Source organism: Rheinheimera sp. (assembly GCF_036782235.1).
In the GTDB taxonomy this organism is placed as follows: Bacteria; Pseudomonadota; Gammaproteobacteria; order Enterobacterales; family Alteromonadaceae; genus Pararheinheimera.
The window spans coordinates 257525-315195 of sequence record NZ_DAIPZL010000002.1; the positions used below are offsets into that span (position 1 = coordinate 257525).

Sequence of the window (57671 nt, forward strand, 5' to 3'; positions counted from 1 at the left end):
GGGTTGAGCTGTTATTCGGTATGGGGTTTGCGCTGGAAACCCAGCGTGAATATGACGCCGCCAATGACTATTACCAAAAAGGCATGGCGCTGGCTGAACAGCTCAAAGATGAAAAACTGATTATTCAGGGCATGACCAATCTGGCTGCGATGTTGTCCGAAGACAGCGAAGATCCAAAAGCGCTGGATATGCTCAAACAAGCTTACGACAGAGCGGTAAAACTCAATGACAAAGAAATGCTGGCTTTGGTGCAGGCTGAGCTTGGCTTAAATTATCTGACTTTGGGCATTGATGATGAAGCCAGGCAGTTCCTGGAAGCGTCTTTTCGTTTGTTTGATGAGCTCGGTTGGGTAAAAAGTAAACTGACGGTCTGGTATAACCTGGCCTCCACTTACCGTTATTTAAAAAAGCCGGACAAAGCGCTGGAGATTTTTGATCAGATGCTCAAAGTGAGTCTGGAACAGGAAGATCCGGTCAGTCTTTATTACGCTTATATTGGCCTGGCCGGTGCCAGCAGAGATGTAAAAAAGCTTGATGCAGCTATTACTTACATTGAAAAAGCCGAAAGTTATCTGCCAAATTTGCAGTCGACTTTTCAAATCAGTGAACATCATTTTATTAAAGCGCAAATTTACCGCAGTTTAGGTCAAAGCAATCTGGCGCTGCAGGAAGTGGCCCTGGCCAGTCAGCAGCTTGAAGGCAGTAAAAATACCTCTGATCGTTTTTATCTGCTGCATTTTGATCAACTGCGCGCCAAGTTGTATGCCGATACCGGCGATTTTGAAAAAGCTTATTACACCCTGGACAAATATTTTAAAGCTTATATCGACCTGCAGGACGATGAGCGCGACCTGGATGTGCAAAAGTTGCGGCTGAGTTTTGATGCTGAGCGCCAGCAGGCGCGCAACGCTTTATTGGAAAAAGACAATGAACTGCAGGCGCTGCGGTTACAGGAAATTGAGCGCAACCGCCAGATGCAGTGGCTGTGGATTGGTATTTTTGCCTCCACTTCTATGGTGCTGCTGATGTTGTTATGGTGGCAGTGGCGCCGGCGCCGGGCTTTACAGCAAGCCATGTTAACGCCCCCAACCCCGAATTAAGCTGATGTGGAACAGAAGATGACTGAGATCGTCGTAACAGCCGATGGGCTGGAACAATTGCCGTTAAGACGTTTTACCGAAGACGCTTATCTGAACTATTCGATGTACGTCATTATGGACCGGGCTTTGCCCTTTATTGGTGACGGACTTAAACCGGTGCAGCGGCGTATTATTTATGCCATGTCTGAACTGGGCTTGTCGCATCTGGCGAAGTTTAAAAAGTCTGCCAGAACAGTAGGTGACGTGCTGGGTAAATTCCACCCGCACGGTGACAGCGCCTGTTATGAAGCTATGGTGCTGATGGCGCAGCCCTTTTCTTACCGTTATCCGCTGGTGGACGGTCAGGGCAACTGGGGTGCCCCTGATGATCCAAAGTCTTTTGCCGCCATGCGTTATACCGAAGCCAAGTTATCGCGTTTTAGCGAACTTTTGCTGAGCGAGCTGGGGCAGGGCACTGTGGATTGGGTGCCCAACTTTGACGGCACCCTGGAAGAGCCAAAAACCCTGCCGGCCCGTTTACCACATATTTTACTCAACGGTATTACCGGTATTGCGGTCGGTATGGCCACCGATATTCCGCCGCATAATGTGCGGGAAATTGCCTCTGCGGCCTGCCATTTGCTGGATAACCCGGCGGCGCAGGTGACTGATCTGCTGCAATATGTGCAGGGACCGGATTATCCGACCGACGCCGAAATTATTACGCCAAAACACGAACTGCAGGCCATGTACGAAACCGGCCGGGGTTCGGTGCGGATGCGCGCTATTTATACCCAGGAAGACGGTGACATTGTGATCACTGCTTTGCCACACCAAACTTCAGGTGCCAAGGTGCTGGAGCAAATTGCCGCACAGATGAACGCAAAAAAGCTGCCGATGGTGTCGGATTTGCGTGATGAATCTGACCACGAAAGCCCAACCCGTATTGTGATAGTGCCTCGCTCCAACCGCATTGACGTGGAGCAGCTGATGCAACATTTGTTTGCCACCACAGATTTGGAAAAATCTTACCGGGTGAATCTAAATATTCTGGGGCTGGATCAGCGTCCCAGAGTCAAAAACCTGCTGGAGATCTTGCGTGAATGGCTGGTGTTCCGCCGTGACACAGTGCGTAAACGTTTGCAGCATCGTCTGGATAAAGTGCTGGATCGTATCCATGTGCTGGAAGGTTTGTTAATCGCCTTTTTAAATATCGACGAAGTGATTCGGATCATCCGCGAAAACGACGAACCCAAACCTGTGCTGATTGCCCATTTTGGCATTACCGAACGTCAGGCCGAAGCTATTCTTGAGCTGAAGTTACGCCATTTAGCCAAGCTCGAAGAAATGAAGATCCGCGGTGAGCTGGATGAACTTTCCAAAGAGCGTGACAAGTTGCAAAGCATTTTAGGTTCAGAGAAAAAACTGACCAAACTCATTCGTGATGAATTAGAAGCAGACGCTTTAAAATATGGTGATAACAGGCGCAGCCCGCTGGTGTCGCGTGGTGAAGCCAAAGCCCTGAGCGAAAAAGAGTTATTACCAAGTGAAGCAGTCACAGTTGTGTTGTCGGAAAAAGGCTGGGTACGCTGTGCCAAAGGCCACGATATTGACGGCAACAGCCTGCAATACAAAGCCGGTGATGGTTATAAATCGTCGGCTATTGGCCGCAGTAATCAATACGCCGCTTTTATTGACTCCAGCGGTCGTAGTTTTGCCGCCGAAGCCCATGATTTACCTTCAGCCCGCGGTCAGGGTGAACCGCTGACAGGCCGTTTTAGCATAGTGGCCGGTGAAACCTTTGAGCATGTGCTGATGGCCGAAGACAACCAGCAACTGTTGCTGGCAAGCGACGCCGGTTATGGTTTTGTCGCGAGTTTTAGTGATTTACTGAGCCGTAATAAAGCAGGTAAAGCGTTATTGTCTTTGCCAGCCGGTGCTAAGGTGTTGACGCCTTTGGCCATTCACAATCCGGACACCGACCAGGTGGTGGCGATTTCCAATGAAGGCCGCATGCTGGTGTTTCCTATTGCTGAACTGCCCAAACTCAGCAAAGGCAAGGGTAATAAAATTATCAGTATTCCATCGGCCAGAGCCGCGTCGAGGGAAGAATATGTCAAGCTGCTGGCTGTGGTGCCGGCTGAGTCTGGCATTACGCTGGTGGCCGGTAAACGCAAGATGACCATTAAAGCTGGCGATTTAGCCCATTATGTTGGTGAACGGGGCCGGCGGGGTAATAAACTGCCCCGAGGTTTGCAGCGTATTGATGAATTATTGGTCGGTGAAGTGGAATAACCGCAATACGCCGGATTATTTTGCCAGATAACAGCGGATCGCCGCTTTATTACCACAGATCAAACCAGAACCCCTGACACAAGCCGCTATAATAAGCGGCTTTTTTATTGCCCGAGGGTTTGGTGTGCTCGCTTTTATCCGTATTGTGTTGTTGTTATGTTTTATTGTGATTGCTTCCACTATTGGCTTGCTGATTTGTCTGGTCCGGCCCTTCCGTGCTGACAACGTGGCACTTTTTGCCGGCTGGTATGGCAAAGTCAGCCGTTTGTTTGGTGTGAAGGTGGAAATTCGTTATCACCCTGCGGTGCGCTCTGCGATGCCTTGTGTCTTTGTCGCTAACCATCAGAACAATTATGACTTGTTTACCATCAGTGGCGCGCTGCTCAAAGGCACTGTCACCATAGGTAAAAAGAGTCTGAAATTTATCCCGTTTTTTGGCCAGTTGTATTGGCTCAGTGGCAATATCCTGATTGACCGCAACAACAAAAGCCGTGCTGTGGGCACTATGCAGGGCGCGGTAGAACGTATAGTGCAAGACAAAGTATCGGTGTGGGTGTTTCCGGAAGGCACCCGCAGTTATGGCCGGGGTTTATTGCCTTTTAAAACCGGTGCTTTTCATATTGCGCAGCAGGCAGGGGTGCCCATAGTGCCGATTTGTATGAGCCAAACCCATGGCAGAATTAAGCTGAACTGCTGGAATAACGGCCGCATTATAATTGAAGTGATGGCGCCTTTGATGCCGGAAGATTTTGCTGTACCTGTGCGCGAAGTGGCAGAACAGGTGCGCAACCTGATGCAGGAAAAAATCAGCGCCCTTGATAGCGAAGTCGCCAGCGATTACACTGCCGCTCAGAGCAAAGTTACAGGATAACCTTATGGAAAACTGGCAGGAATTTACCAACGACACCATCACCGCTTTATTGGAGGATGGCAGCGATCCGGATGCGGAATACACCATTGAACACCATTTTTATCACCCGGACTTTGCCAAACTGGAAAAAGTAGCGGTTGAGGTGTTTAAGCTGGGTTTTGAAGTGACAGACGCCGAAGAAGTGGAATTTGAAGACGGCGGCAGCGCCTGGGTGTTTGATGCCATTCGTGAGCAGTCGTTAGATGCCGCCAATATCACCGCTGATGCTATTAAGCTGGAACAGCTGGCGCAAAAATTTGGCGTGGAGTATGACGGTTGGGGCACCTATTTTGAAGGTGAAGACGACGGTTATGACGAAGACGACGAAGAGTAACAGCGGATCTTCTCGTGACAAAACCCGGCCTGACGCCGGGTTTTTTTATGGTTTGAGTCTGGGCTGATGTTTTGCCGTTAACCGCTTCTTGCTGCGCTGCGGCTAGTTGGGTTAAAAAGAAGCGCCAATACTCAGTTTTTGCCGTAAATCTTTAATATCAAAAGAAACAGATTGTTGCTTTGGCAAAAAAGCTTCCAAATCCGTCAGGTTATATTCGTAACTCCATGACAAACGCACTCTATCGCTCAGGCGGTAACGCAGGCCGGCATTGGACAGCAGCTCGTAATTAAAATGCAGATAAGACAGGGGTTGATTCAGCAGTTTTAACAGATTGCCTTGGCTGTATATTTCCAAAGGCCACTGACTCAGCTGGTAGTTAAAGTCCCATTCCGTCGCAACAAAATGATAAGACAACGAGGTGTTTGCCAGCAGGTTACGCAGTGGCTCGGTATCCCGAAAAGAAGCGCGTTTTAACCCTGTCATCAGCGTCAGATCCAACTGTAGCTGTGGTTGCTGCAATACGGCATAACCAGGCCCGGTACTGAGATCGATATTTTTATAATCTGCCGCCAGATAGTTGTACTGATAGTCGCTGGTTAAGCGCCAGAACAGGCGCTGCTGCAGGTAATAATCAATGGCAGGGCTTATTTTATACTGATGTGTTTTAGCTGCCTGTTCTTTCAGTTCATAGTCATAATTTAAGTCCAGTGCACTGCGCCATGAACCCTGGCGGTATTCAGCACTGCTGACCAGATTAAACAAGCTGGCATCTTGTTTGCCATATCTGTTACTGGCACTGACATCAAACTCCAGTGACCAGTCAGTTGCCGGTGCGGCCATGGCAGTTTGTTGTGCTGTTTGCTGCTTGTTGTCTACCGGCTGTGTTGTATTGCCGGACTGCACTGTATTGACTGGCTGGATGTGCTGAATATCCTTGCGGTTCAGCACCATGGCACTGTGATATACAGTTTGCAGTGTTACTGCGCTGTCCGTTTGACTGATGATCCGGCCTGTTAAGATATCACCATTGTGCATCTGAATACGCGACTGCTGAAGCTGTTGTGCCAACAGCGGCCAGCTAGAGCAAAGCATCAAGACAGATAACATCCAACTCCTGGCCAACATCAGCAACCTTTTATGCGCGAAAATCTCAGTCTGCCATAACCCGGCTATCACCACCAGCGGGCAAACCGGCAAAACACAGCCAATAAAAAAGCCAGCTTTTGCTGGCTTTTTACCTGTGGCAACAACTTACATCGCCAGATACACAAATCCGCCAAAGGCCAATACCGCAGCTATCAGACAATAAGGCAGCTGGGTAATGGCATGGGAGATCAGATTACAACCAGAGCCCTGGGCGGCCAGTACAGTGGAGTCACTGTAAAAACAGGCCTGTGAGCCAAAAGAAGCGGCTGACAGCAGAGCACCAATCACCAGTGGCACATCAGCGTTTACCGCATGGGCCAGTGGCATCACAATTGGGATTGAAACGGCAAAAATACCCCAGGACGACCCGGTGGCAAATGACAATATTGCCATAGCAACAAACACCAGCGCCGGTAGCATCTGAGCTGTCATATATGGGCTCAGGTTTTCAATCACATATTGTGGCAGCAACAACTTGTCACAGACATCTTTAAAGATAAAGGCGGCAATCACCGTACTGATGGCAGGCAACATGGTTTTAAAACCATTCATCATCACGTCCATCATTTCACTGATACTCATCAGGCGCTGCACGCCGTAGTAGATAATGGTCAGTAATAAAGTGGCAATCACCCCTTTGAGCACATCAGGTTCACTCAGTGAATTTCCAAGCACAATAGTGAAGAAAATCAGTGACAACATTGGCACCGCAAAGTTATGCACTTTACCGTGGCGGTTGCTGCTCTCAAACTCTTCTTCAATGGACTGCATGGCATATTCATCACTGGTGTGATGTGGCATCTGCTGCGAAGCATGATGGCTCTGGCCATGATTGGCGATTTTGGGTTGCTGCTCAGCCAACTCAGACTCAAAAGGCCGGCCGGCCTGGGTTTCCAGCTCGGCTTTTTTCATCGGGCCTAAATCCGGCATAAACTTCAGCGCCACCAGCATGACAATCATAATGGCCAGCCAGGGATAGAACATATAAGGAATGGCCTGGATATAGACCGCAATGCCCTGGCCTTTTTCGGCGATATTATTGTCTTCCAGTAAACCGCCAAAGAATACAGCCCAGGTTGAAATCGGAATAATGACACAGATAGGGGCTGCGGTTGAGTCAACAATATAAGCCAGCTTTTGCCGGGAAATTTTATATTTGTCAGTGACGCGTTTCATCGCTTCGCCCACAGTCAGCGCATTGAGGTAATCATCAACAAAGATGATCACCCCCAGCACAAAGGTCATAAACATGGAGGAGCGCTGACCTGACGCGAGTTGTGAACCGAGCCGGCCAAAAGCCAGGGCGCCACCGGTGTGGATCAAAAGTCCAATCAAAGCACCAAAACCACCACAGACCAGGATTAACCAGCCGATAGTTTCGTCTTGCATCACATTGACGGCAATTTCAGAAAAGTTATGCAGTGACTGTCCGGGGCTTAACATCAATAAACCAACAACAGCACCAACAACCAAAGCCAGAATAGGTCTTTTTAACCAGACTGCCACGGCCATTACAACAACAGGAGGGATTAAACTTAACGCGCTGGGTGAATCCATCAGGGGTTCCTTACAAAAAACTCCAGGTGACTGGCAACATTACACCACGATGGTCCGGCGAACCCGGTCATCGTCTGATTTCACTCGGGCTGACGCAGATTTTGGCCTGCAGGCCTTTGTAGTTATTTTTGCTTTATTTTTACACAATTTCGGCGAAATTGCGGCCGGCTATGATAACAAAATTTGTCACAGCTTCAACGATTGATTCATATTGCTTGTTGGTTTTTGCACTGTGTCAGTGCCGGCGATACAAGGCCAGACGCAGCAGCGGATGTACTGCGACGGCCCATCAGGGGTCAGACTTCGAGGTTATCAATCAGTCTGGTGTTGCCAAGATATGCAGCCAGCAAAATAACCAGCGGTTTGTCGTTGCTGCTGGCGAGCGTCAAAGTCTGACGCTCACAAATATGCAGATAGTCCGGGCGAAAGCCGGCCTGAGTTAAAGCCGCTGCAGCCTGTTGTTCCAGCAAACGAAAATCCTGATAACCCTGGGTAATTTGCTGTTGTAACCAGCGCAGCTGCTGATAAATCTGCGGGGCAACAGCACGTTGTTCAGCACTCAGGTAACCATTACGCGAGCTCAGCGCCAGACCGTCGGCCGCTCTTTCGGTATCAATGCCGATAATACGGATATCAAAAGATAAATCGGCGGTCATTTGCCGGATCACCGCCAGTTGCTGGTAGTCTTTTTTACCAAAAAGCGCGATATCGGGCTGCACCAGATTAAACAGTTTTGCCACTATGGTGGCGACACCGCGGAAATGGCCGGGACGACTGGCGCCACAATGCTGGTCGCCAATTTTGGGCACTTCGACTGCCGTTTGTGCGTCCAGCCCATGCGGGTACATCAGCTCAGGTGTTGGGGTAAACACTGCATCAGCACCATGGCTGATTAAACCGGCGCAATCGGCCTCTAAGGTGCGTGGATATTTGGCCAGATCTTCATTGGCACCAAATTGCATGGGATTGACAAAAATACTGACAATCACTTTGTCGGCACGGCTTTTGGCTTCATCCACCAGTTTAAAATGGCCCTGATGCAAATTGCCCATGGTAGGCACAAAAGCAACGGTTAAACCGGATTGGCGCCAGGCTTTGACGGTAGCTCTGAGCAGTGCGACTTCGCTGATAACTTGCATGGACTGACTCCGGAATAATGGCTGGTTGGGTACAACAATCACTCAGTTAAAACTGTGCTCAGGCCCGGGGAAAGCGCCTTGTTTCACATCTTCAATATATTTGCCGATGGCTCTTTTAATATCACCGGTTTCCTGCAGGAAGTTTTTCGAGAACTTCGGAATATAACCGCTGCTGATGCCCAGTAAGTCGTGCATCACTAAAATCTGGCCGTCGGTGTCTTTACCGGCACCAATGCCAATGACCGGGATCACCACAGCTTCGCTGATGCGTTTGGCCAGGGCAGACGGAATACACTCCACCACCAACAGCTGGGCACCGGCATTTTGTAAATCAATGGCTTGTTGCAAAATATGGTCAGCGGCTGCGCTGTCGCGGCCCTGTACTTTAAAACCACCAAACACATGCACCGACTGTGGAGTTAAGCCAATATGACCACAAACAGGCACGCCACGTTCGGTCAGGGCTTTAATGGTCGGTAATAAAAATTCACCGCCTTCCAGTTTCACCATATTGGCACCGGCCTGCATTAAAGGGATGGCATTGGCAAAAGCCTGCTCAGTAGTGGCGTAACTCATAAAAGGCATATCAGCAATAACAAAAGCCTGAGGTGCACCAGCGCGTACACAACGGGTGTGATAGGCAATTTCAGCTGTAGTGACCGGCAGAGTGTCGGCATGCCCTTGTAACACCATGCCAAGCGAGTCGCCGATCAGCAGCACTTCTACTCCGGCGTCGGCAAAAAGTTTGGCAAAACTGGCGTCATAAGCGGTCAGCGCGGTAATTTTCTCGCCTTGTTGCTTGAGTTTCAGCAATTGCGAGGTGGTGATTTTTGCCATGTAGTCCTCATCCGACCATTGGTTGAAAGCGCGCAAGATCGCATAACTTGAGCCCGACTGCAACTGACGCCGCATTTTGTGTTGATAGTGGCAACAAGCTGTTATCAGCCTTGCCCCGACAGCGCTTTATTGGGGGGCTGGCGCCAGCACCGTCAGGCCGTTCAGCGGTACTTTGGCCAATAAAGCCTGCAGACGGTCGCCATCAGGTAATACCAAGTCGGCGGCAATTTCAGCAAGCGGGTATAACACAAACTCACGGTTTTTCATGCCGTAATGCGGCACTGTCAGTCGTTCCGAGTTTATGGTCTGCGCACCAAACAGCAACATATCTAAATCCAGGGTGCGCGGCCCCCAGCGTTCATCTTTACGTTGCCGGCCTTGTTCCAGTTCGATTTTTTGTAAAGCATCCAATAACTGTAACGGGTTCAGGCTGGTACTTAAGGCTGCCACTGCATTGACATAATCCGGCTGATCCTGCGGCCCCATAGGTTTGGAACCATACAAAGAAGATACAGCCACCAGTTCAGTGGCGGGGATGTTTTTTAGCGCCGCCACAGCCTGCTGTAACTGCTGTAACGGCTCTGCCAGGTTGGCACCCAGGCCTATATAACACAACTTTTTGTCCATCGGGTGTTATTCCGTGTCCGGTGCTGCGGCAGGGCGACGGCGTGCTGGTGGTTTACGCCGGCGTTTGGGTTTGCTTTCAACCCCTTCTTTACCAAGACTTGTCACCAAAGCTTCGCGGCCTTGTTCATCGGCCTGCTGGAATCTTTGCCACCAGAGTGCCAGTTCGGTTAAAGCGCCACCTTCAGCGGCAGCTCTTTGTTGCAGAAAGTCAAAAGCACCGCGGAATTTGGGCAGCTCCAGCAGTTTAAAAGCACGGCGGCCCGCTCTTTTGTTCAGACGGGTCTGCAAAGACCAGATATCCCGAATGCTCATGCTAAAACGTTTTGGAATGGCAATAGTGCGCTGCACATCATCCAGCACTTCAGTCATGGCGATATTCAGTGCATCAATTTCATTGAGGCCACTTTCCACCAGCAAGGTTTGCATGCGACGCTCCACCGGATACCACAACAGTGCGGCATAAACAAAAGCCGGTGTAACAGGTTTATCCTGCGCCACCCGCTCGTCGGTGTTTTGTAAGGCATTGGCAATCAGGTTAAAGGCTTTGCTTTCACTGTCTTGTTTCAACACCTTGTGCAGCTGTGGTAACAGCTGTTTTAAAATGCCGCTGTCGCGCAGCAGCACAAAGTTGTCAAAAGCTTTGCCGGCCATAAAGAGTTTCAGGCTTTCGTCAAACAACCGTGCTGCCGGAATGTTTTTCAAAAGCACAGCCAGCTCAGCGATAGGGGCTGCTGTTGCTGGTGCTATCTCCATATTGAGCTTGGTGGCAAAACGCACGGCGCGCAGCATCCGCACTGGATCTTCGCGATAACGGGTTTCAGGGTCGCCAATCAGCTCAATACGACGGTTTTGGATGGCTTCGACGCCATTGGCAAAGTCGTAAATCGCAAAATCATTGACCGAATAATACAAAGCGTTGATGGTAAAATCACGACGCTCAGCGTCTTCTTCAATAGTGCCGTACACGTTGTCACGTAAAATCTGGCCGTGGTCACTGCGTACGCCTGTTGGCACTGTTTCTTCGTCGTCACCGCCGCTGTGATGACCCCGGAAAGTTGCCACTTCAATAATTTCGCGGCCAAACACCACATGCGCCAGCCGGAAACGGCGGCCTATCAGCCGGCAGTTTTTAAACACCTGCCGCACCTGTTCAGGATGGGCATTGGTGACTACATCAAAATCTTTGGGTTGCAGGCCCATCAGCAGATCGCGGATACAACCACCGACCAGATAAGCCTCATAACCAGCGTCATTGAGCCGGTACAATACCTTCAGTGCATTGGGGCTGATGTCTTTGCGTGATACCCCATGCTGGTCACGGCTTAACACTTTCAGCGGTGGTAACACGGCAGACTGATGCTGCGGGTTTAATTTGGGGCCTTTTTGTTTATTGCGTTCCGGCCTGGGTTTACGACGGGTTGCTTCGTCATGAAAACTTTTGGAGTGAGCACGCGGTTCAGCGCCTGAACCCGACTGGCGTTCTGCTTCTGCAGACTGGGTTTCCTGTTCGGTAACGGCCAGATTTTGAGTGGTTTTTCTGCCTAATTTACGACGGCAAAAATCAAGTACACGGGAAATAATGGTGGTTCTCCTATACACAGAAAGGGCAGCAAACGAAACTATGCCAGAGATGGCCGCTGCCAAGCGAAAAAAACGCCGTTATCTTACCGCAGACTGGCGAAAAAATGAATGAAATCGCCGGTCTTTGTGGTGTTGTTTGCTGCAAAAGCTTCAGGTTGTGGTACTTGAGTCAGCCGCTGATTTGTACTTCACGTTGTCTTGGCACCTGCGCCAGTTGCCAGTGTTGCAGAGCCCAGGCCAGCAGTTCAGCAACTGGCGCCTGTTGCAGCTCAGCCGGTGGTGTATGTCCAAGCAGGCTTAAAGCTGCACTCATGCTCTGGGCCAGTGGCAAAGTGCTGATATCTGTGGCGTGATTTTGTTTACTAAGTTTAAAACCTGCTGCTGTCACTGCGAGCGGCAAATGACCATACTGGGGTGGGCTATGGCCCAGCAGGGTACACAAAGCCTGTTGTCTGGTGGTCATCTCCAGCAAATCAGCGCCGCGGATCACCTGACCTATCTGCTGGTCAATATCATCCAGTACCACCACCAGCTGATAGGCAAAAAGGCCGTCGCGGCGTTTGATAATGTAATCTTCCTGGCAAATGCGGGCCGGCACCTGCACCTCACCAAACACCAGATCGCTAAACTGGTCTGGCACATGGCCAGGTTTTAGCCGCCAGGCTAAAGGTTCGGTGTGCAGATTTTTTTGCTGGCAATAACCGTCATAAACACCACCGAGGCTGGCAATACGGGCGCGGCTGCAGTTGCAACCATAAACCAGACCGCGCGCCTGCAGGGCATTAAAATGATGCTGATAAAAAGCCAGACGCTCTGTTTGATAAGTTTCGGTTTGATCCCACAGCAAGCCAAACTGTTCCAGCGTACGCATAATGCTGCTGTCAGCGCCTGGCTGGATTCTTGTGGTGTCGATGTCTTCAATGCGCAGCAGCCACTGGCCGCCCAGGGATTTGGCCTGCAAATAACTGCCAAGCGCGGCCACAAGGGAGCCAAAATGCAAAGGGCCGGATGGCGATGGCGCAAACCGGCCCCTGTAGCGGGCAACGTCGATGGTCATATTAACCGCCGAGTTGTTTTTCCTTGATCTCCGCCAGAGTTTTACAGTCGATACACATATCGGCAGTAGGGCGGGCTTCTAACCTTTTGATACCAATTTCAATACCGCAGGTATCACAATAACCGAAGTCGTCGTCTTCGATTTTCTGTAAGGTTTTTTCAATTTTTTTCAAAAGCTTACGTTCACGATCACGGGCACGCAGCTCTAAACTGAATTCTTCTTCCTGGGCAGCACGGTCAACCGGATCAGGGAAATTGGCAGCTTCGTCGGCCATATGGTTTTTGGTGCGGTCCACTTCTTCACGCAACTGTTGACGCCAGGCATCGAGAATTTTGCGGAAATGGTCCAGCTGCTTCGGGTTCATGTATTCTTCGCCCGGAGCTTCCTGATAAGGGGTGACGCCTGCTAAAGCTAACAATCCCAGTGCTTTATTAGTTTTGCCTTCTGGCATGGTAATCTCCTGTAAAACAGTGCCAAGCAAAAAGATGGCGGCTATAGATAGCAGAATAACAGCACCATCGCAATCACTATGAAAAAAGCCGGCGAAGTATACAGACAGAGTGTTGCTTCGTCACCTTAATTTAGGCGTTGCTCTTACCTGGTAAAAATGAACGTTACAATCTAGACCAGTTTTTCCACCTTGTGAATTAAATTATCAGCTTTTAAGCTGCCGTGGCCATGCGTTGCAACAACAGGCCGCTCTGCAACAACAGACTGTGTTGTGGTACCTGACTATAAAGGAAGAAGATGATGGAATTATGGTGGGTCTATTTATTATTGGGCGGCGCTGTTGGTTTTTTTGCCGGTCTGCTTGGGGTGGGCGGCGGTGGCATTATGGTGCCGGTACTGACCAGCATCTTTATCGCCACTGGGGTGGCGCCTGGTCAGCAGGTGCATCTGGCGCTTGCCACTTCGATGGCCGCTATTATTGTCACTTCTTTTGCCAGCGCCCGCAGTCATCACCGCCATCAGGCTGTGCTTTGGCCTGTGGTATGGAGGATGAGCCCGGGTATTGTCGCAGGCACTTTGCTGGCGGCTATGTTGGCGGCTTTATTGTCCTCTTATTATCTGGCGCTGTTTTTCTGCATTTTTATGTTTTATGTCGCGCTGCAGCTGCTGCTGAATATCAAGCCCAAAGCCAGCCGTACCTTGCCAGGTACCGCTGCGCTTGTGGGGACGGGCTTTGGCATTGGCGGTATTTCGGCGCTGGTGGCCATCGGCGGTGGCTCACTGACGGTGCCGTTTTTAACCTGGTGTAATGTCAAAATGCAGCAGGCCATTGGCACTTCAGCGGCTTTGGGCTTGCCAATTGCCATCAGTGGCACCCTGGGGTATGCGCTCAGCGGCTGGTTAAGCAGCACCGGGCATGCTTCAGCGTCTGATGCTGTATTGCCCTGGGGTTGTATCGGTTATGTTTATCTGCCGGCTGTACTGCTGATTTCAGTGGTGAGTGCTGTGACAGCGCCGCTGGGTGTGCAGCTGGCGCAGCGTTTGCCGGTCAGTACCCTTAAAAAGATTTTTGCGTTATTGCTGGTGAGCTTAAGTGCCAAAATGCTGCACTCTGTGCTGACTGCTGCTGTTTAAGTTTTTTATGATGGATGCGCTGTACCTTTTTATCGCAGCTATTGTTTATTTGGTCGAAAAGCCTGTAATAGCAAGCCTTTAGTAGGCCTTGCTGCAGCCATTCACGGCAGCACAGCGCTTTGGGCAGGGCTGTAAAGTGTAAAAGCTGCTGTGGTACACTCCGGCCCTCTTTTCTTGCTTTTACTGCGGAATTTATATGACTCAACTGTTGCAAATTACCCTGACCAGCACTGCTGCCGACGAACGTTTTGGTAAAAATCCTGCGCTGACGCCAACAGCGGAAGGTTATCAAATTCATCAGAGCGCCACTGATGAGCTGCGTGCTATTCAAAAAGCCGGCCGTACCTTAGATGGTCTGGGCTTGCAGCAGGTGCAGCTGGCCGGTGAAGGCTGGAGCATCGACAAACAGTGGGCCTTTTATCAGGGTTTTTGTTCTGCAAAAAAACTGGGTGGTGTCAGCTGGGCCGGTACTGCGCAGGAAGTAAACCAACTGGTGCAGTTACAACAATGTTTTGCCTGGGCGAAAAAACAAATTAACCAGACGCCGGAAGATTTATCCCCCCAAACTTTATGTGCTGAAGCCGCACTCTTTCTGGAAGCTGTGGCACCACGCGGCAGTATCAGTTACCGCACTTTAGTCGGTGACGAATTATTAGCTGAAGGCTGGATTGGCATCCATGCGGTAGGCCGTGGCAGTGACAGGGCGCCTGCCATGCTGGTGCTGGACTTTAACCCGACCGGCCATGCTGATGCGCCTGTAGCAGCAGCCCTGGTGGGGAAAGGTATTACTTTTGACAGTGGTGGTTATTCCATTAAGGCCTCTGAAGGCATGTTAACAATGAAATGTGACATGGGCGGCGCTGCTACTGTGACCGCAGCTTTAGCACTGGCGATTATGCAGGGGTTGCAAAAACGGGTGCAGCTGGTGTTGTGCTGCGCCGAAAACCTGATCAACGGCCGTGCTTATAAGCTGGGTGACATTTTAAAATATAAAAACGGCGTGACAGTGGAAGTGGTCAACACTGACGCTGAAGGCCGCCTGGTGTTGGCGGATGGCCTGATGTGTGCCGCCGCTTCCGGTGCGCCTTTAGTCATTGACGCTGCCACTTTAACAGGTGCCGCTATGATGGCGGTGGGCACTGAATATAACGCCTTGTTTGCGCTGGATAAAGCATTACAAAACCGCGTATTGGGTTATGCCGAGCAGGTGTCTGAGCCAGCCTGGCCGTTACCGCTCGAGCGCTGGCATCAGCAACAATGTCCGTCCCCTTATGCCGACACCGCCAATAGCAGGCCGGTCAAAGGCGGCGGCACAGGTGGCGCCAGCAATGCGGCGGGCTTTTTAAGCCGTTTTGTCGCCAATGATGGCAAAGGCTGGTTACATATTGATCTGGCGGCCGCTTTTCATAATACCGCTAATGGTTTCTGGGGCGCAGGTGCCACCGGCACCGGCATTCGTTTAGTGGCGCACACCTTATTGGCGGAAACGGCCTGATGGACAAGGCCGGCAGTCCACACAGGCAACCGGCCGGTTTTTTGTAGGATGATGTTGTGACTTTACCTGTTGCTGAGATTTGCGCAGCGCTGAGCGCCAGCCTTCAACAGCACAATAGAGTGTTATTAACGGCGCCGCCTGGCGCCGGTAAATCCACCTATCTGCCGCTTTATTTACTGCAACACCCCGATTTTTCTGGCAAAAATATCATCATGCTTGAGCCGCGGCGGCTGGCGGCTAAAAATATTGCCTGTTATCTGGCCACTCAGCTTGGTGAAAATCCTGGCCAGACTGTCGGTTATCAAATCAAGGGTGAACAGCAGCGCAGTGCACAAACCCGGTTATTGATAGTGACCGAAGGGGTGCTGGTGCGCAAAATTCAGCAAGACCCAGAGCTTTCCGCTGTAGATTTATTGATTTTTGACGAATTTCACGAACGTTCGTTACAGGCCGATTTAGCATTGGCACTTAGCCTTGAAGTGCAGCAGCTGAACGAACAGCTAAAAATACTGGTGATGTCGGCCACCCTGGCTGGCGCTGAATTGTCAGACAAACTGCAGGCGCCGCTGTTGCAAAGTGAAGGCCGCAGTTTCCCGGTGGACATCCGTTATCAAAGTCCGACTCAGGAAGAGTTATGGCTGCAGGCCGCCCGTTTGTCGCGCCAGTTATTGTCAGAGCATGCCGGCAGTCAGCTGGTGTTTTTACCTGGTCAGCGTGAGATAGAACGCGCCCGCGATTATTTAACCTCAGCTGATTTACCCGCTGATGTGGATGTATTTGCGCTCCTTGGCAGTTTAACTCTGGCCGGGCAGCAACAGGCCATAGCGCCGTCGCCTGCAGGACGGCGTAAAATAGTGCTGGCCACCAATGTGGCTGAAACCAGTTTAACCATTGATGGCATCACGCTGGTGATCGACAGTGGTGTAGCCCGCCAGGCGGTGTATCAACCCAGGCTTGGTTTTAGCAAACTGGACACTGTGCAAATCAGTCAGGCGTCTGCAGTGCAGCGTGCTGGCCGTGCCGGCCGGTTAGCGCCTGGTTTTTGTTATCGCTTAGACACGCCGGAAAAATGGACCAGGCGCAGCGCCTTTACCACGCCCGATATTTTACAAGCCGATTTAATTGGTCTGCGCTTGGAAATCGCCGGCTGGGGCGCCAAAGTTGAAGACTTATTCTGGCTGGATACGCCCCCTAAAGCCCAGTTGGCTGCCGCTGAACAATGTTTGCAGTGGCTGGGCGCGCTGGATGCTGAGCTGCAACTGACGGCCCATGGCCGCGCTATGTTAAAACTTGGCACTGAGCCCAGGCTGGCGTCGATGTTATTACACAGCAAAAATTTAGCGGCGCAGGGTTATCCGGCAGCGCCTGCTTTGGCGGCATTGCTCGCTGCAATGCTTGAAGACAATAAACGTGTGGCAACAACCAATCTGGTGGCCAGGCTTCAACAGTTGTCGGGCGCGCAGTTGCAGCAAGCCAGAACTTTGTTGCAACAACTGGGCTGTGATGCTGCGTTATTACAACAAAATCTGCCGGAACAATTGTCCGGGGTGCTGCTGAGTTTTGCCTATCCTGACCGGATAGCGCTGCTGCGGGGCCAGGGGTATTTATTGGCCAACGGCACAGGTGCTCAGTTAAACGCCGATGATGAGTTGTTGCACAGTCCCTGTCTGGTGGTGGCCGATTTACGTGTATTGGGAAAAGATGCACTGATCAGTGCTGCCGCCGTGTTATCCGTGGATGATTTACAACAATACTGGCAACAACAGCTGGTCACAGAACGGCATTTTGCTTTTGATGAACAAAACGGCCGTTTTATTGCCGAGCAGCGGCTTCGCTTTGGTGCTTTGGTGCTGAAAAAACAAAACCTCGGTGCAAGTCTCAGTAGCGATGATAAAAGTCAGGCCTGGCTGCACTGGCTTGGGAAAAAAGGGTTGGCGGTGCTGAACTGGACAGAAGCCGCACTGAACTTAAAACACCGGCTGCAGCTGGCAGCGCGACTGGAGCCGGACGCCGGCTGGCCTGATTGTTCTGACGCCGCTTTATTGTGTAACACCCACAGCTGGCTGGCGCCTTATCTTGGTGAGATCAATAACTTAGCTGCGCTGCAAAAACTCGATGTCCGCCAGTTATTGTGGCAGTCGTTAAGTTACAGCCAGCAGCAACAGCTGAATAATTTGCTGCCAGCCAGCTGGCGTTCAGTGTTGGGCACCGATATTACGCTGTTGTACAGCGCTGATGCTGACAAAGCGCATGGCGTCAGTATGGCGATACGGTTGCAGGAAATGTTTGGTCAATCCGACACACCCACAGTGGCCCATGGTGCTATTGCCGTGACTATCACTTTGTTATCACCGTCGCGCCAGCCATTGCAGCTAACACGCGATTTAGCCAGTTTCTGGCAAAACGCTTATCAGGATGTCAAAAAAGAAATGCGCGGGCGTTACCCTAAACATTTCTGGCCCGACAATCCGCTTGAAGCGATGCCAACCAATAAAACGAAAAAAGCGATGCAAAAATGACCGCAAAAAAAAGCCGGAGCAAAAAGTCCAAACCGCTGAATCCAATGGTAAAAACCATTGGCTGGTTCTGCCTGAAGGCTGCGTTGGTGCTGGTGCTGACGTTATTTATTTATCTGATTTATCTCGACAGTAAAATTACCACCTTGTTTTCCGGCCAAAAATGGCAAATTCCGGCGCAGTTATACGCCAGAGCCCTGACGCTCAAAGCCGGCACTCATTTGTCACAAAGCCAGTTGCTGGATGAGTTAAAACGACTGCAATACAGCCTGGACCCCAGATTAAATGGGCCGGGTCAGTATCTGGTGCAGGGCAACACAGTGTCGGTATATCGCCGCGCTTTTGATTTCCCAACAGGTCATCAGGTGGCGACTTTGCTGCACATTGGTTTTGCCGGTGAATTTGTGCAAAGCCTGAGCACGGGCCAAGAGCGCAAGGCGCTGGCAGTGGCGCAGCTTGAACCTCAGTTGTTACAACATCTGGTGGCGGCAGAGCAGGAAGATCGTGAGCTGATTCAGCTGGCAAAAGTGCCACGCACCATCAAAGACACCCTGTTGCTGGTGGAGGACCGTGATTTTTACAGCCATCACGGTGTGTCGCTGTGGTCAGTGATCCGTGCGGCCTGGGCCAATATGCTGGCGGGCAAAACAGTGCAGGGCGGGTCGACCCTGACACAGCAGCTGGCAAAAAATATGTATACCAATCAGCAACGTAGCTATCTGCGAAAAATTAACGAAGCGCTGATCGCACTGGTGCTGGATTACCGCTACAGCAAAGACCAGATTTTAGAGGCTTATATCAATGAAATATCGTTGGGGCATTTTAAAGCCAACCCTGTGCATGGCCTGGGCCTTGGCAGTAAGTTGTATTTTGGCAAACCGCTGGCGGAACTAAAACCCCATGAATATGCGTTGTTGATTGGCATTATCAAAGGGCCGTCTTTTTATGATCCACGCCGTTTCCCGCAAAGGGCCGAAGACAGACGTGATTTGATCCTTGGCATGATGCGCGACCATGGTTTACTGGATGAAAGTCAGTGGCGCGCTGCAACAGACCGGCCACTGGACGTGATACCGCTAGGTGAGCATCTTAAAGGCCGTTTTCCGGCTTATATCGACAAAGTGCGGCAAGAGCTGCGCGCCATAGTGCAGGATAAATCACAACTGGAAAACGGCATCCGGGTGTTCACTTACTTGGATCCGATGGCGCAGCAGGCGGCCGAGCAAGCAGTGCTGAATCGTCTGGCGAAGCTCGATAAAGATATTGAAGCCGCTATGGTGGTCACCGACTATCAGCAGGGTGCATTGAAAGCAATAGTGGGTGGCCGTAATACCAGTTTTGCCGGTTACAACAGGGCGATTTCGGCGCAAAGGCAAATTGGTAGCATTATTAAACCCGTGGTGTACCTGACCGCCTTAATGCAGCCGACGCGCTTTCATCTGGGCACAGTGCTTGCCGACACGCCGTTGAATTTAAAAAGTGGCGGCCGCAACTGGCAGCCCATGAATTATGACAAAAAATTCCGCGGCAATGTGCCGCTTATTCAGGCGCTTAGTGAGTCTTTGAATATTCCAACGGTGCGGCTTGGTTTGCAGCTCGGTTTACCGGCACTTGCGCAGAGCCTGCAAAAACTTGGGCTACAACGAGAGGTGAAGTTGCAGCCATCGTCTTTGTTAGGCGCAGTGGAAATGAGTCCGCTGGAAGTGGCGCAGTTGTATCAGACCATTGCCAACAAAGGGCAATATCTGGAGCTGGCGGCTATTTCTGCCGTGACCGGCCAATTAGGTGAGCCTGTGTATCAGCGCAAAGTAAAAGCGCAACACAAAGTTGACGCTTCGGCCAGTTATTTATTGCAATATGCAATGCAACAAGCCACCCAAAGCGGCACTGCGCAGTCTTTGTCACAACAATTTCCGCGTCAGCGTTTTGCCGGTAAAACCGGCACCTCCAGCGATTACCGCGACAGCTGGTTTACCGGTTTTGACCATGAAACCGGTGTGACTGTCTGGCTGGGGCGTGACGACAATAAAGAGATTGGCCTGACTGGCGGCAGTGGTGCTTTGCCGGTGTTTTCACATTATTTTCAACAGCTTGGTGCAAACTCATTGTTCCGTGGTGTACCAGAGAATGTGACGAAACAATTTATTAGCAAAGACAGCGGTCGTTTTGTTGCAGAATCTTGCGTTAACGTATTGTTATTACCTGTAATTTGGGGTGAAATGCCAGTACAGCCCTATTGTGATTAATTTGTTATCAGCGATATGAGTAGGCTATGTCATCCAAACCAGAACAACATCTAAAAGTCGGTGATTGGTGGTACCTGCCACAACAGGATAAGTTAGTGAAGTTCAGTGCAGCTGGTGAAATTACTGCCACCGCTGATCTGGATAACCTATGCCAAAAAGCGGTTAACTATTTTATTGTCAATGCCGGGCGTTTAATTACCCGCGATGAAATACTGGCAGATGTCTGGGGTGTCAGAGATGTGTCAGATGGCCGTATTTCCCGTGTGATCCGGGTGCTGCGTGTTGCGCTGGGGGATGATAGCCGCGAGCCCACTTATATCGAAACTATTCCAAAAAGGGGGTTTCGTTTTATTGCGCCTGTGGCTGAGGTGATGCTGGCACAAGGTGCGGAATTTGTTGCTACCCAGCCGGAGTTAAAGTCACCACAGGTAAAGCAGCAGATGATGGCAGCTAAGCCTCGTCCAACTTTGTTAAGAAACCTTGGGCTGATTAGCCTGGCCGGTTGTGCTTTGTTATACCTGGGCTGGCGTTATCTGTATTTGCCCATGCAGGACAATAACATCAAACCTTTTGCCCGCTTTGACCCTATTTCCAGCATGATTGGTCTGGAATATAACGCTGCGGTTAGTCCTGATGGCCAGTACATCGTTTACAACCATCTGCTGCCTGATTATGAAACGGTCGAGTTGGTGCTGCAGAATCTGCAAAACTTCGAGACCCGTGTGCTGCTTAGCGGCAAAGATTTATTGTCAGGCCCCACCTGGAGCCCGGATGGGCAACAAATTGCGTATCAAAAAAAGGTCGGCAAAGTGCAGTGTGAAATCCGCCGAATCACGCTGGATAATGAAAAAACCAGGCTGCTGAATGACGAGTTGTTGACGACCTGCGGTGCCAAAAGTTTGGGAGGACGATTAAGCTGGTCTCCGGACGGCGCTTATCTGGTCTATCCGCATACGCCGGACGGGCTGCAGCATTCAGTCTTGATGTTATATCCATTTACCGGGGGCAAGCAGGAACAGTTGACCACACCACCACAAACCAGCCAGGGTGATTTTGCCGTGCGGTTTTCAAAAAAAGGTGATCAACTGGCATTTATCCGTGATGACGGTGGTTCTGCCGGTCAGATCTGGCTGATGGATTTAACCAGTCGTTCCAGCCGCTTATTGTTACAGCTCAGCGGCAGCTACCCGATGAATATCGATTGGTACGACAATGACAGCAAAATTATTTATCCAACCAGCAGTGCGACTATGTCTGTGGTAGATGTGAACACAGGCCAAGGCGAGGTCTTGTTTAATACCTTTGATACCGTAGCCGATACCCTTGTCAGTCGCCAAGACCGGATTTACTCGACTGTAGGGCAATACCGTAAAACTAATATTCTGAAAGTGGACAACCCGTTATTTCATCCGACGCCCGCCACTGAACAGGTTTTCCAGTCCAGCCGCAGCGAAAATATTGCGGAAATGAATCCGGTGGAAGGCGGCCCGGCGGCAGTGCTGACCAGTCGCTCCGGCTTACCGCAGATTTGGTTGTATTATCCGGATGGCCGGCAACAACAGATCAGTAATTTCAGTGAAAGTATTATTTCTAAAAGTATGGAGTTTTCACCCGATGGCAGTCATTTGCTGGCCAGTATCGGTAACGCCGTCTGGTTGTTTAAAGAAGGTGAACCCCCGAAAAAAGTCAGTAAAGCGGAGCAAAGCGCCCGAGAGCCGGGTTGGAGCCACGACGGCAAATTTATTTATTTTTCCAGCAGCAATAATGGCCGTTGGCAAATAATGAAAGTAAATATCAATACGCTGCAGCAGGAACTGTTCAGTACAGAGTTGGATTATTTTAAAGAAAGCCCGGATGGGCATTATCAGGTTGGTCGCCGTATTAGTGATGGTGGTTATCAGTTAAAACGACAAGATGGCACAGTGGTCGATTTGCCGGTTGAATCTTCCGGTTTTGCGCCGCCGCAAATGATTTTGCGTTCGCAGTATCTGTATTTTAGTCGGCGAATTCATGAGAACAAAACCCGGATCCATGCTTATGATCTGCAAACAGGCGCAGTGCATGATTTAAAACTGGAGATGAATTTTTCACTAAAAAGATTTTCGGTCAGTATCAATGAAAAATATGTGTATTCGTTGCAAGGCACACCCGGCGATATGGATATAGTGGAAGTCAAAATACCTGAATAAAAACGCCGGTGTGATTTTTATCATGCTTTTGTTGGTTTTTCGTCAGGTATAACAGTGTGTTGTGGCTATTAATGGTTCTGCTCGTTATTACACCAACAAGGAGAACACCATGAACAAATTTGTATTAGCTTTAGCCCTTTGCACTATGACTAGTTTTACCCCAGCAGTGGTTGCGGTTAGCCCGCAAGACCCAGAAGTTCCGGCAGAACAAAACAAAGCGCCAAAACCAACACCGCAGGCAGAAGCTGACTGTGAGTGGGTAGTTCCTCACTGTGATTCTGTTGAGAACTAGTAAGCTCTTTGGTTAAAGGTAAATCAAATCAGTGCTTTAAATGAAAAGTTAGAATCACTGGTTACAAAAACCTTCTCTTAAAATATGCAGTCTTTGTTGTATACTCCCCCGCAGAATGTCTGCCGGGGAGGCTGCGGTGCCAATTGCCGAACCTTATCTTTGTTTTGCTAACTGGTGTTATGATCAAACCGCCGGGCGTCTGATCCTGAACGGTTTTCCTGAACAGCAGGTGCGGCTTGAGCCGAGGCTGCATCAGTTACTGAACTATTTCCTTGCTCATCAGATGCAGATCATTTCTAAAGATCAGCTGATGGATGATGTCTGGCCGGATACCGAAGGCACCGATGCTGCCGTGATGCGGGCTGTGGCCAGTTTACGCAAAATCCTGCAGCCTGGTCTCAGTGATGGTCCTTGTATTGAAACCTTGTCTAAAAGAGGTTACCGCTGGATCCTGCCGGTAGAACTGCAGCACCTGCGCGCAGAAGATGCGCCTGTTGTGGTTTTGCAGGCCGAGTTTCCTCAGGCGCCTCCCTTATTATGGCCCGAAGCCCGCATGCATCCGGAGCATGCTGAGCAGAGCTCAACTGAAGCAGCAAGTTCTTTGCCACCTCATGTCCCGCCAAAACGCTGGCCTTATTTAGTGGCAAGCACAGTGCTACTGCTGTGTTTGTTTATCGGCTTCACGCTGTTTTTAATTCATGCCGGCATGCAGGCACGTCAGGTGGTTTACAACAAGATGGTGAATTTTAGTGCACTCAAAGGGCAGGAGCGGGCCGCTTTATGGTCACCTCAGCAGCAATTGGTGTTTTACCAATATCAGGCGCCGGATCAGTCTGATTGGTATTGGTTGGCCCATCATGGCAAAAGCCATAAAAAAGTTGTGGCTGCGCAGGGCTTTAGCGCTATCGGCCGTGCCGTTTGGCTCAACGCCGATTTTTTTCTGTTTCAGGCTGAAAAAAATGGTCAGTGTCATTTTTATCGCCAGCATACTGATTTAGCAAAGTACCAGAGCGAAGCGCTGATGCCATGCCAGCAAGTGGTCAGTCATGGCCTGGCGCTGGACAGTGGGCGTTTATACTGGCTGGCGCAGGATACTGCAACAGGACAGGTGCAAATCTGGCAACAGTCACTAGCAGATTTGGGCACTGAAAAAGCGGCAGTGCTGTTATACCAGTTTGCGCCGCAGTACCGCAGGCCCAGACATTTATTGGCACAGGATGGTCAATTGTATCTGGTGGTTGAAAAAGACTTTTATTCAGACTCTTTGTTCCAGTTTGATTTGTCATTGCATTCAGTACGCTGGTTAAAAGATTTTGCTTTTGACATTACCGATCTCAGCCTGTGGCAGCAAAATACGTTGTTGTTAAGTTCGGCAGAAGCTTTATTGCAGTTCAGGTTGTCATCCGGCAAGGTGATCCGGTTGCAAACAGCACAAACCGGCTTTGTCGAAGCACAGCGTGTTGCTGAGCAGTTGCTTACCTCTTATACCACCGGTCATAACACCGATCTGGAGCTGTTGTCTGTGCCGCCACAAAATCAGATGCAGTCAGGCATAACTCAGCTTCCTTGGTTGCACAGCAGTAAAAATGAAACCAGGTTGGCAGCCACAGGCAAGCAAATTGCTTTTGTGTCGGAGCGCTCTGGCAACAGCCAGATCTGGTTGTATCAGCAACATTTGTTGCGGCAATTAACCCATTTTCATGGTCAGCGTCAGATCCAGCAGTTGTTGTGGTGGCAACAACAGTTGTATGCGCTGATTGATCTGCAACTGTATCAGGTGAATTTGTCGGACGGCAGCTTGCAGTTACAGGACATCAACAGGCCAGCACAATTGGCGGTCTGTGATGACCTGTTGTTTTTTACCCAATGGACCGAAAAAGGCTGGCAACTGTGGCAGCAGCAACCCAATGGCGACGCAGAAGCATTATTGTCGGATATAACCGCAGTGCAATGTGCACCTGCGGGGCACCTGGTCCTGCAGCAACTAGATTCTGACCAGTTACAGCTCTGGTCCAGAGCAGATGGTAAATTGCAAAGTCTGCCGGTCCGATTGAACTGGCGTGAGACTGCGCCTGAAACCTGGCTGAGTACCAGAGAGGGTCTGTATTGGTTAGTCAGGCAGCAGGGCAAAACCCGGTTATGGCAGATGGACTGGCCGAGCCAGACCGTGCGGCAGCTGGCTTTACCTGACTCTGTTACACCTGCGGCCTTATTTGCCGGCTTTGACGACAAAGTCTTGTATTATCAGTCAGAGCAGAACATTCAGACCGATATCGGCTGGTTAAACCCTTCGGAGCCGACAAAAAAGCCGTCACAATGACGGCTTTTTTTGCAAAGCGCCAGTTTTGCCGTGGTTTACAGCTTGGCAAAAGCGCGATCAGCTGCGGCAATAGTCGCGGCTAAGTCGGCGTCGCTGTGCGCCAGGCTTAAAAAGCCGGCTTCATAAGCAGAAGGTGCCAGATACACCCCTTCAGCTAACATCAGGTGGAAAAACTTCTTAAAAGCTTCAATGTCACATTGGGTCGCTTCGGCGTAGCTGCTGATATTTTGTTTTTCGGTGAAAAACAAACCAAACATACCACCCACCTGATTTACTGAAAACGGCACCTGGTGTTTAGCGGCCGCTGCGGTTAAACCGGCGAGTAATTGCGAAGTTTTAGCGGTTAAAGTTTCATAAACACCGGCTTTGCTGATTTCTTTTAAGGCCGCTAAACCTGCTGCCATAGCAATAGGGTTGCCCGACAAAGTACCGGCCTGATACACAGGACCAAGCGGTGCTATATGGTGCATAATTTCTTTTTTGCCACCAAAAGCCCCCACCGGCATACCACCACCGATAATTTTGCCCAGTGTCGTTAAATCGGGTTTCACGCCGTAATAAGCCTGAGCCCCACCTAAGGCAACACGAAAGCCAGTCATCACTTCGTCAAAAATCAGCACAGCGCCATATTGGTCACATAAATCGCGCAACCCCTGCAGATAACCAGGTTTTGGCGGGATACAATTCATATTGCCGGCAACTGGTTCCACAATAACACAGGCGATATCAGCGCCTTTTTCGGCAAATAACGCACTGAGTTGTTCCAGGTTATTAAATTCGCAGGTCAGGGTATATTTGGCAAAATCAGCAGGCACACCAGGGGAATTGGGCACCCCTAAAGTTAAAGCGCCTGAGCCGGCTTTCACCAGTAAAGAGTCGGCATGGCCGTGGTAACAACCTTCAAACTTCACAATAGTGTCGCGGCCGGTATAACCACGCGCCAGGCGAATTGCGCTCATGGTGGCTTCTGTGCCTGAACTCACCATCCGTACCATTTCCATCGAAGGTACTAAGGATGTCACTAATTCCGCCATTTCGATTTCGGCTGGACAAGGTGCCCCAAAACTTAAGCCTTTTTCAACGGCCTGAATCACAGCTTCACGGATGGCAGGGTGGTTGTGGCCCAGCAACATCGGGCCCCAGGAGCCGATATAGTCGATATATTGTTTGCCATCCACATCATAAATATAAGCACCGTCAGCACGGTCGATAAAGACCGGGGTACCACCCACATGTTTAAAAGCACGGACCGGTGAATTGACACCACCTGGTATGGTTTGTTGGGCGCGGCTAAAAAGTTGTTCAGATAAAGTCGTCATTAGAAAAATTCCTGAAGGCAAAAGCGCAGCAGCTGCTGCGCGTTAAAATGGTTAGCCCTGCAATTTGATTCAGTTCAATTTGATGCGCTGCTTAGCCTTTGTTGGAGTACCAGGGCACATCCCTTTCGTATTTGCTGACCAGGTTCTCAACACCCAAAGTTAACGCAAATAGCGCCATCCGCACCAGCACACCGTTGTCGGCCTGACGGAAAATCGCCAGATTCGGGTTTAAATTCAGATCGTTATCCAGCTCATTTGCTTCAAGGCGCGAATCCCGCGGCAGCGGGTGCATAATGACCGTATTGGATTTGCAGTGCTGGGTATAAATCTGCTGATTTAACCTGAACTTACCACGGTATTTATTGGCTTCTTCCTGTGATGGGAAACGTTCTTCCTGAATACGGGTCTGGTACACAATATCGGCATTAATATTGCCGGCAAGCTGGTCGGTAATAGTCACCTGATGACCGGCATTTTCAATAGTGGCAATAATGTCATCCGGCATCGCCAGCTCGTTTGGTGCAATCAGGGTAAATTTGATGTTTTTATATAAAGCCAGCAGTTTGGATAAAGAATGTACGGTGCGGCCGAATTTTAAATCACCAATCATGGCAATGTGCATACCATCAATTTTTTGCGCTGAAGCGGCCAGCTCACGTTCTATGGTAAATAAATCCAATAAGGCCTGAGTTGGGTGTTCGTTGGCACCGTCACCACCGTTTAACACCGGCACCCTGCTGCCTTCGGCAAACTCAGCCACAGAACCTGCCTGCGGGTGGCGCATCGCTATCACGTCGCTGTAGCTGCTGATCACCCGGGCGGTGTCAAACAAAGATTCACCTTTAGATAACGCTGACGACTGCATGCCTGTGGTTTCGCGGACTTCTCCGCCCAAGAGGTTAAAGGCACAACCAAAGCTAACCCGGGTGCGGGTGCTGGGTTCAAAAAACAGGTTTCCCAGAATGGCGCCGTCCAGCACTGTGGTGCGCTTTTTACGGTAAGCATAAGGTTCCATGCTTTGTGCAATCTGGAAAATATGTTGGATACTGTCGCGATCGAATTGTTTCACCGAAAGGATATGTTCGCCTTTGAAGCTCATCTTGGGTGCCTATTGCTTGGAGTGACAGAAAGCGGCCACTGGCCGCTGAACTGGCGCGCAGTATAACAAAGTCAGGCGCTAAACACGAAGGCCATCAAACAGGTTTCATCACTGCCAATAAAATAATGGCAAACATCACCAGCACCGGTAATTCATTAAAAATGCGGTAAAAACGCGGGCTTTTTTGATTACGGTTGTGTTTAAAGTCGGATAGCAACTTAAAACAATAACCATGATAAGCGTACAAAAACATGACCAGCACCAGTTTGTAATGCAACCAGCTGCTTGCTTTAAACCAGGCGCCGCCATAGCTGTGAATCAACAGCAATCCAAACAGCAGCGTCAGTACCGCAAAAGGGGTGACAAAATACAACAGCCGCCTTTCCATCACTTTAAAAATGGCATCAACATCAACCGATTGATTGCCGGCGTGGTAGACAAACAAACGGGGCAGATAAAAAATACCGGCAAACCAGGCCACCATAAAACCTATATGCAAACCTTTGTACAGCATTAATAACGACATTGTTGATCCTGTTACAGTAAGTTGTTTTGCCGCATCAATAAGCTACGGACCTGTTCCCACAGCACTAAACCAAGGGGCTGATGGGCGTCTTCATCATCATAAATCAGCACTGCACCTTCACGCTGATCCCCCAGTTCAGCAAACACTTCCGCCATAGTGGCCTGATGACTGAGCGCCGCCACAGGTAAAAACTTCAGTGAGCTTTCGCCTGTCATCGACATAGAGACATCATAACTGGCCAGCTCATAATGTTGATCCACGGCATAACTGCGTTTGATCAGCAGCGGTTGTTGCACCGGCATACAATCCAGTGCCTGAATGACCTGCGCATCTGTTGGATTTTCCAGTACCTGATAATCCTGCTGCAACATGGCAAGCACCCCGACTTTTTGCAACACATCGTCAGCCGGCGCTAATTTATAGGGCAGCTGCATAAAATCCAGTTGCTGCAGGAATATGGATTTAGTCTGGAAAAACTGCACTGCAGTGACATAAGAGGCGGTGATCACCAGCATAGCGGGCACCGCAAGTTCAGGGTTAGCGGCAAGCTCGGTCACAGCCATTAAAGCTGCCAGCGGCGCGTGCAACGTGGCCGCCATCATACCCGCCATGCCAAGCACGGCATAAGTGCCAGCGACCGAATGATCGCCCATCAGCAGGCCTGGCAAAAATGCCAATAAGGTGCCCATCACAATACCAATACCAAACACCGGGCCAACAATACCACCTGGGACACCAAGTCCCAGGGCGGCAACGGTCAGAATAATTTTGGCGAGGAAAATGGCAAATAGCAGCGTCAGCTCAGCAGGCGCTGTCACCGCATAATGAATAGCACCGGTTTCAGCGCCCAAAGCTTGCGGCACCAGATAACCAATACCAGCGGTTACAAAAGCCGCCAGACCCAGACGCAACGCCAGATGCCAGCTTTTAAAAATGGTCATGGTTTTCATCAGACTTTTATTAAAAAAAGTGGCGACCACGCCCATAGCTATACCACAGAGTGCCAGATAAGGCAGATGCCAGTTACTTAATGAAATCATGGTGATAGAAGCGAGATCATTGCCTTCGCCAAACACAGCTCGGGTGGCCAGGGCGCCTGCCATCGAGGCCAGCATAATGGGCACAAACACATGAATACGATATTCACGCAGCACCACTTCCATCACAAAAATAACAGCAGCCAATGGCGTGTTAAAAGATGCGGAAATGCCGGCGGCTATACCACAACCGGCCAGAATACGGATGCTGTTATAAGGCAAACGCAGATAAGAGCCCAGGGTACTGGCACCAAAAGCGCCCAAATGCACCGATGGGCCTTCACGCCCAACCGAAAAACCGGCAGACAGTGCCGTGATACCGCCGACAAACTGATGCAACGTGTTTTTCAGTGGCATCATGCCGTATTTCACTTTAATGCGGTGGATGACAAAAGGGATGCCAAGCCGGTAATGGCGTAAACCTATCAGCAAACCGAGCAGGCTGATAAGCACTGCTGCAATAAAAGGCAACATCAGTCTTTCCAGTGCCGGTAACGAGGTAAAGTCGTCGCTGTGCTCAAGGTAAAACGCCTGAATGCCCATAATAGCCAACCGGAACAAAATGATCAGTGCAGCAGCGATCAGACCGCCGGCCAGGCCAAGCAGACATAACTGGAGTGAGGTGACGGGCAAGGCTAGCCGCCGCCTAAGCGGTGGGAGCCATAAACGCCAGGATTTCATGTTAAAGTACCGGCAATAACAACATTAAATGACAAACATAACACTTTGAGTGCTTCGATGAAACTTCAACGATTCACCTTATGGCTGGTACGGCACCGCCAGACGCTGTCGCTAGTAACAGCCACTGCTGTTGTTGCGGCGCTGGCCGGCTGGCAACTGGGCAATCTGAGCCTGGTGCAGCAGCAGCGTCAGCAAAGCGAACAGCTTTTGTTGTTGCAGCAGCAGTTGCAACAAAAAGAGCAGGCACTGGCACAACAGCTGAAACAAACGGATTATCTGACCGCCGAGCTGGCAGTGGAGCGCAACACTATTCAGTTACAGCAACAGGACTTAAAAGCTGAACAACAAAAGTTGTTTGATACCCGCAAAGAGTTAGCGTTTTATCAGAAAATTATTTCGCCTGATTTACAGGCCAACAGCTTAATTATTGAAAGTTTCAGTTTGACCAAAGGTGGTGCTGTTGGGAGTTATAAGTTTAATCTGGTACTGATAGAGCAGGATAAACAGAAAAACTTTGCCAAAGGACAGATCAGTCTGACTTTGCATGGCAGCAAACAAGGTAAAAAAACCAGTGTCGACTTATTAAAACTGGCTGGTTTTGCCAAGGCTGACCGGCGTTTTAGCTTTAAACATTTTCAGATTTTTGAAGGGGAGTTTGTATTGCCAGCCGCATTTAGTGCCGAACAGGTTGAAGTCACGGTCAGCGTGCCGGCCAGTCGTGGCCTGAAGGCGGCCAAGGTCAGCAAAACCTTGTTATGGCACGAAGCGCTGCCCGGTGAAATACTTGAATAAATTAGTCAGGTATTAGATAATTTGCGCCCATTTTCCAGCTGAGGTTAAGCAATGTCTGAAGTTCAGGTTCCGATTCAGTTTACGGATGCGGCCGCCAATAAAGTGCTTACGCTCATTACGGATGAAGAAAATCCGGAGTTAAAACTGCGTGTTTATGTGACTGGCGGCGGTTGTTCGGGTTTTCAATACGGTTTTACCTTTGACGAAAAGGTGAATGACGGTGACTTAACCGTTGAGAAAAACGGTGTAGTGATGGTGGTTGACCCTATGAGCCTGCAATATCTGATGGGTGGCACTGTCGATTATACCGAAGGTTTACAAGGCAGCCGTTTTATCGTGCAAAACCCTAATGCAACCACCACTTGTGGTTGTGGTTCCAGCTTCTCAGTTTGATCCGCTGTTTGACCAGTTCTGACCAAGCTCAGAACTGGTCTGTTCTGTCTGTTTTTTCCGCATTTATTTTTTTGTACCGATGGTTCAATAATTTTTTCTGCGCTAATATGGCGCCGATTTTATAACACCAATTTCACAGTTGTGTGTTATTTGTCTTTTGCTTATTTGCTGTTTGTATAGCATTTTGCAACACGCTGCGTAAAGCTTGCATATTTCTTGTTTTATATCAGTTAGATAAACCTCGAGGTTGTCGACAGCTACAAATTTTAACGTCTGTAACTGTACGCTCGTCGCATCCTATGGTTTAATTAACTGATATTTATTGCTTATTGGGACACCAATAAGGTTTGGATTTTGATTTGGCAGGAAGTGTTTGACATAAAAAAAGCGATTAACGCTGGGAGAAGAAAACGTTATGAAAGGTACTAAAAGCGTCATTTCTGACGAGAACAAAAGACTGTGTTTATGGTTAAAGCGGCAAAGGCAGGATAAAGGCCACACCATGCGTAGTCTGTCTGAAGTATTGGGTACCCCACATTCATTTATTGGAAAAGTTGAAAACCAGGAGCGTCGCCTGGATGTGGTGGAGTTTGTCCGGTATTGTCAGGCATTGGAAGTAGACCCAGCGGACGGATTAAAACAGGTGTTGAGTCAGGCATAAGACTCAGCAGCAGACACAAAAAAGCCGCAAAATTTGCGGCTTTTTTGTGTCTGAAGCACAGCATTAGAGCTTGCTTAGCAGCGGCTTTGGCATTTTATTCAGGAAGAGCCCGGCGTTTTTTCAGTTGCCGCACTATGGCAAACAACAACAATAACCCCGGTATCACCATCAGCGACGTAATAATAAAAAACAAACTCCAGTTGCCATCTAACATATCCACCATGCTACCGCCGAGGGACGCGACAGTGGTGCGGCCAAAATTACCAATGGACGCCAGCAGCGCATATTGGCTGGCTGAAAAAGCCACACCGGTAAAACTGGTCAGGAAGGCGACAAAAGCCACAATGGAAAAAGCGGTGGTAAAGTTATCCAGTAAAATGGTCCACAGCAGCAGATTTTCGTCCGGCCCCACTTCGGCTATCCAGGCAAACATCAGGTTGCTGGCTGCCATGGTCAGACCGCCCAACACCAAACCCTTGATCACCCCAAAACGCACATTTAATAAACTGCCCAGCAGCGTAAATATCAAGGTGGCACCCCAGCCAATCAACTTGGAATATTCGGCAATTTGTTCATTGCTAAAACCTACTTCGCGGTAAAACTGGATCGACATACGGCCTAAAAAGGCTTCGCCAAGTTTAAACACAAACACAAAGCTGATCAGTAGCAGCGCCAGTGTCATACCGTTACGGCGGAAAAACTCGGCAAAAGGCTCCACTACTGTCACTGTTAACCACAGTAGTGCAGGGTGTTGTAATGAGTGCTGGTAACGCAGAGCCGCTTTTTGTTGCAGCAAGTCCCTGTTGCTGATTGGCTCTTTGACCATCAGCGTCAGAGCAGCCAAGACTAACCACATTAGCGCCATACCCAGATAAACCGCAGGCCAACCCCAGCTGTCGGCATAATGAAAAGCAAAATAACCAGGCAGAGAATACCCAGTCCACCAGCCCATCACGCCCATAGCGGCAGCTGCCGGCAGTTTTCTTTCATTTTGGCCAATAATATCAATACGATAACCATCAATGGCTACATCCTGAGTGGCAGCTGCAATCGCAATCAATAACGCCAGTAAGGACGTCCATAACAAACTAAAACCCGGATTGGTAAAAGCGATGGCAAAAGTGGCCAGCATAATCAGTAGCTGCATGCTGACAACCCAGCTACGGCGTTGCCCAAGAGTCCGGTGAAAGTAGGGGAGATGCAGCCGGTCAACCAGTGGAGCCCATAAAAAGTTAAGCGCAAAAACCGCAGTGACAGAACCAAAATAACCAATAGCAGCACGGGATAAATTGGCATCTTTAAGCCAACCACTCATGGCGGAACCAATCAGTACCCAGGGGAAACCGGACGAACAACCGAGCAGGAAAATATAAAATAACCGGATGTCGCGGTATTGTTGCAAAGCAACCCGAAAACCGGTTGAGGTAACAGCGTCAGACATGCAGGGTTTTCTCCGGTGTGATGCCAGGCATCTCAGATGTAATGCAGGCAGCACCTTAGCAAAGAGACTGGTTAGAAGAAAGTGGTAAAAGGCACGAGCAGTTAGAAAAAGTAGTCAGAGATAGCGGCGCTGGCAGGCGTCAGCTAGCGCTGAAGAGGGCACTGAGCCGGATTAAGGTCTGATCCCAACACAATATTGCGGCAGCCTGGTTTTACCCCTTAAGTAGCCCAGACAATTTTGCAGCTGACGACGTAAAATGCGATCATGGCGCAGTTCCTGTTCTGACCAGAACTCTAGTTGATACAACACATGCCAGAACACCTGTTCACGGAAAGTCGCCGGAATATTCTGACTGATTTTCAGCTGCGCCCATTCTTCCAGGGTATCCCAGACAAATAAATGTAATTCCCGGTGTGGCAACTGGCCGCGAAAAAACCGTGAGACAAAATAAATCAATTGTTGTGATTTATTGTCAATAAAGGACTGTAACATGATGTTTGCCCTGATACCGGCGACACAAGTCGCTGAGGTTAACTTCACTGTTAACGACAAGTCTCTGACAGCAGACTCAATGATCCGGCGCCCTATTAGCATTTGCTAAATAAGGGCACCGTTACGGCAAGTATAGCGGGCTTTATTGGGCTGGCAGTAAAATTACCCTGTTTAATACCAGTGGTTTTTTCGGCACATTTTCCCAGCCTAAGGTTTCGTTGTAGCCAGTTTCCAGGGCCTTAATCTTATCAAAGACTTCTGTGCCTTCAACCACAGAACCAAAGACGGCATAACCCCAGTTTTTCCCCGGATCCAAACTTGGATTGTCATTTAAATTAAAGAAAAACTGACTGGTGCCACTGTGTGGATCGGTTTGTCTTGCCATAGAAATAGTGTACAGACGGTTTTTCAGACCATTGCCGGACTCATTAAAGATCGGTTTTAAGTTTTTGATCGGTTTTAAATCCCTGTCATAACCGCCGCCCTGCAGTACAAACTCAGGCTCAAGGCGGTGAAACAAAGTGCCGTCGTAGGCTTTTTTTTCAACATAACTTAAAAAGTTATTGACCGTCAGCGGCGCTTTGCTGCGGTCCAGTTCCACCACAATATGACCGGCCGAAGTTTCAAAACGGACACGCGGGAACAGATTGTCTTTTTGTAAAAACTCACCGGCCGCCTGAGCGGCACTACTGACAACCAATAACACAGCAAGCAGCGATTTCCACATGGTTAGTTCCTCAGAAATTCCTGCCAGCTCGGGTCACGCAGCAAATTGCCAAGTACCTGTTCAGTTAATACCCGAAGTTCACGCTCTGCCACTGCAGTGTCTAATTTAAAAGGACCGGAAAAGCTGCTTTTGCCACTGTAGCTTTTATTAAAAGAACCAGATTCACGCTCAATCAGCACTGTCAGTTCCACATTGTTTTTCACAATGTGCTCTACAGTCCGCAGTTCGGCATTGGCTTCAAGCTGGTTGATCTGAATTGTCACCACCACAGGTTCTGCACCTGACACCCGTGCACCTTGTTTGCTCAGTGCATCTGTCAGTACGTCCTGCAGCTGCTGTGGCAGATTATTGCTGGTTGGATATGAATTTACTTTATCACCGTCGCGCATGATCAGCGTGCCGTTGCTTGGTCTGTTGTCCTGAACATTCAGGCTAAAAGCAACGCCATTAAGCTGGTTGCTCTGATTCCAGAACACCTGTGGCGCCACGATAAAGGACGGAACCGGATTGCTACAGGCTGTCAGGGCCAGCATTGACGCTAAAACTAAAAAACGCATGTTCATTTCCTTTTAATGGCTTCAAGAATGGTAAATTTTGCATTACTGGCTACATGAATACAACCGCCAAACAAACGGGCGAGTTTTTCGCTGTAGGCCAGATGGCGGTTGGCGACAATACGCAGTCTGCCGTCTTTTTTCAGTACACGCCGTGCGTCGGTAAACATTTGCCAGGCAATATGGTCGGTCACCGCATTTTGCTGATGAAAAGGCGGGTTGCAGATAATCATATCGGCTGAGTTATCAGCCTGGCGGCTTAAACAGTCATCCACCACAAAGTCAGCCTGGCCAAGTAAATCCGGCCTGTTCGAAGCAAGGGTCAACCGGGCAGAGTCCACCGCCATATAAGATTCGTCGGTGAAGGTCAGATTCAACTCTGGTTGCTGCTGCAGCAGGGCAAGGCCAAGCACACCGTTACCACAACCAAGATCAATTGCATGCTGGCCTGCAGCACAAAGCGGCAAGTGCTGCAGTAAAAAGCGTGCACCTATATCCAGCTGTTCGCGTGAGAACACATTGGCATGGTTGACCAGTTGAAAACCATCGGCTTGCCATAACAGCGGAAACTGTGGTGCGGCAGGGGAGGGTAGCATGCTGTCTATCTGGCTGGTAATGAGCCGGCATTTTTTGACCGTCAGCGACGCTGTGGTTGGCCCCAGTTCCTGCTGAAAAATGGCCAGCAGATTTGGTGTGATGTCTTTGGCTTTGGCACTGGCAAAAATTTGAGTATCTGCTGTGAGCTGTTGTTTGAGTTGTCTGAGCTGATAACGCAGAAAACTGTGATTATTAGGGATTTTTAGCAAAACCACACTGGCTTTTGGCAATGGCTCCAGGCTGCTGATCTGCGAGATTTGTGTCAGATCCAGCTGGTTTTGTGCAAAGTTGTGGGCTGTGGCCAGTTGTGAAATATAAGAATCCGAACTTTGCACCGGTGCGTATTGTGCTAAAGCACAGGCCAAAGTGCCAAACTGGTCGTTGAGCAGTAACAGCTGTTGTGGTGAGTCGAGCAGCGGTAACACAGTGTTCAGTAACAACTCGTCAGCTGCGTCCCATGCCTGTAAACTACGGTTTTTCTGCCCGGGTGGATAACGGTCCAGCAACAGGTTCAGGCCAGCGATTTGGCATAGATTGGTCATAACATCACAACAGTCAGCAAAAAGGGGGCTATTTTGCCAGACTTGCTCCAGAGCGACAACCAAGCAGCAGTGAAGCGCCAAGCCCAGCGGTTTCTGCTGCCAGAAGCCGAATTGTGGTTATGGAAACAATGGCTGCCCGCGCAGAAGTCGCAGCATTACCTGAGCCGGCTGCAACAGGAATTAGACTGGCAACAGCCGCAGTTGTGGTTATTTGGCAAAGCAGTGTTGATCCCAAGGTTACAGGTTTGGATGGGTGAGCCCCATTGTTGTTACCGTTATTCTGGCGTGACTTTTCAGCCGCAGCCCTGGCATCCGTTGGTGTGGCAACTCACACAGTGGGTGAACCGGCAACTGAACCGGCAATTTAATGCGGTGTTATTAAATTTGTACCGTCAGGGCGAAGAACATATGGGCTGGCACAGTGACGATGAACCTGAGCTTGGTGATGCACCTGATATTGCGTCCTTAAGTCTGGGGCAGGGCAGACGCTTTGATTTAAAACATAAAACCGAGGGTCATCAGCTCAGTCTGCTGCTTGAAGATGGTGATTTATTGTTGATGGCAGCCCCTTGTCAGCAGTTCTGGCAACACAGGGTACCTAAACAAAAACAGGCAGATTCAGTCCGGCTCAACTTAACTTTTCGTTATATCAAATCGGCGCCATAGACGGCCTTAACGCGCTTTGGCAAGTGAAAATAAATATCTTTTTTTGCGTGCAAACAGCTGCTGACAAGCGACAGCGCGCCAACTAGAGTACAGATTAAGCAGACAACCTGAAGGAACGACAGCAATGTTAATTCATACCTCAATAGAGCAGAAATTGTTAAGCGCCTTCGATCCGGTCTTTTTGGATGTGATTGATGAAAGCCATATGCACAGTGTGGCGCCGGGGGCTGAGTCCCATTTTAAAGTTGTGATAGTGACACCGGCTTTTGACGGTATGCGTTTATTGGCGCGTCACAGAGCGGTCAACGCCGTGGTGGCTGAAGAGCTGGCGGAAAAAATTCATGCCCTGGCCTTGCACACCTACACGCCTGCAGAATGGTACGAATATTACGCGGAAAAACCACCGGCCTCGCCAAAATGTTTTGGTGGCTCCAAACGCGAAAAGGCCGAGCTGTGAGAGGGGGTCTAACCTTTTGTGGTTGGACACAAAGCTAAAGCATTAATGTAGCCGTTTGGCTCCCGCCCCAGCTAAATCAGTCAAATCTATAAAAAGCGCTGCGGCGCTTTTTTGTTATTGCTGCTGCATTTGTTCTTTTACCGCTATAGTCCTGCTTTTTAGCCATCAGGACTGCCAGAACTATTCAGGGTTACTGCTTTTTCGCTGCAGTTCAATGCTGATCAGACCTGTTTGTCGTGTTAAAGTTTTACACTAACGGCAATTTTCACCAACTACAGGTTCTGCTCTTATGGTTATTCAACCAAAAATTCGTGGATTTATTTGCACCAATGCTCACCCGGTGGGCTGTGCTGAGCATGTGCAGGAACAAATTGATTACGTTAAAAAACACGGTGCTGTGGCCAACGGCCCGAAGAATGTTTTAGTGATTGGCGCGTCAACAGGTTATGGCCTGGCTTCAAGGATCACTGCTGCATTTGGCTCAGGTGCCAAGACCTTAGGTATTTTTTTCGAAAAAGAAGCCTCTGAAGGTAAAACCGGTTCTGCCGGTTGGTACAACACGGCCGCTTTTGAAAAAGCAGCCAATGCCGCTGGTTTATGGAATAAACATTTAAACGGTGATGCTTTTACCGATGAAATGAAATCCAAAGCTATCGATATTATCCAAAGCGAAATGGGTAAAATTGATCTGGTGGTCTACAGCTTGGCGGCTCCACGTCGCAAAGACCCTGTTACCGGCGAAATTTACAGTTCGGTGTTAAAACCTATTGGTCAGGCGTATACCGCAAAAAACCTGAACACCAGCAAACGTGAGATTGAAGAAGTCTCAGTTGAACCTGCCAATGACGAAGAAATTTTTAACACTGTCAAAGTGATGGGCGGTGAAGATTGGGAACGTTGGCTGGATCAGCTGCATGCCGCTGGCGTACTGGCAGAAAACTGCCAGACTGTTGCATACACCTATATTGGTAAAGAGTTAACCTGGCCTATTTATGGCAAAGCCACCATTGGCCGTGCCAAAGAAGATTTGGACCGTGCCGCAGCTGCCATTACCAACAAGCTGGCAGCGCAAAAAGGTCATGCTTATGTAGCGTCGTTAAAAGCGCTGGTGACTCAGGCCAGTTCTGCAATTCCTATTATGCCGCTGTATATTTCCCTGTTATACCGTGTGATGAAAGAAGAAGGCACACACGAAGGTTGTATTGAACAAATTTACGGTTTGTTCCAAAGCTGCCTGTATAACCCGGCGCGTCAGCTCGATGAAGCTGGTCGTCTGCGTATGGATGGCAAAGAATTATCTGCACATATTCAGGCAAAAGTGGCTGAGTTGTGGGGCCAGGTACAGACTGACAACATTGATGAATTAACTGACTATAAAGGTTATCATCAGGAATTCTTACGCTTATTCGGCTTTGGTTACAGCCACGTCGATTACGATGCGGATGTTTCACCAATGGTGACCTTGGCTAATTTAGCTTAAGATAACAAGGCCGCCACTTTGGCGGCTTTTGTTTGCGCAAGTGGGTAAAAAGAATAACAACATCAACTGGCGACTTCACAGCAAGATCAGGATAAATACAGTGAACTCTTGGATCATCCGGCTTTATCAGGCAAAGGATCGAAACTTGACTACACTTGGCTGCAGCTGTCCAAAGTGCGACAGAATTTTGTTATTTATCATAGCTGGCCTGTGGGTTTAATGCTAAAATCCGCCGCTATGTACGTGTATCTGGTGAAATCAGGTTGAATCTCAGCCCAATTTCGCCAGGTGCGCTGCCAGGCGAGCAGCTGAAAAACCAGGCCCTGTTTCTTCCCGTTAAAGTAGTGCAAGTACGTATGATTAAAATCAAAAAAGGATTGGACATTCCCCTTTCGGGCAGTCCTAAACAAGTGATTCATGACGGTCCTGCTGTCAAATCGGTCGCTGTACTGGGTGAAGAGTATGTCGGTATGCGTCCAACCATGCTGGTTGAGGTTGGCGATAAAGTAAAAAAAGGTCAGGGTCTTTTTGAAGACAAAAAAAATCCTGGCGTTAAATTTACTGCCGCCATTTCCGGTACCGTTACTCACATCAACCGTGGTGCTAAACGTGTGCTGCAATCTGTGGTTATCGAAGCAGATGGTAGCAACGAAGCTGTTGAGTTTACTGCGTTTTCAGCAGATAAACTTGCCGGTTTAGATGCAGCAACAGTGAAAAAACAATTACTGGATTCAGGTTTATGGACTGCGTTCCGCACTCGTCCGTTCAGCCAGATCCCGGCAATTGACAGCACTCCTCGTGCTATTTTTGTCACTGCAATGGATACCAATCCACTGGCGGCAGATCCTGTAGTTGTGATTAACACTGCAGCAGAAGCTTTCCAGCATGGTTTAACTGTGTTAACTCAACTTTCTGATGCCAAAGTCTTTTTATGTAAGGCTGCCGGTGCACAAATCAGTGCTCCAGCCAAGGTTCAGGTAGAAGAGTTTGCCGGCCCGCATCCTGCCGGTTTACCAGGCACTCATATTCACTTCCTTGAGCCGGTGTCGATGACCAAAATTGTTTGGCACATCAACTATCAGGACGTGATTGCCATTGGTAAATTGTTTACCACAGGTCAGCTCGATACCAGCCGTGTGATTTCCCTGGCCGGTCCTGTTGTGAAAAATCCACGTTTAATCAAAACCGTACTTGGTGCTGCGACTGCTGACTTGACCAACGGTGAGCTAGCTGAAGGCCAACACCGTATCATTTCAGGTTCGGTGTTAGCAGGTAAAGTGGCGACTGGTGTTCACGCTTACCTTGGCCGTTTCCACAACCAGCTGTCTGTGCTGGCTGAAGGTTACGAAAAAGAGTTTTTAGGCTGGATCGCACCAGGTGCACAGAAGTTTTCTGTGACACGTGCTTACTTATCGCATTTGTCGCCTAAGCGCCTGTTCAACATGACAACCACGACCAACGGTTCAGACCGTGCCATGGTGCCGATCGGCAACTATGAGCGCGTGATGCCTCTGGATATTTTGCCAACTTTGTTGTTGCGCGATTTGCTGGTAGGCGACACCGATGGTGCAATTTCCTTAGGTTGTTTGGAACTGGATGAAGAAGACTTAGCGTTATGTACCTTTGTCTGCCCTGGTAAATATGACTACGGTGTGGCACTGCGTAATGCTCTGACGACCATCCAGAAGGAAGGCTAAGATGAGTTTAAAGCATTATTTAGAAAGTATTGAGCCGAACTTTGAAAAGGGCGGTAAGTATGAAAAGTGGTATGCCTTGTATGAAGCTGTAGCCACTATTCTGTATACACCGGGTAAGGTGACAAAGTCTGCCACTCATGTGCGGGATAGCATCGACCTGAAACGGATCATGATTTTTGTCTGGTTAATGTTATTCCCGGCCATGTTCTTTGGCATGTTTAACATTGGTCACCAGGCAGCTTCCGTGTTGTCTGCAACTGTCACTCTGCCGGACACCTGGCAGGTTGCGTTGTTCCATATGCTGGGTGGTGAGTTAACCGCTGAATCCGGCTGGGGCAGCAAAATGTGGTACGGTGCCTGCTGGTTCCTGCCTATTTATGCAACAGTCTTTGTGGTTGGTGGTTTCTGGGAAGTGTTGTTTGCTTCTATCCGTAAGCACGAAATTAACGAAGGTTTCTTCGTTTCTTCTATTTTGTTTGCACTGATCCTGCCTGCAACTATTCCACTGTGGCAAGCCGCTTTAGGTATTACCTTTGGTATCGTCATCGCCAAAGAAGTGTTTGGCGGCACAGGCCGTAACTTCTTAAACCCCGCTTTAGCGGGCCGTGCTTTCCTGTTTTTTGCATACCCTGCACAAATTTCAGGGGACAAAGTATGGACTGTGGCTGACGGTTATGCCGGTGCAACCTGGTTGTCAAAAGCTGCCAATGGTGAAGTGACGGATTGGTCTATCAACCAGCAATGGTGGGATGCTTTCTACGGTTTTATCCCTGGTTCTATCGGTGAAACTTCTACTCTGGCGCTGATGATTGGCGGTCTGGCACTGATTTATTTCCGTATTGCCTCATGGCGTATTGTTGCCGGCGTGATGGTGGGTACAGTGTTCTTTGCCACTATGTTTAACCTGATTGGTTCAGACACCAATGCTATGTTTGCTATGCCTTGGTACTGGCATGTGGTGTTGGGTGGTTTTGCCATCGGTATGTTCTTTATGGCAACAGATCCGGTATCTGCCTCTTTTACCGATTCAGGTAAATGGGCTTACGGCATTTTAATTGGTTTTATGGTTGTGATGATTCGTGTGGTGAACCCTGCATATCCGGAAGGCATGATGCTGGCGATTCTGTTCGCTAACCTGTTCGCACCATTGTTTGATTTTATGGTTGCACAAGGCAACATCAAGCGGAGGCTGGCACGTAATGTCTAATAATAACGAAAGCATCGGCAAAACCTTTGGTGTTGTCATTGGCTTATGTTTAGTTTGTGCGATTATTGTTGCCACAGCTGCTGTTCAGTTACGCCCTAAGCAAGTTGAAAACAAACTGGTGGATGCGCAGAAGAACATTCTGGTTGCCACTGGTCTTCTGACTGGCGATGACGTGAAAACATTGTTTGCCAAGCATGTCAAAGAACGTTTAGTGGACCTGGATACCGGCGAATTTGTGGACCAGGACCCAACTAAATATGACTACCGTAAGGCAATGAAAGACACTGCACTCAGTGATGCACTGGCGGCAGCGGATGACAAAGCTTCAATTAAACGCCGTGCAAAAGTAGCACCTGTGTATTTTGCCTATAACGACGGTATTGAATCTGGCAAGTTATCTGCGATCGTACTGCCGGTGCATGGTTATGGGCTCTGGTCAACCATGCATGCGTTTTTAGCATTGGATGTAGATGGCACCACCATCAAAGGTGTGAACTTCTACGAACATGCTGAAACCCCGGGTTTAGGTGGCGAAGTTCAGAATCCAAAATGGGTTGCACAGTTTGTTGGTAAGAAAATTACCGATGATGCCGGCAATCCAGCCATCAAGGTACTCAAACCAGGTAACGCAGCACCGGATTCAGTGACTGATGTTGATGGTTTATCAGGTGCCACATTAACCAGCAATGGTGTTGCCAATACGTTTGAATTCTGGACTGGTGCAAAAGGCTTTGCCCCATTCCTGGCTAAGGTTCGTCAAGGAGCATTAAACAATGGCTAGTGCTAAAGAAATTAAAACCGCGCTCTTTGGTCCGGTATTTGCCAACAACCCTATCGCCTTACAGGTGCTGGGTATTTGTTCTGCATTGGCTGTGACCACCAAAATGGATAAAGCTTTGGTAATGTGCATAGCGCTGACATTTGTAACAGCCTTCTCTAACTTCTTTATCTCTTTGATTCGCAACCATATTCCTTCAAGCGTACGGATCATTGTGCAAATGACCATTATCGCTTCACTGGTTATCGTGGTTGACCAAATCCTGAAGGCTTATGCCTATAACGTGGCAAAAGAACTGTCGGTATTTGTGGGTCTGATTATCACAAACTGTATTGTCATGGGGCGTGCTGAAGCTTTTGCAATGAAAAGCAAGCCAATGATTAGCTTTATTGATGGTATCGGCAACGGTCTTGGTTACAGTGTGTTGCTGTTGATTGTGGCTTTTTTCCGTGAACTGTTCGGTTCAGGCACCTTGTTTGGTGTTGAAATTTTGCCTCTGATCAGTGCTGGCGGCTGGTATCAGCCAATGGGTCTGTTGTTAATGCCACCAAGTGCGTTTTTTATCATCGGTTTGTTGATTTGGGCGCTGCGGATGTACCGTCCTGAGCAACAAGAGAAACACTAAGGAGTCATGACATGGAACATTATTTAAGTTTGTTTGTCCGTGCCGTGTTTATTGATAACTTAGCGTTATCGTTTTTCCTCGGTATGTGTACTTTTATTGCAATTTCCAAGCAGATCAAAACTGCTTTCAGTTTAGGTATTGCGGTCACTGTGGTATTGGGTCTGGCTGTGCCGGTCAATAACATTGTGTTCCATAAGTTCCTGGCACCTGGTGCTTTAACCTGGTTGGGTTTCCCTGACACGGATTTAAGCTTCCTTGGTTTTATCTCCTTTATCGGTGTAATTGCAGGTTTAGTGCAGGTTCTGGAAATGTTCCTGGATAAATATGTGCCGGCTTTATACAACGCATTAGGGATTTTCCTGCCGTTAATCACAGTAAACTGCGCCATTTTTGGTGGTGTTGCTTTTATGGTTGAACGTGATTACAACCTGACTGAGAGTGTAGTTTTTGGTTTAGGTAGTGGTATTGGTTGGACGCTGGCGATTACTTTGCTGGCTGCGGTCAGTGAAAAGCTGAAATACGCAGATATGCCGGCAGGTGTCCGTGGTTTAGGTTCTCGCTTTATCATGGTTGGTTTAATGGGATTGGGCTTTATGTCCTTCTCTGGTGTTCAACTGTAAGCGTCGGATGTAAAAGGAAAAAGCAATGCAAGAGATTTATCTTGGCGTTGGGATGTTTACCCTGCTGGTTGTTGCGCTGGTTGTCATGATTCTGGCTGCCAAGGCAAAGCTGGTATCTTCAGGTGAAATCACCATTAATATCAACGGTGACCCAAGCAAAGCAATTAAAACCGGTGCCGGCGGCAAGCTGCTTGGTGCTTTAGCTGATAAAGGTATTTTCTTATCTTCAGCTTGTGGTGGTGGTGGTTCTTGTGGCCAATGCCGTGTGCATGTGCACTCGGGTGGTGGTGATGTTCTGCCGGTAGAAATGGGTCACCTGACGAAAGGTGAACGCCGTGAAGGTTGTCGTTTGGCTTGTCAGGTGGCTGTGAAAACAGACATGGACATTGAAGTTGAACCGGAAATTTTTGGTATCAAAAAGTGGGCTTGTACTGTTATTTCTAACGACAACAAAGCCACTTTTATCAAAGAGCTGAAGTTACAGATCCCAGATGGTGAGTCTGTACCTTTCCGTGCTGGTGGTTATATTCAGATTGAAGCACCGGCTCACCACGTGAAATATGCCGATTTTGATATTCCGGCAGAATACCGTGGTGATTGGGAACGCTTTAAGTTCTTCACTTTAGAGTCAAAAGTAGACGAAGAAACCATTCGTGCTTATTCAATGGCTAACTATCCGGAAGAAGAAGGCATCATCATGTTAAACGTGCGGATCGCAACTCCGCCGCCAAACAACCTGACGCTGCCATGCGGTAAAATGTCTTCTTATATCTGGAGCCTGAAGGCCGGTGATAAAGTGACGATTTCTGGTCCATTTGGTGAATTCTTTGCCAAAGATACAGATGCAGAAATGGTCTTTATCGGCGGTGGTGCCGGTATGGCGCCAATGCGTTCACACATTTTTGACCAGCTGCGCCGGTTAAAATCAAAACGCAAAATCAGCTTCTGGTATGGTGCCCGCTCAAAACGCGAAATGTTCTATGTTGAAGATTTTGATATGTTGCAGGCGGAAAACGAGAATTTCCAGTGGCACGTTGCTTTGTCTGATCCACAACCGGAAGACAACTGGACAGGTTACACCGGCTTTATCCACAACGTCATTTATGAAAACTACCTGAAAAATCACAAGGCTCCGGAAGACTGTGAATTTTATATGTGTGGTCCACCAATGATGAACAAAGCCGTTATCAATATGCTGAAAGATTTAGGCGTAGAAGATGACAACATCCTGCTGGATGACTTTGGTGGTTAATCACTGAAGACAAAAAAGCCAACCGTCAGGTTGGCTTTTTTTTGCCTGTGAGTCAGCGCTAAAGTGGCCAGACTGCGCGCTGTAGCTGTGATGTCGTGATCGGTATCTTCAGGAACAGTGGTAAATTGAGTTGGGGTTCGACTCAGAAAATTGTTACAATGGCGCCCTTGATTACGCCAGCGCATCGGGCTTGGCATGGTGCTGTGAGAGGTTGTGATGGAAGTTTTTATCCTTACTTTTGTGGTTATGCTGGTGGTATTTGCAGCTATGGCAATTGGTTATATGGTGCAACGTAAAACTATTGCTGGTAGTTGTGGTGGTTTAGGTGCCCTTGGCATCGAAAAGGCCTGTGACTGTGATACGCCTTGTGAAAAACGGCAGGAGCGGATGCGCAAAGAAAAAGAGTGGCAGGATAATAAAATTATCTAAGTCAAAAAAGGCCGTTATTTGTACCGGCCTTTATGTTTTTGTGTCCTGCAGCGACAAAATCCGGACTTGCGCGTCAGCACTGATAGCCCGAACATTGGTTAGCTGTGTTTTTGCTGGCAAAAAACACAGTTTCGATTTGATCAAGCCAAAAGCCATTTTGAACCCTCAGCTTAAACCATTCACCTGTGGCTGCGTCTTGATAACCACAATCTCTGACACACAGTACCTTTGGGTGTGATGAACTGAACTCACGAAAGTTTGCCCGGATACAGGCTTGGACAACACAGCTGGTTTTGTAGCGAAGTGCTGACACTGTGAAAAAGAGTCATGTTGTGCCTTCTTGTACTGTGACTTGCACTGCCGGATAATGCCGGAACTTTCAGCAGAAGGATAATGAAAACAATGGCTTTACCTATTCCTTATGCGGTAACTGCGGTTGCTGCAGCTTTATCGGCCGCCGATGCCGATGCATTTATTATTGTGGCCACTGATGCCGCTGCAGTACCGGATACTGCGCTGAGTCAATTTATTCAGCAGGCGGCACTGATTGACCAACGTGTTGGCAAAGAAACGCTGTTATTGCATTGTGCGCTGGTGCCGGGGCAAAAACTGATTATCGCACCAACAGGCCCACTGAATCGCGATTTTGATGACGTGCGCTGTTTTGCTGATGTTGCCAAGCAGGCGGCTCAGCTTGCCAAATCAGCAGGTGCCCGCCAGCCTGTGGTCTGGGTGCAGCTGCCGGCAGGTGAGACTTATGCCAAAGCCACTGAAGTGGTCTATCTGGCTATGGCGCAGGCCCTGTGGCAGCCACTGGAAGGGCGTGAAGCGCTGGGTGAGGCAAAAGTTGAACCAGTTAGCCGTATTGGCCTGGTTGGTATTACTGTGCAGGAAGCTGAATATTTACATGCGGTGGAAGCTGGTCGTCGTCTGGCCCGCGACTTATGCGGTACAGAGCCTGAGCGGATGGCACCAAGACGTTTTGCCGACTATTGCGTGCAGGCCTTTGACGGCAGCGCAGTGCAGGTACAGGTAGAAACTGACATTGATAAGCTGTTAGCCGACTATCCGTTATTAATGGCGGTTGCCCGTAGCTCCTTGCAGGTAGACAGACACAAGCCTGCGGTGATCCGGCTGGAGTATTGTGGAGAAGGTGATATCACCGAAACTTTATTGTTTGCCGGTAAAGGTCTGGTCTACGACACAGGCGGAGCAGACTTAAAAATTAACGGTGGTATGGCCGGTATGAGCCGCGATAAAGGCGGTGCTGCTGCTGTTGCCGGTTTTATGCAGACTATTGCGCTGCTAAAACCAAAAGGAATTCGTGTTATTGCCGAAATTGGCGCCGTGCGTAACAGCATTGGCTCTGACGCTTTTGTACCTGATGAAATTATTAAAAGCCACGCCGGGGTGCGGGTTCGGATTGGCAATACCGACGCCGAAGGCCGGCTGGTATTGGCGGATCTGATGTCGCATTTAAGAGAAGATGCGGCTAAGTGTGTGAATCCGACCTTGTTTTCAGTGGCCACTTTAACAGGTCATGCTGCCCGCGCTGTTGGGCCTTATACGGCGCTGGTGGAAAACGGTGCTGCATTGTCGCGTCAACTGTCCGCCTCGCTGGCCAAGGCCGGTGATATCTGGGGGGATCCGAGCGAAGTATCACGCAGCCGCCGTGAAGATTTTCACTTTATTAAAGCCCGTAGCTGCGCCGATGATGTGCTAAGTTGCAATAATGCACCATCTTCAGTGACAGCACGTGGCCACCAGTTCCCAATGGCATTTCTGGTGGTGGCAGCTGGTTTGGATCAGGCATCAGCGCAGCATGCAACACCGCTGCCTTATGTGCATATTGATATTGCCGGTAGTGGCGTTGATGGCGGCGACTGGCAGCATGGTAAACCTTCGGCTGCACCTGTAGTGGCACTGGCAGCACATTACCTGCGTTAATTCCCTCCTTTCATAGCGGCTTGTCTGTAAAACAGCAGGCCGCTGCTTGATCTGTACTGCTCAGAACTTCACTTTTCTGCTGATCCAGCCTGTGATGATTTGTGTATTGTCCTTGTCTGGTCATTATGTTAGAAAAATCTGAACCTGATGGTCGTCAACCACATAAATTCCAACCCTGTAACCCTCAGCCACATGACCGGCATCTGAAAGGCCGGTCTGGCACTTAGCCACCACGGAGGATTGTATTGATGCGTGTTATTTATCTGATGTTGTTATTGCTCAGTGCTGCGGTGTCAGCAAAAGAAGAAGATCGTTACGCCAAAGTGCAGATTGAAGCGAAGGCGGTAGCGGAGCATATTTATATGCTGACCGGCTCAGGCGGCAATATGGCTGCAGTAACAGGGCCGCAGGGGGTATTACTGGTGGATGCACAGTTTGCCGAGCTTGCCGGCAAAATTAACGCCAAACTGCAGCAGATCTCCGCTAACGGCAAGATTGCTACTCTGGTCAATACACACCACCATGCCGATCATGTCAGCGGCAATAAGGTGCTGGGGCAGGGCGTGGCTATTATTGCGCATCAGAATGTCTATCAGCGTTTAAATGCTGACGACAAGTTTGATAAAAAAGGCCTGCCGACAGTGCTGTTGCAACAACCGTTACAGCTGATGCTGAACAACGTCGAGCTGGAGCTGATTCCAATGCCGGTCAGCCATACTGACGGCGATGTTGTTGTTTGGTTTAAACAAGCCAATGTGCTGCACACCGGCGATTTAATGTTTGCCGGCCGTTTTCCTTTTATTGACCTGAAAAGCGGAGGTTCTATTGCCGGTTATATTGAAAATACCCGACAGTTGATTGCACGTATTGATGACAATACCAAGGTGATCCCTGGCCATGGTGATTTAACCAATAAAGCCGGATTACAACAGAGTCTGCAGATGATGGAAGAAACCCTGGCACTGGTGCAATCATACAAAAAAGCTGGTCTGACGCTGGATCAGGCTATTGCTAAAGGGTTGGGGGAAAAATACAAAAGCTGGCACTGGAACTTTATTACCGAAAAGCGCTGGATAGAAACTTTATATCAGGCGTAATGATTGAGATAGGCAGGGTTTTGCACCGCAAGGCCCTGTTTGCTTTTATAAAACCAGGCTTTCTCTACAGCTGCCTCAGTGACTGTTTTTTGCTTTTCAGGCGATCTGAGGTCGCGCCTTCAAAAATATTTATTGGCGTTATGAGCCTTGTAGCAATAGTCAATGGACGCTCAGGTTTTTGCGTTACCGGCAGCAAAGTTACCAATTTTTCGCAAAGCTTGCACTGACCGGACTGCGGGACAGTTGATAAAAAACTCATTTAAAAGCCTGAGCATACAATAGCCTGATAAAGCTGTTGTGAGCGGCTCCATAGCTCGGTATGCTGCATACATCAAAGAATCAACACCTTGGTAACGGACACAGGCACAGATGAGATTACGCGAAACGCTGGTGATATACATGTTTCCGTTATTGGTGCTGCCCACAGTGTTGTTCGGCTATCTTGCTTACCATTTCAGTACCTCCAGTTATACCCAGCAGGCCTATATTCAGGTGGCACGTCATCTGGCCGGGCAACAACAAAAAGTAGAACAGTTTTTTGGCGGTCAGCAGCACCTGCTATCGACCCTGGTGCAAACAGAGCAGCTGCAACAATATCTGAAAACCGGTAGCCCGGCCGATGCTGAGGCGCTTGCGTTATTGCTGGAGCGGATGCAGCAGCGCGACAATGACCTGCAACAAATCCGGTTATTAAAACTCAACGGTGAAATCAGTGTATCGGTGCCGGCTTTGCATTTGCCTAATCAGGGCAATCAGCGCTTTCGCAGTAATTATTTTTCGTTTTTACAGGCCATGGTGGACGATCAGGGTATTTTTATTGCGCGCGAAACCGAGCTGAATGAACTCAAAGTGGTGGTGGCGCAAAAAATTTATCAGCCAGCCCAAAGCAGCGCCGATTTAAACCGGCTCTGGGGTTATCTGGTGGTCAGCCTGGATCTGCGGCTGCTGGATCTGGTTGTACAAAATAAGTTGCTGAATCAACACGTCAACTTACTGGTCAGTAACACAGGGGTGATTGCTTATTCAGACAAGGTCAATCTGATTGGTAGTGCTTTTGCGCCCACGAATTTCCGTCAAATTCAACAAGCTGTGCATTCAGATCGGCTGCACGAAGTTACTTTGCTCGGTAAACCTATGCTGGTGCTGGCCAGTCAGTTACCGGGTGACTTTATTTTATTAAGCGCACTGGATGAAAAGGAATTACTGGCGGAGCATGCACTGTTACCGCTGTGGCTGTTTAGTGGCAGTCTGATTTTTGCGATCGGCTTGCCCTTACTGTGTTACTGGCTGCTGGTGAAATATATTTTTGAACCTATCAAAGTGCTGACCGAAGCCAAAACTGCGGTGGGGCGTGGTGATCTCAGTACCTTATTGACAGTGAAAAAACAGGATGAACTGGGTGATATGTTTGCTGCTTTTAACGTGATGGTGCGCCAGCTTCGGGTGTATCGTGAGCGTGAACGGGCTTATAAACAGTTGCTGGAAGACAAAGTACAGCAAAGAACCCAGGACTTAGCGCTTGCCAACAGTAATCTGGCCCAGGCCAACCAGGAATTGATTCAGGCACGCGAAACGGCTGAGCAGGCCAACAGACTCAAAAGTGTGTTTCTGGCCAATATGAGCCATGAAATCCGCACACCACTCACCGCCATCATTGGTTTTAGCGAACAGGCACTGGTAGAGACAGACAAAGATAAACTGGCGGATTATCTGCAGCGGGTGCTCAGAAGTGGCGATCACTTATTAAGTCTGATTAATGACATTCTGGATTTGTCCAAAATTGAAGCGGAAAAATTGGAGTTATCCAGCCAAACCTTTAACTTTCTGCAAATGCTGGACGATATTTATCAGCAAACCCGCAGTCAGGCAGAGGCCAAAGATTTACAGTGTTTGCTGGAGCTGAATTATCCGCTGCCGCAGTTTTTACGCACTGACGAACTCAGGTTCCGCCAGGTGTTATTAAATCTCACCAGTAATGCGCTGAAGTTCACCCAACGTGGCAAAGTGGTGATCCATGTCAGTTATCTGGTCGGGCAGGAGCAGCTGGTGATCAAAATTAAAGACACCGGCATAGGTATGACGCCGGAAGAGCTGAGTAAGCTGTTTCAGCCTTTTGTGCAGGCCGATGCGACTGTCACCCGGAATTTTGGCGGTACTGGTCTTGGCCTGGTGATTTCGAAAAAACTGATGCAGGAAATGCAGGGTGACATTAAAGTTGAAAGTGTGAAGGGCATTGGCAGCTGTTTTGAAATTGTGATGAACTGTGAAACCCAGCATCTGAGCCTGGTCGACAGTTATCAGCCGCCGCAAGAGCAAAACCCTGAGCCTGAAACCATTCACAGCCATAAGGTGAAAGTGCTGGTGGCCGAGGATAATACCGACAATCAGCTGCTGGTGTCGGTTTTACTGCGTAAAATAGCTGCAGAATTTACCATGGTTTCTAATGGCCACCAGGCCGTAGAGCAGCTATTGCGGCATGAATTTGATCTGGTGTTTATGGATATGCAAATGCCGGAAATGGGCGGGGAAGAGGCCACCAGGCTGATCCGTCATGCTGGTATTGATGTGCCGATTATTGCCCTGACGGCCAACGTAATGCGCGAAGATCATCAAAGGTATCTGCAGGCCGGATGTCAGGCGCTGCTGGCCAAACCCATAGTACAAAAGGACTTTTACGCCATGATCAAACAATACACTCACAAAGAGCGCACTTTGGAAGAAGAGCTGGCGCTGCGTTTGGAGCAGGACCCGGCCATTATTGCGTTAAAACGTGATTTTGCCGAACGTTTACCGTCCCAGCTTGCTGAGTTGCAACAATTGCAGCAACAAGGCGATTTGGCAAAATTACAATATGAAGCCCATAGCCTGAAAGGTTGTGCCGGCAGTATGGGATTCCCGGAAATCACCCAGCTGGCAGCAGAGTTGGAGCTGTCGGCAAAAACAGCGGATACCATGGCTTGTCAGTTGTTGATCAGCAGAATGCAACAATCTGTCCGGCCTAAATCGGAAGTGCAGGCCTGAAGCAGGCAAAGAGACTATATGGATCAGCAGTTTGAATTACATCCGCAACTGGCCAAAGATTCTGTCTGGCTGGCGGACTGGCCTTTGTGCCAACTCAGATTAATTAACGATAAAAATTACCCCTGGTTCTTGCTGGTGCCAAGACGCAGTGGTGCCCGTGATATTATCGATTTAAACAGTACAGATCAGCAGTTATTGTGGCAGGAAAGCAGCCGGCTCAGTTTGTTGTTAAGGCAAGAGTTTGAGCCTGACAAACTCAATGTGGCTGCGCTTGGTAATATGGTGCCGCAATTACATCTGCATCACATCGCTCGTTTTAACACCGACCCGGCCTGGCCAGCGCCGGTTTGGGGCAAATGCCCTGCCTTGCCTTATAGTGACAGCGAAATAGCCACTATCTGTCAGCACTGGGCTGCGCTTGCACAACAAGGGAACTGATATGTCTGTACAACATGCATTGATGACATTATTAATGGAAAAACTGGCTACCAATATGCTGGTATTGCCAACCTTACCGGAAATTGCGGTAAGGGTGCGCCAGGCGGCTGATGACCCGGATATTAACCTGCATGCGATGTCTGAAGTGATAGCCCTGGATCCGGCGCTGGCTGCCCGGATGATCAAAATTGCCAACAGCGCTTTTATCGGTCGCAGTATCAAAGTGTCGACGCTGAATCAGGCTGTCACCCGTATTGGTCTGAGTCAGGTGAAAAATATTGCTACCGCCATGGCGCTGGAGCAGCTGTTTGTCAGTCATACCGCCGAAGTTGCTGCCACTATGGCTGATTTATGGCGCGACACAGTGCATGTCACCTGCGTGGCTATGGCCTGCCTGAAACTGTACTTACCCCAGCATAAACACGACAGCCTGAATCTGGATACCCTGACATTGGCTGCTTTGGTGCACCGTATTGGCGTGTTACCCATTCTGGTAGAAGCGGAAAAGTACCCGGAAGTGTTTGCTGAACCGGAATTTTTGCGTAAAGCAACAGATGAGCTGGCTTCCCGTATTGGCGTGGCTATTATGCGGCACTGGGGCTTTGCCGATGCTTTTATTGAAGTGGTCAGTCAGTGGCGTCAGCCTTTGTGCCAGGAGACTGTGCAATATACAGATTTTGTCCGGCTTGGTTTGTTATCTCTGGGGTATTACCGTGACAGACGAGATAGCGATAGATTGATAGAACACTACCTGAAACAAGGGCTTATTCCAAACCGCGATTTTATGCAGGACGCTCAGATAGCTGCAGCTGTTGCTGATGCCAAAGCAATTTTTATGTAACTGAGCTATGGCGATGAATGGGTGCTTTGAGGTTAAACAGATCTGTTAGCACAGCGTTTTCAACGCCTGGAAAATAAAAAAAGCCACTTGTGCACAAGTGGCTTTATTACGGGCTGCGGCACTGCTGTTATTCGGCACTCACCGCCTGACGAACCGCCTTTAATACCGAAGCCAGCTCGTTGGCCATCACCAGCAAATCGGCATCAAGACGCAATACCATATCATCCCAGCCTAATTCGTCGTTGCTTTCTGTCAGCATTTCATGAAAACGCAGTTTTTTCAGGCTGCCATCGTCACAAACCATCAGACTGATTTGGTTTTCCTGCGCCAGCTCCAGTTTGGTTACCAGCTTATCTTCCAGATGACTTTGCACTTCAGCTGCGCTTAACAGGTGATTGCTGAATTTCACTTTGGCGCCTTCTTCATCCGGTGCTTTGAGTTCAGCTTCGTTGCCAAGCACAAAACCCTGAGGCAAACCTTTGTTGGTCAACCATTGTTGCATCGCCAGATTCAACTGGTTCTGGTCAATCCAGGGCAATGCAGGCAGAGAGCCTAAGGCCTTACGCACCAGACTTAACACTTCTTCTGCGCGGCCAGCTGAGCTGCTATTCACAATAAACCACTGATTCTGCTCGTCATAAAGTGCAGTAGTGACACTGGAGCGACTAAATGCCCGCGGCAGCAGCATCTGGATCAGCTCTTCTTTGAGTGCGTTCTTTTCTTTGCGACCCAGTGGCCGGCCTTTTTCGGCTTCCAGCGCGTCAATTTTGGGTTGCAGCTCTTCATTCACTACTGCAGCAGGTAACACTTTTTCCTGGCGTTTTACTGCGAATAAATGCAGATGACCCTGCTGATGGTGATATTGTTTAATGCTGTGGTGCAGTGGGTAGGTAAAGCCCATTTTCACTGCTTCCTGGCCGGTGCAAGGGCTAAACTTATGCTCTTGCAAAGCGCGTTCCAGTGCTTCGGCTTGCAGATTTAACGGTTCGGTAATTTGATAAACACGCAGATTTTTAAACCACATAACTCACTTCACATCAGATCCTGGCAAAAAAAACAGTATACCTGTAACGGGGCGGGGCACAACCTGCAGTTGGCTGGAGCTGTGCCGGATGCTGAAGATAACAGCAACCAGGGCACAGCCATCCGGGCCTTTTACGAGCGTTTTAACGTTTTTGGAAAGCGGATATGGTACGCCAGACCATGGCCTGGTTCACTTTTCACCTGAATGCTGCCGCCTAACGTCTGACGCACCAGGTTGTAGGTAATATGGGTGCCAAGGCCACTGCCACCCTGGTCTCTTTTAGTGGTAAAAAACGGGTGGAACAGTTTTTCCAGCTGCTCAGGTGTCAGGCCTTTGCCGTTGTCGGCGTAATTAATATCTACCACATTGCCTTCATCCACCACAGTGATGTTGATATTGCCTTCTTCCATCTCTTCAAAACCATGGATCAGGGAGTTCATCAGCAGGTTGGTGAAAATTTGCGAGATGGCACCGGCCGGGCAACTCAGGGTCAGGTTTTCCGGGCAGTTCACTTCAATATGATGTTTGGTCTTTTTAAAATGCGGCTGCAGTGAACGGATAATTTCATTCAGATATTCATGCAGCTGGATAGTACGAATGGCTTCACTGGTTTGATCCACGGCAATTTGTTTAAAGCTGGCAATCAGCTCAGAAGCGCGGATAAGGTTAGTGTTTAAAAGCTCAGTGCCCTGTTTGGCTTCTTCAATAAAATGTTCCAACGCCTTGGGCGACAGGCTTTTTTCCTGATAAGCATGCTCCAGTGCCGCCAGTTTTTCCGCCAGAAAGCTGGTTGCCGTGACGCCAATGCCCACAGGTGTATTGACTTCGTGGGTAATACCAGCCACCAGGCCACCCAGCGCCGCCATTTTTTCCGATTGCACCAAGCGGTCCTGCGCCTGGCGTAAATCGTTGACCAGTTTTTCCAGTTCAGTTTGTTTGCTGCGAAGTGCTTCTTCGGTGTGGCGGCGGCGTTCAATTTCTTCACGCAGTGCCTGCTGTTTTACTTCAAGCTCTTGTTTTTGTTGTTGTAAATCCATCATGGCCTGGCTTAAGCCCGAGGTTTTACGCGCCACTTCCTGTTCCAGGATCAGATTGTGCTGGTCGAGTTTTTCATTGGACTGCAGCAGTTGTTTTTGCGTGTTTTCCAGCTGGCCTTTGTAATCCTGCACCCTGGCGATCAGGCGGTTAAAGGCATCAGCCATCACGCTTAATTCATTGGTATCGCCATGCTGAATTTCAACTTTGGCACCATCGAGGTTATCCAGTTCCAGTTCTTCAATTTGCTGGGTCAATTCAGCCAAAGGCAGGGTCAGTTGTTTTCTGAAGGCAATTAAAAACAAAATAATCAAAAAGGTGGTTTTGAGCAGCGCGTTCCCAATCAGGAAATAGATACCCACTTTGATCCGATCCAGTACTATGGTGCGGCTGGAAAACAGAGTGACGTCACCCACCTGGGTGGCACGGCCGGAAAATTCAAAAATCAGCGGAAAAGTATAACCAAAAAGACCGGATTGTTGTTCGGTCAGCCGCACCCCTTCTTTAACCAGCTGATTACTGTACCTTTCGCTGATATCAACATATTGGCCGAGCTGTGTGATCACAGCGCCGCTGTCGTCGCGCACAATAATGCCTTCGATTGACGGAATGGCCAGTAAACCATCGGCAATAATCAGTGCTTGTGTGGTGTTTAACTCCCAGATAGCCCGGGTTAAGCTGCCGGAAATGGTTTGTTGTAAGGTAGATAGCTCGCCATTGATGTGGTTTTTGGTATTAAAGTACTCTGCAACAATCTGACCGACAGTGACGACAAAAGTTAAAATAAAATAAACCGACAAAACTTTGGTCAGCAGTTTTCTGGATAAACTTTTTTGCTGCATCTGACTACCTGTGCTTTCAGCGGGGGTGTGTGCCACCTGATGCTGTAAAATTAGCTAAAAAAAACAACAATTAAAATAGCAAAATCGGATTAAGTTCCGCCATTTGCCACTTTATGTCAATTCTGTATTTTTTTGTGTGGTTTGCTGAATTTTTTCTCCGAACTATAGCTGAGATTTAGCTTTGGCGAAAATCAAGACACTTATGTTAAAAATGGCGGCAAAGCTGTAGCGAAATGCGGGCAATCTGTTGCATTAGGCGGGTCAACTGGTTATATTTTGCCCGTAACTTCGCATAAATATTAGAATTATAAAAACGGAGCTGTAGCGAATGGCGTTGCCGGTACTAATTTGTGATGACTCTATACTGGCGCGAAAGCAAGTACGTAAGAGCCTGCCAGAATCTTTTGATGCCGAATTTCAAACTGCTGCCAATGGTCTGGAAGCGCTGGCTATTTTGCGCAGCCAGGAAATTGGTTTGGTTTTTCTTGATTTAACCATGCCGGAACTGGATGGTATTGGCGTGCTTGAGGCCATCAAAGCGGAAAATATCGATTGTTTTGTTATTGTGATTTCTGCCGATATTCAGCCTGAGATGCAAAAACGGGTGATGGAACTTGGTGCCCTGGCTTTTATTCATAAACCTGTCAATGAAGAAAAGCTGAGCGGCATCTTAAAACAATACGGATTGATATGAATAACCTCGGCTTTAGCGAAGAACAACGCGACTGTTTGCAGGAAATTATCAACGTCGCTATGGGCCTGGCCAGCGATAAACTGGCGCGTTTTCTGAATACATTTGTCCATCTGCAAGTGCCTTCGATTGCACTGGTTGGCGCCAGTATGATCCCGGCTGAATTTGAAAGCCGTTACCGTGACACCGAAGCGGCGCTGGTCAGTCAGGGTTTTTTTGGCAATGAAGGGGTGCGTGGTGAAGCCATAGTGCTTTACCAGATGGCCAATGCCCATAAAATTTCGGCTTTGCTCGGTTATGACGTGGGTGACGTATCTGAGATAGAGATGCTGACCGATATCAGCTCGATTTTAACCACGACATTTTTAAATGGTATGGCACAACAACTGGAAAACAGTTTGTCGTACAGTGCGCCACGGGTCTTGTCGTCGAATAACGGTGACTTATCCGGCATGCTGAAAAACACTTCTTTTCACTGGGAACACGCCCTGAAAGTGGATATCAGTTATCAGCTGGTGGATCATTCTTTTAACTGCGATATGATTTTGTTGATCCCGGCTGAAGCGGTCAGCAATATCAAAACCATCCTCGACCGTATTCTGGAAGATTTTTGATGTCTCACGCCTGGTTAAGCAGTCCAATCCTGGCACAACTCAACAGTGGTGTGCTGGTGATTGATGATGAGTATCAGATCCACTACGCCAATAGTTTTATTGAACGTCATGCTGGTCTGCAGCTTGCGGATATTCAGGGAAAATCTTTATTTTCTGTGTTTGCTGATTTGCCCGAAGCCTGGCTTAAACGCAAGCTGATGAGTGTGCTGGATTTAAAAACGCCGGCTTTTAGCAGCTGGGAACAGCGCCAGTATATTTTTAAGTTTGCCCATCTAAGACCCATGACCAGCAGTAGCCAGTATATGGCGCAAAATTGCACTATGTTGCCGCTGGACACGCCACAGCTGGAACAGCCGCTGATTTGTATTCTGATTGAAGATGCCACCGACGCTTTTGTTTATCAGCAGCATCTGAGCAAAACGCTGAGTGAACTGGAAAAAGCCAACCGGCAGGACGGCCTGACCAAGGTGCTGAACCGGCGCTTCTGGGAAGAGCAGCTAAAACAGGAAATTCACCGGGCGCAGCGTTACCGTCATCCTTTATCTTTATTGTTGTTTGATTTGGACAAGTTTAAGGATTTAAACGACAAATATGGCCACTTAGGTGGTGATTTTGTGCTGGTGGAATTGGCCTCTTTTATCGGCAGCCTGCTGCGTGATTCTGATTTATTGGGCCGTTATGGTGGTGAAGAATTTGGCATTATTTTGCCCGACACGCCGTTATCCGGTGCTGTTGAAGTGGCACAGCGTATTTGCGATGCTGTGGCTGATCATCTGATGTTATTTAATCAGCAAACCATCAGAGCCAGTTTAAGTATTGGTGTGGCCGAGTTTTCGCCAAAGCAG

The 57671-nt window shown here is 48.9% G+C and carries 51 protein-coding genes (2 of these 51 running past the window's edge); 32 read left to right on the forward strand and 19 right to left on the reverse strand.

Annotated features, from left to right (window positions below; genetic code table 11):
- The 4 genes from V7P87_RS03385 to rraB form a co-directional block, all read left to right on the forward strand.
- Positions 1-1100, forward strand: the 3' portion of a protein-coding gene (locus tag V7P87_RS03385) for a tetratricopeptide repeat protein (RefSeq protein ID WP_333796168.1). 235 nt of this gene lie to the left of the window's left edge; the window shows 1100 of its 1335 coding nt (coding positions 236-1335); its start codon lies off the left edge, out of view; the stop codon is at positions 1098-1100.
- Positions 1101-1118: 18 nt separating this feature from the next.
- Positions 1119-3374, forward strand: coding sequence for a DNA topoisomerase IV subunit A (gene parC, locus V7P87_RS03390; protein ID WP_333796169.1), 2256 nt, complete (start codon positions 1119-1121; stop codon positions 3372-3374).
- A 124-nt stretch (positions 3375-3498) separates the two neighbouring features.
- A complete protein-coding gene (locus V7P87_RS03395) occupies positions 3499-4245 on the forward strand; it encodes a 1-acylglycerol-3-phosphate O-acyltransferase (RefSeq protein WP_333796170.1) in 747 nt (248 codons plus the stop codon).
- Between the two features lie 4 nt (positions 4246-4249).
- Entirely contained in the window at positions 4250-4618 is a 369-nt protein-coding gene (gene rraB, locus V7P87_RS03400) for a ribonuclease E inhibitor RraB (protein WP_260655994.1), read from the forward strand.
- Positions 4619-4729: 111 nt separating this feature from the next.
- Here the strand turns inward: rraB and V7P87_RS03405 are convergent, their stop codons facing one another.
- The 8 genes from V7P87_RS03405 to dksA form a co-directional block, all read right to left on the reverse strand.
- The gene (locus V7P87_RS03405) at positions 4730-5725 is read right to left on the reverse strand and encodes a DUF481 domain-containing protein (protein ID WP_333796171.1); all 996 of its coding nucleotides are present in this window, start codon (positions 5723-5725) and stop codon (positions 4730-4732) included.
- Between the two features lie 144 nt (positions 5726-5869).
- Positions 5870-7321: a Na+/H+ antiporter NhaC family protein gene (locus tag V7P87_RS03410; RefSeq protein WP_333796172.1), complete on the reverse strand. Its 1452-nt coding sequence runs from the start codon at positions 7319-7321 to the stop codon at positions 5870-5872.
- Positions 7322-7617: 296 nt separating this feature from the next.
- Positions 7618-8460, reverse strand: a complete 843-nt coding sequence (panC, locus tag V7P87_RS03415; RefSeq protein ID WP_333796173.1) for a pantoate--beta-alanine ligase — start codon at positions 8458-8460, stop codon at positions 7618-7620.
- A gap of 42 nt (positions 8461-8502) precedes the next feature.
- Complete coding sequence (gene panB, locus V7P87_RS03420) at positions 8503-9297, reverse strand: 3-methyl-2-oxobutanoate hydroxymethyltransferase (protein WP_333796174.1); 795 nt, start codon at positions 9295-9297, stop codon at positions 8503-8505.
- Positions 9298-9423: 126 nt separating this feature from the next.
- Entirely contained in the window at positions 9424-9924 is a 501-nt protein-coding gene (gene folK, locus V7P87_RS03425) for a 2-amino-4-hydroxy-6-hydroxymethyldihydropteridine diphosphokinase (RefSeq protein WP_333796175.1), read from the reverse strand.
- A gap of 6 nt (positions 9925-9930) precedes the next feature.
- Positions 9931-11271 (reverse strand): polynucleotide adenylyltransferase PcnB, encoded by a 1341-nt coding sequence (gene pcnB, locus V7P87_RS03430; RefSeq protein ID WP_442967926.1) that lies wholly within the window; start codon positions 11269-11271, stop codon positions 9931-9933.
- 403 nt (positions 11272-11674) lie between these two features.
- On the reverse strand, positions 11675-12562 hold the full coding sequence (gene gluQRS, locus V7P87_RS03435; RefSeq protein ID WP_333796177.1) for a tRNA glutamyl-Q(34) synthetase GluQRS: 888 nt from the start codon (positions 12560-12562) through the stop codon (positions 11675-11677).
- A gap of 1 nt (position 12563) precedes the next feature.
- Positions 12564-13013 carry an RNA polymerase-binding protein DksA gene (gene dksA / locus V7P87_RS03440; protein ID WP_260656003.1) on the reverse strand — a complete coding sequence of 150 codons (450 nt, stop codon included), beginning with the start codon at positions 13011-13013 and terminating at the stop codon, positions 12564-12566.
- Positions 13014-13312: 299 nt separating this feature from the next.
- Between dksA and V7P87_RS03445 the strand changes: the two genes are divergently transcribed.
- The 7 genes from V7P87_RS03445 (at position 13313) to V7P87_RS03475 (ending at position 25204) form a co-directional block, all read left to right on the forward strand.
- The gene (locus tag V7P87_RS03445) at positions 13313-14146 is read left to right on the forward strand and encodes a sulfite exporter TauE/SafE family protein (RefSeq protein WP_333796178.1); all 834 of its coding nucleotides are present in this window, start codon (positions 13313-13315) and stop codon (positions 14144-14146) included.
- Between the two features lie 196 nt (positions 14147-14342).
- Positions 14343-15641: an aminopeptidase PepB gene (gene pepB, locus V7P87_RS03450; RefSeq protein ID WP_333796179.1), complete on the forward strand. Its 1299-nt coding sequence runs from the start codon at positions 14343-14345 to the stop codon at positions 15639-15641.
- A gap of 56 nt (positions 15642-15697) precedes the next feature.
- A complete protein-coding gene (gene hrpB, locus V7P87_RS03455; protein WP_333796180.1) occupies positions 15698-18160 on the forward strand; it encodes an ATP-dependent helicase HrpB in 2463 nt (820 codons plus the stop codon).
- Positions 18161-18204: 44 nt separating this feature from the next.
- The gene (gene mrcB, locus V7P87_RS03460) at positions 18205-20403 is read left to right on the forward strand and encodes a penicillin-binding protein 1B (protein WP_333796181.1); all 2199 of its coding nucleotides are present in this window, start codon (positions 18205-18207) and stop codon (positions 20401-20403) included.
- A gap of 26 nt (positions 20404-20429) precedes the next feature.
- On the forward strand, positions 20430-22592 hold the full coding sequence (locus V7P87_RS03465; protein ID WP_333796182.1) for a winged helix-turn-helix domain-containing protein: 2163 nt from the start codon (positions 20430-20432) through the stop codon (positions 22590-22592).
- 109 nt (positions 22593-22701) lie between these two features.
- The gene (locus V7P87_RS03470) at positions 22702-22884 is read left to right on the forward strand and encodes a hypothetical protein (protein ID WP_333796183.1); all 183 of its coding nucleotides are present in this window, start codon (positions 22702-22704) and stop codon (positions 22882-22884) included.
- 136 nt (positions 22885-23020) lie between these two features.
- Positions 23021-25204 (forward strand): winged helix-turn-helix domain-containing protein, encoded by a 2184-nt coding sequence (locus V7P87_RS03475; RefSeq protein ID WP_333796184.1) that lies wholly within the window; start codon positions 23021-23023, stop codon positions 25202-25204.
- A 35-nt stretch (positions 25205-25239) separates the two neighbouring features.
- On the opposite strand, the gene hemL is transcribed toward V7P87_RS03475, so the two are convergent.
- From hemL to V7P87_RS03495, 4 genes are all read right to left on the reverse strand, one after another.
- Entirely contained in the window at positions 25240-26523 is a 1284-nt protein-coding gene (hemL, locus tag V7P87_RS03480; RefSeq protein WP_333796185.1) for a glutamate-1-semialdehyde 2,1-aminomutase, read from the reverse strand.
- A gap of 91 nt (positions 26524-26614) precedes the next feature.
- Positions 26615-27622: an aspartate carbamoyltransferase gene (locus V7P87_RS03485; RefSeq protein ID WP_333796186.1), complete on the reverse strand. Its 1008-nt coding sequence runs from the start codon at positions 27620-27622 to the stop codon at positions 26615-26617.
- Between the two features lie 94 nt (positions 27623-27716).
- On the reverse strand, positions 27717-28148 hold the full coding sequence (locus V7P87_RS03490; protein ID WP_333796187.1) for a CopD family protein: 432 nt from the start codon (positions 28146-28148) through the stop codon (positions 27717-27719).
- 11 nt (positions 28149-28159) lie between these two features.
- Positions 28160-29866, reverse strand: coding sequence for a chloride channel protein (locus tag V7P87_RS03495; RefSeq protein WP_333796188.1), 1707 nt, complete (start codon positions 29864-29866; stop codon positions 28160-28162).
- A 57-nt stretch (positions 29867-29923) separates the two neighbouring features.
- On the opposite strand from V7P87_RS03495, the gene V7P87_RS03500 reads away from it, so the two are divergent.
- From V7P87_RS03500 to V7P87_RS03510, 3 genes are all read left to right on the forward strand, one after another.
- Positions 29924-30658, forward strand: a complete 735-nt coding sequence (locus V7P87_RS03500) for a DUF6776 family protein (protein ID WP_333796189.1) — start codon at positions 29924-29926, stop codon at positions 30656-30658.
- Positions 30659-30709: 51 nt separating this feature from the next.
- Complete coding sequence (erpA, locus tag V7P87_RS03505) at positions 30710-31051, forward strand: iron-sulfur cluster insertion protein ErpA (protein ID WP_333796190.1); 342 nt, start codon at positions 30710-30712, stop codon at positions 31049-31051.
- 415 nt (positions 31052-31466) lie between these two features.
- Positions 31467-31712, forward strand: a complete 246-nt coding sequence (locus tag V7P87_RS03510) for a helix-turn-helix domain-containing protein (RefSeq protein ID WP_260656017.1) — start codon at positions 31467-31469, stop codon at positions 31710-31712.
- Positions 31713-31806: 94 nt separating this feature from the next.
- Here the strand turns inward: V7P87_RS03510 and V7P87_RS03515 are convergent, their stop codons facing one another.
- The 5 genes from V7P87_RS03515 to V7P87_RS03535 all read right to left on the reverse strand — a co-directional run bounded on the left by V7P87_RS03515 (position 31807) and on the right by V7P87_RS03535 (position 36065).
- Positions 31807-33153: an AmpG family muropeptide MFS transporter gene (locus V7P87_RS03515; RefSeq protein ID WP_333796191.1), complete on the reverse strand. Its 1347-nt coding sequence runs from the start codon at positions 33151-33153 to the stop codon at positions 31807-31809.
- Positions 33154-33324: 171 nt separating this feature from the next.
- Positions 33325-33645 (reverse strand): hypothetical protein, encoded by a 321-nt coding sequence (locus V7P87_RS03520; protein WP_333796192.1) that lies wholly within the window; start codon positions 33643-33645, stop codon positions 33325-33327.
- 142 nt (positions 33646-33787) lie between these two features.
- Complete coding sequence (locus V7P87_RS03525; RefSeq protein ID WP_333796193.1) at positions 33788-34372, reverse strand: peptidylprolyl isomerase; 585 nt, start codon at positions 34370-34372, stop codon at positions 33788-33790.
- 2 nt (positions 34373-34374) lie between these two features.
- Positions 34375-34929: a YajG family lipoprotein gene (locus tag V7P87_RS03530; RefSeq protein ID WP_333796194.1), complete on the reverse strand. Its 555-nt coding sequence runs from the start codon at positions 34927-34929 to the stop codon at positions 34375-34377.
- A 2-nt stretch (positions 34930-34931) separates the two neighbouring features.
- A complete protein-coding gene (locus V7P87_RS03535) occupies positions 34932-36065 on the reverse strand; it encodes a methyltransferase (RefSeq protein ID WP_333796195.1) in 1134 nt (377 codons plus the stop codon).
- Between the two features lie 111 nt (positions 36066-36176).
- Here V7P87_RS03535 and V7P87_RS03540 point away from each other — a divergent pair, with 111 nt between their 5' ends.
- From V7P87_RS03540 to V7P87_RS03610, 15 genes are all read left to right on the forward strand, one after another.
- A complete protein-coding gene (locus tag V7P87_RS03540; protein ID WP_333796196.1) occupies positions 36177-36731 on the forward strand; it encodes an alpha-ketoglutarate-dependent dioxygenase AlkB family protein in 555 nt (184 codons plus the stop codon).
- 124 nt (positions 36732-36855) lie between these two features.
- Positions 36856-37188, forward strand: a complete 333-nt coding sequence (locus V7P87_RS03545) for a BolA family protein (protein WP_260656024.1) — start codon at positions 36856-36858, stop codon at positions 37186-37188.
- 289 nt (positions 37189-37477) lie between these two features.
- Complete coding sequence (gene fabV, locus V7P87_RS03550; protein WP_333796197.1) at positions 37478-38668, forward strand: enoyl-ACP reductase FabV; 1191 nt, start codon at positions 37478-37480, stop codon at positions 38666-38668.
- A 356-nt stretch (positions 38669-39024) separates the two neighbouring features.
- Positions 39025-40365, forward strand: coding sequence for a Na(+)-translocating NADH-quinone reductase subunit A (locus V7P87_RS03555; protein WP_333796198.1), 1341 nt, complete (start codon positions 39025-39027; stop codon positions 40363-40365).
- 1 nt (position 40366) lies between these two features.
- Positions 40367-41572: an NADH:ubiquinone reductase (Na(+)-transporting) subunit B gene (locus V7P87_RS03560; RefSeq protein ID WP_333796199.1), complete on the forward strand. Its 1206-nt coding sequence runs from the start codon at positions 40367-40369 to the stop codon at positions 41570-41572.
- Complete coding sequence (locus V7P87_RS03565) at positions 41565-42353, forward strand: Na(+)-translocating NADH-quinone reductase subunit C (RefSeq protein WP_333796200.1); 789 nt, start codon at positions 41565-41567, stop codon at positions 42351-42353. The genes V7P87_RS03560 and V7P87_RS03565 overlap by 8 nt, the downstream gene beginning before the upstream one ends.
- On the forward strand, positions 42346-42975 hold the full coding sequence (locus V7P87_RS03570; protein WP_333796201.1) for an NADH:ubiquinone reductase (Na(+)-transporting) subunit D: 630 nt from the start codon (positions 42346-42348) through the stop codon (positions 42973-42975). Before V7P87_RS03565 ends, V7P87_RS03570 begins: the two co-directional genes overlap by 8 nt.
- An 11-nt stretch (positions 42976-42986) precedes the next feature.
- Positions 42987-43595, forward strand: a complete 609-nt coding sequence (nqrE, locus tag V7P87_RS03575) for an NADH:ubiquinone reductase (Na(+)-transporting) subunit E (protein ID WP_333796202.1) — start codon at positions 42987-42989, stop codon at positions 43593-43595.
- Between the two features lie 25 nt (positions 43596-43620).
- The gene (gene nqrF / locus V7P87_RS03580) at positions 43621-44847 is read left to right on the forward strand and encodes an NADH:ubiquinone reductase (Na(+)-transporting) subunit F (protein ID WP_333796203.1); all 1227 of its coding nucleotides are present in this window, start codon (positions 43621-43623) and stop codon (positions 44845-44847) included.
- Positions 44848-45063: 216 nt separating this feature from the next.
- On the forward strand, positions 45064-45276 hold the full coding sequence (nqrM, locus tag V7P87_RS03585; protein WP_260656032.1) for a (Na+)-NQR maturation NqrM: 213 nt from the start codon (positions 45064-45066) through the stop codon (positions 45274-45276).
- Positions 45277-45669: 393 nt separating this feature from the next.
- Positions 45670-47223, forward strand: a complete 1554-nt coding sequence (locus V7P87_RS03590; RefSeq protein ID WP_333796204.1) for a M17 family metallopeptidase — start codon at positions 45670-45672, stop codon at positions 47221-47223.
- Between the two features lie 248 nt (positions 47224-47471).
- The gene (locus V7P87_RS03595) at positions 47472-48320 is read left to right on the forward strand and encodes an MBL fold metallo-hydrolase (protein ID WP_296295704.1); all 849 of its coding nucleotides are present in this window, start codon (positions 47472-47474) and stop codon (positions 48318-48320) included.
- Positions 48321-48689: 369 nt separating this feature from the next.
- Positions 48690-51341: an ATP-binding protein gene (locus V7P87_RS03600; protein ID WP_296295705.1), complete on the forward strand. Its 2652-nt coding sequence runs from the start codon at positions 48690-48692 to the stop codon at positions 51339-51341.
- An 18-nt stretch (positions 51342-51359) separates the two neighbouring features.
- Positions 51360-51779: an HIT family protein gene (locus V7P87_RS03605; RefSeq protein WP_333796205.1), complete on the forward strand. Its 420-nt coding sequence runs from the start codon at positions 51360-51362 to the stop codon at positions 51777-51779.
- Position 51780: 1 nt separating this feature from the next.
- A complete protein-coding gene (locus V7P87_RS03610) occupies positions 51781-52620 on the forward strand; it encodes an HDOD domain-containing protein (RefSeq protein WP_296295731.1) in 840 nt (279 codons plus the stop codon).
- A 127-nt stretch (positions 52621-52747) separates the two neighbouring features.
- Here V7P87_RS03610 and V7P87_RS03615 read toward each other — a convergent pair whose 3' ends face one another.
- Together V7P87_RS03615 and V7P87_RS03620 are read right to left on the reverse strand one after the other, a co-directional pair.
- A complete protein-coding gene (locus tag V7P87_RS03615; protein WP_296295733.1) occupies positions 52748-53644 on the reverse strand; it encodes a recombination-associated protein RdgC in 897 nt (298 codons plus the stop codon).
- Positions 53645-53775: 131 nt separating this feature from the next.
- Positions 53776-55521 (reverse strand): ATP-binding protein, encoded by a 1746-nt coding sequence (locus V7P87_RS03620; RefSeq protein WP_296295735.1) that lies wholly within the window; start codon positions 55519-55521, stop codon positions 53776-53778.
- 328 nt (positions 55522-55849) lie between these two features.
- Between V7P87_RS03620 and V7P87_RS03625 the strand changes: the two genes are divergently transcribed.
- The 3 genes in view from V7P87_RS03625 to V7P87_RS03635 are tightly spaced (each overlapping or abutting the next) and all read left to right on the forward strand, a layout consistent with a single transcriptional unit that may run on beyond the window.
- The gene (locus V7P87_RS03625; protein ID WP_260656041.1) at positions 55850-56215 is read left to right on the forward strand and encodes a response regulator; all 366 of its coding nucleotides are present in this window, start codon (positions 55850-55852) and stop codon (positions 56213-56215) included.
- Positions 56212-56826, forward strand: coding sequence for a chemotaxis protein (locus tag V7P87_RS03630; protein WP_333796206.1), 615 nt, complete (start codon positions 56212-56214; stop codon positions 56824-56826). The genes V7P87_RS03625 and V7P87_RS03630 overlap by 4 nt, the downstream gene beginning before the upstream one ends.
- Positions 56826-57671, forward strand: partial view of a sensor domain-containing diguanylate cyclase gene (locus V7P87_RS03635; RefSeq protein ID WP_333796207.1) — the 5' portion only. 126 nt of this gene lie beyond the right edge of the window; the window shows 846 of its 972 coding nt (coding positions 1-846); it begins with the start codon at positions 56826-56828; the stop codon falls past the right edge of the window. The genes V7P87_RS03630 and V7P87_RS03635 overlap by 1 nt, the downstream gene beginning before the upstream one ends.

What these genes read in the sequence shown, in the direction of transcription:
- parC (WP_333796169.1), top strand. Translation starts at nt 1,119, where the DNA reads ATGACTGAGATCGTCGTAACAGCCGATGGGCTGGAACAATTGCCGTTA.
- rraB (WP_260655994.1), top strand. Translation starts at nt 4,250, where the DNA reads ATGGAAAACTGGCAGGAATTTACCAACGACACCATCACCGCTTTATTG.
- V7P87_RS03405 (WP_333796171.1), bottom strand. Translation starts at nt 5,725, where the DNA reads ATGTTATCTGTCTTGATGCTTTGCTCTAGCTGGCCGCTGTTGGCACAA.
- V7P87_RS03410 (WP_333796172.1), bottom strand. Translation starts at nt 7,321, where the DNA reads ATGGATTCACCCAGCGCGTTAAGTTTAATCCCTCCTGTTGTTGTAATG.
- panC (WP_333796173.1), bottom strand. Translation starts at nt 8,460, where the DNA reads ATGCAAGTTATCAGCGAAGTCGCACTGCTCAGAGCTACCGTCAAAGCC.
- panB (WP_333796174.1), bottom strand. Translation starts at nt 9,297, where the DNA reads ATGGCAAAAATCACCACCTCGCAATTGCTGAAACTCAAGCAACAAGGC.
- folK (WP_333796175.1), bottom strand. Translation starts at nt 9,924, where the DNA reads ATGGACAAAAAGTTGTGTTATATAGGCCTGGGTGCCAACCTGGCAGAG.
- gluQRS (WP_333796177.1), bottom strand. Translation starts at nt 12,562, where the DNA reads ATGACCATCGACGTTGCCCGCTACAGGGGCCGGTTTGCGCCATCGCCA.
- dksA (WP_260656003.1), bottom strand. Translation starts at nt 13,013, where the DNA reads ATGCCAGAAGGCAAAACTAATAAAGCACTGGGATTGTTAGCTTTAGCA.
- V7P87_RS03445 (WP_333796178.1), top strand. Translation starts at nt 13,313, where the DNA reads ATGGAATTATGGTGGGTCTATTTATTATTGGGCGGCGCTGTTGGTTTT.
- pepB (WP_333796179.1), top strand. Translation starts at nt 14,343, where the DNA reads ATGACTCAACTGTTGCAAATTACCCTGACCAGCACTGCTGCCGACGAA.
- mrcB (WP_333796181.1), top strand. Translation starts at nt 18,205, where the DNA reads ATGGTAAAAACCATTGGCTGGTTCTGCCTGAAGGCTGCGTTGGTGCTG.
- V7P87_RS03465 (WP_333796182.1), top strand. Translation starts at nt 20,430, where the DNA reads ATGTCATCCAAACCAGAACAACATCTAAAAGTCGGTGATTGGTGGTAC.
- V7P87_RS03470 (WP_333796183.1), top strand. Translation starts at nt 22,702, where the DNA reads ATGAACAAATTTGTATTAGCTTTAGCCCTTTGCACTATGACTAGTTTT.
- hemL (WP_333796185.1), bottom strand. Translation starts at nt 26,523, where the DNA reads ATGACGACTTTATCTGAACAACTTTTTAGCCGCGCCCAACAAACCATA.
- V7P87_RS03485 (WP_333796186.1), bottom strand. Translation starts at nt 27,622, where the DNA reads ATGAGCTTCAAAGGCGAACATATCCTTTCGGTGAAACAATTCGATCGC.
- V7P87_RS03490 (WP_333796187.1), bottom strand. Translation starts at nt 28,148, where the DNA reads ATGTCGTTATTAATGCTGTACAAAGGTTTGCATATAGGTTTTATGGTG.
- V7P87_RS03495 (WP_333796188.1), bottom strand. Translation starts at nt 29,866, where the DNA reads ATGAAATCCTGGCGTTTATGGCTCCCACCGCTTAGGCGGCGGCTAGCC.
- V7P87_RS03500 (WP_333796189.1), top strand. Translation starts at nt 29,924, where the DNA reads ATGAAACTTCAACGATTCACCTTATGGCTGGTACGGCACCGCCAGACG.
- erpA (WP_333796190.1), top strand. Translation starts at nt 30,710, where the DNA reads ATGTCTGAAGTTCAGGTTCCGATTCAGTTTACGGATGCGGCCGCCAAT.
- V7P87_RS03510 (WP_260656017.1), top strand. Translation starts at nt 31,467, where the DNA reads ATGAAAGGTACTAAAAGCGTCATTTCTGACGAGAACAAAAGACTGTGT.
- V7P87_RS03515 (WP_333796191.1), bottom strand. Translation starts at nt 33,153, where the DNA reads ATGTCTGACGCTGTTACCTCAACCGGTTTTCGGGTTGCTTTGCAACAA.
- V7P87_RS03520 (WP_333796192.1), bottom strand. Translation starts at nt 33,645, where the DNA reads ATGTTACAGTCCTTTATTGACAATAAATCACAACAATTGATTTATTTT.
- V7P87_RS03525 (WP_333796193.1), bottom strand. Translation starts at nt 34,372, where the DNA reads ATGTGGAAATCGCTGCTTGCTGTGTTATTGGTTGTCAGTAGTGCCGCT.
- V7P87_RS03530 (WP_333796194.1), bottom strand. Translation starts at nt 34,929, where the DNA reads ATGCGTTTTTTAGTTTTAGCGTCAATGCTGGCCCTGACAGCCTGTAGC.
- V7P87_RS03535 (WP_333796195.1), bottom strand. Translation starts at nt 36,065, where the DNA reads ATGACCAATCTATGCCAAATCGCTGGCCTGAACCTGTTGCTGGACCGT.
- V7P87_RS03545 (WP_260656024.1), top strand. Translation starts at nt 36,856, where the DNA reads ATGTTAATTCATACCTCAATAGAGCAGAAATTGTTAAGCGCCTTCGAT.
- fabV (WP_333796197.1), top strand. Translation starts at nt 37,478, where the DNA reads ATGGTTATTCAACCAAAAATTCGTGGATTTATTTGCACCAATGCTCAC.
- V7P87_RS03555 (WP_333796198.1), top strand. Translation starts at nt 39,025, where the DNA reads ATGATTAAAATCAAAAAAGGATTGGACATTCCCCTTTCGGGCAGTCCT.
- V7P87_RS03560 (WP_333796199.1), top strand. Translation starts at nt 40,367, where the DNA reads ATGAGTTTAAAGCATTATTTAGAAAGTATTGAGCCGAACTTTGAAAAG.
- V7P87_RS03565 (WP_333796200.1), top strand. Translation starts at nt 41,565, where the DNA reads ATGTCTAATAATAACGAAAGCATCGGCAAAACCTTTGGTGTTGTCATT.
- V7P87_RS03570 (WP_333796201.1), top strand. Translation starts at nt 42,346, where the DNA reads ATGGCTAGTGCTAAAGAAATTAAAACCGCGCTCTTTGGTCCGGTATTT.
- nqrE (WP_333796202.1), top strand. Translation starts at nt 42,987, where the DNA reads ATGGAACATTATTTAAGTTTGTTTGTCCGTGCCGTGTTTATTGATAAC.
- nqrF (WP_333796203.1), top strand. Translation starts at nt 43,621, where the DNA reads ATGCAAGAGATTTATCTTGGCGTTGGGATGTTTACCCTGCTGGTTGTT.
- nqrM (WP_260656032.1), top strand. Translation starts at nt 45,064, where the DNA reads ATGGAAGTTTTTATCCTTACTTTTGTGGTTATGCTGGTGGTATTTGCA.
- V7P87_RS03590 (WP_333796204.1), top strand. Translation starts at nt 45,670, where the DNA reads ATGAAAACAATGGCTTTACCTATTCCTTATGCGGTAACTGCGGTTGCT.
- V7P87_RS03595 (WP_296295704.1), top strand. Translation starts at nt 47,472, where the DNA reads ATGCGTGTTATTTATCTGATGTTGTTATTGCTCAGTGCTGCGGTGTCA.
- V7P87_RS03600 (WP_296295705.1), top strand. Translation starts at nt 48,690, where the DNA reads ATGAGATTACGCGAAACGCTGGTGATATACATGTTTCCGTTATTGGTG.
- V7P87_RS03605 (WP_333796205.1), top strand. Translation starts at nt 51,360, where the DNA reads ATGGATCAGCAGTTTGAATTACATCCGCAACTGGCCAAAGATTCTGTC.
- V7P87_RS03610 (WP_296295731.1), top strand. Translation starts at nt 51,781, where the DNA reads ATGTCTGTACAACATGCATTGATGACATTATTAATGGAAAAACTGGCT.
- V7P87_RS03615 (WP_296295733.1), bottom strand. Translation starts at nt 53,644, where the DNA reads ATGTGGTTTAAAAATCTGCGTGTTTATCAAATTACCGAACCGTTAAAT.
- V7P87_RS03620 (WP_296295735.1), bottom strand. Translation starts at nt 55,521, where the DNA reads ATGCAGCAAAAAAGTTTATCCAGAAAACTGCTGACCAAAGTTTTGTCG.
- V7P87_RS03625 (WP_260656041.1), top strand. Translation starts at nt 55,850, where the DNA reads ATGGCGTTGCCGGTACTAATTTGTGATGACTCTATACTGGCGCGAAAG.
- V7P87_RS03630 (WP_333796206.1), top strand. Translation starts at nt 56,212, where the DNA reads ATGAATAACCTCGGCTTTAGCGAAGAACAACGCGACTGTTTGCAGGAA.